General features: G+C 69.0%; 6 protein-coding genes (1 of these 6 cut by a window edge). All 6 read left to right on the top strand.

Annotation, left to right across the window (positions count from 1 at the left end; translation table 11 throughout):
- A protein-coding gene (locus tag LZ199_RS34385) for a MupA/Atu3671 family FMN-dependent luciferase-like monooxygenase (protein ID WP_253997994.1) crosses the window boundary here: on the top strand, positions 1 to 948 show its end. The gene continues 5,526 nt to the left of window position 1, outside the view; 948 of the gene's 6,474 nt are visible here — the last part of the coding sequence; its start codon lies beyond the left edge, outside the window; it ends in the stop codon at positions 946 to 948.
- A 7-nt stretch (positions 949 to 955) separates the two neighbouring features.
- Positions 956 to 5,518: a type I polyketide synthase gene (locus LZ199_RS34390; protein ID WP_253997995.1), complete on the top strand. Its 4,563-nt coding sequence runs from the start codon at positions 956 to 958 to the stop codon at positions 5,516 to 5,518.
- The gene (locus LZ199_RS34395) at positions 5,511 to 10,232 is read left to right on the top strand and encodes a type I polyketide synthase (RefSeq protein ID WP_407667279.1); all 4,722 of its coding nucleotides are present in this window, start codon (positions 5,511 to 5,513) and stop codon (positions 10,230 to 10,232) included. Before LZ199_RS34390 ends, LZ199_RS34395 begins: the two co-directional genes overlap by 8 nt.
- Before the next feature lie 38 nt (positions 10,233 to 10,270).
- Complete coding sequence (locus LZ199_RS34400; RefSeq protein WP_253997996.1) at positions 10,271 to 11,563, top strand: glycosyltransferase; 1,293 nt, start codon at positions 10,271 to 10,273, stop codon at positions 11,561 to 11,563.
- Positions 11,564 to 11,583: 20 nt separating this feature from the next.
- A complete protein-coding gene (locus tag LZ199_RS34405) occupies positions 11,584 to 15,954 on the top strand; it encodes a type I polyketide synthase (protein ID WP_253997997.1) in 4,371 nt (1,456 codons plus the stop codon).
- A gap of 111 nt (positions 15,955 to 16,065) precedes the next feature.
- Positions 16,066 to 43,918 (top strand): non-ribosomal peptide synthase/polyketide synthase (locus LZ199_RS34410; protein ID WP_253997998.1); only part of this gene is annotated, 27,853 nt, incomplete at its 3' end.

Consider the following 43,918-nt stretch of genomic DNA (forward strand, 5'->3'; position numbering starts at 1 on the left):
ACGCACGACGTGCGCGACGAGTCCGCGCCGGTGGTCTCCATCGGCACGCCGTTCCTGAGGACGCAGTTCTACCTGCTCGACGCGCGGATGCGCCCGGTGCCGGTGGGCGTGCCTGGGGAGCTGTTCATCGGTGGCGCGGGCGTGGTGCGCGGCTACCTGGCGCGTCCGGAGCTGACGGCGGAGCGCTTCCTGCCGGACCCGTTCGCTCGCGAGCCGGGTGCGCGGCTGTACCGCACGGGTGACAGGGCGCGCTGGCGCGAAGACGGCACGGTGGAGTTCCTGGGCCGCGTGGACCACCAGCTCAAGGTGCGTGGCTTCCGCATCGAGGCGGGTGAAATCGAGGCGGTGCTCAGCGCCAGGCCGGAGGTGCGCGAGGCCGTCGTCGTGGCCCGCGAGGACACGCCGGGCGACGTGCGGCTGGTGGCCTACGTGGTGCAGCGGGACGGACACGCCATCGACGCGGCGGCGCTGCGCGACGCGGTGGCGCAGCGGCTGCCCGAGCACATGGTGCCGTCGCTGGTGGTGGAGCTGCCGGCGCTGCCCCTCACGCCCAACGGCAAGGTGGACCGCAAGGCCCTGCCCGCGCCCACGGCGACGCGGGCCTCGCGCGCGGCCTTCGTGGCGCCGCAGGGTCAGCTGGAGCAGCAGATCTCCGACATCTGGAAGGAAGTGCTCAAGGTCGAGCAGGTCGGCGTGAACGACAACTTCTTCGACCTGGGCGGGCACTCGCTGCTGATGGTGCAGGTGCACACCCGACTCAAGGCGGTGCTCGGTGGGGAGCTGCCGCTGCTCAAGCTGTTGGAACATCCCACCGTCAGCGCGCTCGCGCGGTTCGTGCGTCAGGGGACTCCGGCCGGGGCTTCATCGGTGGAGACGGCGCAAGACCGGGCGAAGCGGCAGCTGGAGAGTCTGAAGCGGCAGCAGCAACGGGCACGGAAACAGGGGTAGGACCATCATGGGGCAACAGCGGGAGTACCAGGGGGACGTGGGGCTGGCGGTGGCCATCGTCGGCATGGCCGTGCGCGTTCCTGGTGCCGAGGACGTGGACGCGTTCTGGCGCCTGCTGCGCGAAGGCGTGGAAGGCATCACCTTCTTCTCCGACGACGCGCTCAAGTCCCTGGGTGTCGACCCGGCGTTCCTGGCCAATCCCCACTTCGTCCGCGCGGCGCCGGTGCTGGAGCGACCGGCCCGCTTCGACGCGGGCTTCTTCGGCTACGCCCCGCGCGAGGCGGAGCTGTTGGACCCCCAGCACCGCGTCTTCCTGGAGTGTGTCTGGAAGGCGCTGGAGCACGCGGGCTACGCGCCGGGGCGCATCCCCGGAACGACGGGCCTCTACGCGGGCTCCAGCCTCAGCAGCTACCTGCTCTTCAACCTGCTCTCGCGCGCGGAGTTCCAGCAGGCCGAGGACACCTTCCCGGCCATGGTGGCCAACGACAAGGACTTCCTCGCCACGCGCGTGGCCTACCACCTGGACTTCAAGGGCCCGGCGTTGACGGTGCAGACGGGCTGCTCCACGTCGCTGGTGGCCACGCACCTCGCCTGCCAGTCTCTGCTGGGCTACCAGTGTGACGTGGCGCTCGCGGGTGGCGTGTCCGTGCACGTGCCGCAGCGCACCGGCTACCACTACCAGGAAGGTGGCATCACCTCTCCGGACGGCCACTGCCGCGCGTTCGACGCGAAGGGCCAGGGCACGCTCTTCGGCAGCGGCGCGGGCGTGGTGGTGCTCAAGCGCCTGGAGGATGCGCTCAACGACGGCGACACCATCCACGCCGTCATCCGCGCGTCCGCCATCAACAACGACGGCGCGATGAAGGTCGGCTTCACCGCGCCCGGCGTGGAGGGCCAGGTGGAGGTCATCGCCCGGGCCCAGGCCATCGCGGAGGTGGCGCCGGACTCCATCGGCTACGTGGAGGCTCACGGTACGGCCACGCCGCTCGGCGACCCCATCGAAGTGCAGGCGCTCGACACCGTGTTCCGCGCCGGCACCGACAAGCGGGGGTTCTGCGGGCTCGGCTCGGTGAAGACGAACGTGGGCCACCTGGACGCGGCGGCGGGCGTGACGGGGCTGGTGAAGACGGTGCTCTCGCTGGAGCACGCGGAGCTGCCGCCCAGCCTGAACTACGAGACGCCCAACCCGCGCATCGACTTCGCCAACAGCCCCTTCTACGTCAACACCGCGCTCAAGCCCTGGCCCGAGAGCGCCACGCCGCGCCGCGCGGGCGTCAGCTCGTTCGGCATCGGCGGCACCAACGCACACGTCATCCTGGAGGAAGCGCCGTTCGTCCGGCCGGGTGACTCGGCGCGCGCGTGGCAGCTTTTGGTGCTCTCCGCGCGGACGCAGACGGCGCTGGAGAAGCAGACCACCTTCCTGCTGGAGCACTTGAAGACGCACCCCGAGCAGTCGCTCGCGGACGTCGCCTGGACGCTGCAGATGGGCCGCAAGGCGCTGGACCTCCGGCGCGTGCTGGTGTGCCGCGACAGGGACGACGCCGTGCGCGTGCTGGAGACCCGGGACCCGCAGCGGCTGTTCACGCTCGCGCCCGGCTCCGCCACGACGTCGGCGGTCTTCATGTTCCCCGGTGGCGGCGCGCAGTACCCGGACATGGGCCGGGGCCTCTATGACGCGGAGCCCGCGTTCCGCGAAGCCGTGGACCGGTGCTTCGCGCTTCTGCGCCCCCGACTGGGCTTCGACCTGAAGCCCGTCATGTACCCGGACGCGGCCAGCGCGGCGACCGCGAGCCAGCGCCTCAAGCGGACGTCGGTGGCGCTGCCCGCGCTGTTCACCGTCGAGTACGCCCTGGCGCGCCTCTGGGAGTCTTGGGGCGTGAAGCCCGAGGCCGTCATCGGCCACAGCCTGGGTGAGTACACGGCGGCCTGCCTCGCGGGCGTGTTCTCGCTGGAGGACGCGCTGGCGCTGGTGGTGCTGCGCGGCAAGCTCTTCGAGGAGCTGCCCGGTGGCGGCATGCTCAGCGTGCCCCTGCCGGAGTCGGAGGTGCGGCCCCTGCTCGGGGAGACGCTGTCCCTGGCGGCGGTGAACGGGCCCTCGCAGTGCGCGGTCGCCGGCACGGTGGAGGCCGTCGAGGCCCTCGCGGCCGAGCTCACACGCCGCGAGGTGGAGTTCCGTCACATCCCCATCGACGTGGCGGCGCACTCGCATCTGGTGGCGCCGATTCTCGCGCGCTTCCAGGAGTTCATCGGAACGCTCCAGCTCAGCGCGCCCACCCTGCCGTTGATGTCCAACGTCACCGGCACGTGGATGACGCCCGAGGAGGCGACGGACCCGGCGTACTGGACGCGCCACCTGCGCCAGACGGTGCGCTTTGGCGACGGCATCCGCACGCTGGCGGGAGTTCCCCACCGCGTGTACCTGGAGGTCGGCCCCGGCCGCACGCTGAGCACGCTGGCGCGACTCCAGCTCACCGGCCCGCAGGCGCCTCCCGTCCTCCCCTCGCTGCGCCACCCACAGGACCCGGTGCCCGACGAGGAGCTGCTCACCGCCACGCTCGGCAAGCTCTGGGCGGCGGGAATCGACATCGACTGGAACGGCGTGCGCCGCGACAAGCGACGCCTGCGCGTGCCCCTGCCCACCTATCCCTTCGAGGGACAGGACTACTGGCTCGCGCCGGAAGCGCCTTCCACTCAGCGCCGCGGTGCCGCGCGCAAGACGACGGACGTGGGCGGCTGGTTCTACGTGCCTTCGTGGAAGCGCGCGCCGCTGCCCCTGCCCCGAGCGGGTGCCAGCACGGTGCGCGACTGGGTCGTGTTCCTGGATGCGGGCGGCGTGGGCGAAACCCTGGCCGGGCGACTGGAGAGCGCGGGCCACCGCGTCGCGCGCGTGTCACGCGGTGCTCGGCTGCAGGAGCTGGGCGAGCACCACTTCAGCCTGGACCCCGCGGACGCGAACGAGCCCGCGTTCCTGCTGCTGGCCCTGAAGTCGAAGGACTTCAAGGTGGAGCGCATCGTCCACCTGTGGGGCCTGGACGGGCTCGACGGCGCGGAGCACGCGTCGGCCGAGGCTCGCTTCGACCAACTGCAGGAGCGCGGCTTCCATCCCCTGCTGCGGCTGACGCGGGCGCTGGCGGAGGAGTCGCTGCCCGGCCCCGTGGAGCTGACCGTGGTGGGACGCGGGGCGTTTGACGTGGAGAGCACGGACGAGGTCAGCCCCGAGCTCGCCCCGCTGCCCGCGCTGTGCAAGGTGATTCCCCAGGAGCACGACACCCTGTCCTGCCGCTACGTGGACCTGGGCTACGGCGGCGTGTTCACGGAGGCGAGCGCCCTGCTGCGCGAGCTCACCTCCGACACCCGGGAGCCCATCGTCGCCTGGCGCGGGACGCACCGGCTGACGCAGACGCATGAGCCGCTGCGGCTGGAGCAGGACACCGTGGCGGAGCAGCCCTTCAAGGCGCGCGGCGTGTACCTCATCACCGGTGGCCTGGGTGGCGTGGGCCTGCTGCTCGCGCGGCACCTGGCGAGCGCTCATCAAGCCCGGCTCATCCTGGTGAGCCGTGCCGGGTTGGAAGTGGACCCGGGCGGACACAAGCAGCGCGCGGTGAGGGAGTTGGAAGCGGCGGGCGCGGAGGTGCTGGTGGTCCGCGCGGACGTGGCGGACGAGTCGAAGCTGCGCATGGCCCTGGCGGAGGCGGACGTTCGCTTCGGCTCGGTGGACGGAGTGATTCACGCGGCGGGGCTCGCGGGTGAAGGCGCGGTGGCGCTGCTCTCCGGACTGGACGCCGCGGCCTGCGCGCCTCACTTCCGGGCGAAGGTCCATGGCACCTACGCGCTGGAGCGCGCGCTGACGGGCCGGGCCCTCGACTTCGTGCTGCTGGTGTCCTCCAACGCAGCGGTGCTCGGAGGACTGGGGCTCGGAGCCTACGGCGCGGCGAATGCCTTCCTGGATGCCTTCGCCGTCTCGCGCTCGCGCGAGGGGTTGACGCGGTGGCTGAGCACCAACTGGGACGGCTGGCCCGGCGTGGACGAGGTGACGCGCGAGGTCCGCACGAGCATCGACGTGTTCGCCATGTCGCCGACCGAGGCGGTGGAAGCCTTCCGCCGCGTGGTGGAGTCCCCGCTGAGCGGACAGGTGGTGGTGTCCACCGGCGACCTCATCTCCCGCGTCGCGCGGTGGGTGCGGGCCGATGGCGCGGGGAAGCAAGCGGACGCGGCGGGTGGCGCGACGCATGAGCGGCCCCAGCTCGGCACCGAGTACGTAGCGCCGACGGATGACGTGGAGCTGGCGCTGGCGAAGGTGTGGCAGGAGCAGCTCGGACTGGCGCAACTGGGCATCCACGACAACTTCTTCGACCTCGGTGGCAACTCGCTGCTGTGGCTCAAGATTGTCGGGCGCCTGAAGCGGGAGCTGGGACGCGAAGTGCCCCTCACCTCCGTCTTCGAGGCCCCCACGGTGGCCGCGCTGGCGAAGCGACTGGGAGGACTGCCCGCCCCGGAGGAGTCCCCCACTTTCGAGACGAGTCAGAACCGGGGAGCCCAGCGCAGGGAGCGGCGCAGTCGCCGTGAGTGAAGCAGCGAAGGAGCGGATGGCCGTGGACGTGAAGCAGCCGGCAGACATCGACGACGCGGACCTCGCCATCATCGGCATGTCCGGGCGCTTTCCTGGCGCACGCGACACGGCGGAGTTCTGGGCGAACGTGCGCGGCGGCGTGGAGTCCATCCGCTTCTTCACCCCCGAGGAGTGCCGCGCGGCGGGAGTCCCCCAGGAACTGGTAGATGACCCCGACTACGTGCGCGCGGCGGCTGTGCTGCCGGAGCCCGAGTCCTTCGACGCCGCGTTCTTCGACATGCCTCCCCGCGAGGCGGAGCTGACGGACCCGCAGCACCGCGTCTTCCTGGAGGTCTGCTGGGAGGCGCTGGAGCACGCGGGCTACTCGCCGCGCGACTACCCGGGCGCCATCTCCGTGTACGGCGGTGCCACGCTCAACACGTACCTGCTGATGAACCTGGCGCGGAACCCTCGGGTGCTGGAGTCCGTGGAGCCCGTGCAGGTCAACATCGGCAACGGCACCGACTTCCTGGCCACCCGCGTCTCGTACAAGCTGAACCTCCGAGGCGCCAGCCACGCCGTGCAGAGCGCGTGCTCGACGTCGCTGGTGGCGGTGCACCTGGCCTGCCAGAGCCTGCTCAATGGCGAGTGCGACATGGCGCTCGCGGGTGGCTCCTCCGTCAACGTCAGCTTCTTCAACGGCTACCGGCACGCCGAGGGAGGCATGGCTTCCCCCGATGGTCGCTGCCGCCCCTTCGATGCGAAGGCCCGGGGCACGCTGTTCGGCAGCGGCGCGGGTGTCGTGTTGTTGAAGAAGCTGCGCAACGCCGTGCGGGATGGCGACACGGTGCACGCCGTCATCAAGGGCTCGGCCATCAACAACGATGGCGCGCTCAAGGCGGGCTACACCGCGCCGGGCATCGAGGGTCAGTCCCAGGTGGTGGCGGAGGCGCTCGCGGCGGCGGGACTGGACGCGGACTCCATCGGCTACGTGGAGGCCCACGGCACCGCGACGCCCTTGGGAGACCCTATCGAGGTGGAGGCGCTCACGCGCGCCTTCCGTGCCTCCACGCAGCGCCGGCGCTTCTGCGCCATCGGCTCCGTGAAGGGCAACGTGGGCCACCTGGATGCCGCCGCCGGAATCACCGGCCTCATCAAGACGGCGCTGGCCGTGAAGCACGGCGAGCTGCCGCCCAGCCTTCATTACGAGCGGCCCAACCCGGCCATCGACTTCGACGGCAGCCCCTTCTACGTCAACGCGACGCTCAAGCCCTGGCCCGGCGGCGCGCTGCCCCGGCGCGGTGGCGTCAGCTCCTTCGGCGTGGGCGGCACCAACGCGCACGTCGTGCTCGAGCAGACGCCTCGCACGCCCGACAGCGCGGCCGCTCGTCGCACGTGGCAGGTGTTGCCGCTGTCCGCGCGCACGTCCTCCGCGCTGGAGGCCAGCACCCGGCGCCTCGCCGAAGCCTTGAAGTCCTCGCCCGACGTGAAGCTCGCGGACGTGGCCTGGACGCTCCAGGCGGGACGTCAGCGTTTCTCGCAGCGACGCTTCCTGCTCGCGCGAAGCGTGGGCGACGCGGTGGAGGTGCTCTCCGAGGACGGGAATGCCCGCCTCCACACCGAGACCCAGGACGCGGTGGAGCGTCCGGTGGCGTTCCTCTTCTCGGGACAGGGCTCGCAGCACGTGGGCATGGGGCGCGCGCTGTATGACGCGGAGCCCGTCTTCCGCGTCGAAGTCGACCGGTGCGCGGAGCTGCTCAAGGCCCATCTGGGCGGCAGAGACTTGCGCGAGGTGATGTACCCGAAGTCGGGGGACCCGGCGGAGAACGAGAAGGCGCTGGCGCGGACGGAGTTCACCCAGCCCGCGCTGTTCGTCATCGAGTACGCCACCGCGCGACTCTGGATGTCCTGGGGCGTGAAGCCCGCGGCGATGCTGGGGCACAGCATTGGCGAGTACGTGGCCGCGTGCCTGGCGGGAGTCTTCTCGGTGGAGCACGCGCTCCAGTTGGTCGCCGCGCGCGGACGGCTGATGCAGTCGCTGCCCTCCGGCTCCATGCTGGCGGTGCCGCTGAGCGAGGACGAGGTCCGTCCGTACCTCGGAACCGAGCTGAGCCTCGCTGCGGTGAACGCGCCCATGCAGTGCGTCGCCTCCGGGCCGACGGAGGCCGTGGAGAAGCTGAAGCGCCAGCTCGAAGAGGCCGGCGTGCGCAGCCACGTGCTCGCCACGTCCCATGCCTTCCACTCGGCGATGATGGACCCCATCCTGGAGGCCTTCACGGCGCGCGCGGCGGCGGTGAGTCTTCGTCCGCCCACCCTGCCCTTCGTCTCCAACGTCACCGGGACGTGGATCACCACGGAGCAGGCGACGAGCCCCAAGTACTGGGCCCAGCACCTGCGCGGCGCGGTGCGCTTCGCGGATGGACTGCACGCGCTCCTCTCCGACCCGAAGCGCGTGGTGTTGGAGGTCGGTCCCGGGCAGGTGCTCAGCCGCCTCACGCGACGTTCTCCGGAAGTCACGGCGTCACGTCCGGTGCTCAGCTCGATGCCCTCCTCGCAGGACACCGTGGCCGTGGATGCGCCGCCGCTCGCGTACACGACGCTGGGCGGACTCTGGCAGGCCGGCGTCACCGTGGACTGGCGCGGCTTCCACGGCGAGGAGCGTCGCCACCGCATCCCCCTTCCGACCTATCCCTTCGAGCGCCTGCGCTACTGGGTGGAGCCGGACACGAAGCCTCAAGTCGAGGCCGCGCCTGTCACAAGCGAGACGCTCGGGCTGCCGCTCGCGCAGGCGCCGATGGAGCGATGGTTCCATGCGCCGTCGTGGAAGCGCGCGCCGCTGCCTCCGGGGCGCACCGCGAAGGCCGCGAACCAGCGCGTCTGGCTGGTCTTCGAGGATGAGTCCTCTCCCACCGAAGCGCTGCTGGCGCCCGAGCCCGGCGAGGAGCGGATGGTGCTCCGCGTGCGTCCGGGCGCGGGCTTCAGCCACTCCGGGGATATGAGCTACACCGTGGCGCCGGGCTCGCTGTCGGACCTGCGCGCACTGCTCACCGCGCTGCGGGACGCCGGCCGGCTGCCCGACGCCGTGTTGCACCTGTGGAGCCTCACCACTGACGCGCCCACGACCTTCGCGCAGGTCCAGGCGAGCGGCTACTTCACGCTCGTCGGCCTCGCGCGGGCCCTCGTCGAGCTGACGGCGGAGCGCCCTTGCACCGTCTGGGTGGTGTCCAACCACGTCCACGACGTCACCGGTGAAGAGTCACTCCGCGCCGACAAGGCCACGCTGCTCGGCCCCTGCCGGGTGATTCCGCAGGAGCATCCGTTCCTGCGCTTCCACCAGGTGGACGTGGTGACGACCCCGGAGGCGCGACTCTCCGCCACCACCCTCCAGGCGCTTCGTGCCGAGCTGCGCTCATTGCCCCGTGAGCCGGTGGTGTCGCTGCGCGGGCCGCACCGCTGGGTGCAGAGCCTGGAGCCCCTGCCGCTGCCCGACGCGCCGGCGCCGCATCCGAGTTCGCGTCCCGGCGGCGTGTATGTGCTCGTCCATGGCCTCGGCGGCCTGGGCGCGATGAACGGGCGCGCGCTGGCCAGCCTGTCTCCCGGAGCGAAGCTCGTGTGCATGGAGCCGCTCGGCTTTCCGTCACGCGACACCTGGGATGCGCACGTCGCCCGTCACGAAGAGAACGAGACGTGGACGCAGCGCATCCGCCGCGCGCGGCAGCTCGAGGCCCTGGGCGCGGAGGTGGTGGTGCTGCCCACCGACCTGACGCGGCAGGAGTCCCTGCGCGAAGCCATCGACACGACGGTGGCCCGCTTCGGCGCGCTCCATGGCGTGGTGCATGCGGCGTGGCTCCCCAAGGACCAGGTGGCGCGGCTCGTCTCGGAGACGGGGCCCGAGGAGAGCGCCTGGCACTTCGACCCGCGCGCGCGAGGCCTGGCGCTGCTGGATGCGGTGCTCGGAGACCGGGCGCTGGACTTCCGCGTGGTGGCGTCGTCCATCTCCGCGGTGCTCGGGGGCATGGCCACTGTCGCGCACACCGCCGCGAGCGCCTGGCAGGACGCCTTCGCCCAGGCCGCGTCGCACGAAGGACGGCGGTGGTTGAGCCTGGGCTGGGACGTGGTGAAGGTGGAGGACTACGGCGCGCACCCCGGTGCACGCGGTGAGGCGCTGGACCGACTGGCGCTCTCGCCCGAGCAAGGCGCCGAGGCCCTGAGCCGCGCGCTCGCGCATGCCACGGGCCCCTGGCTGGTGGTGTCCACCCACGACGTGGCCGCGCGGCTGTCCCCGGCGGCGCAAGCGCTCGGCACCGAGGACACGCGTGAGGAGCCCACGGCGCGTCCTCAGCATCCTCGGCCGTCGAACCTGCGCAGTGCCTACGTGGCGCCGACAACGGACATGGAGCGGACGCTCGCCGACCTGTGGCAGCAGACGCTGGGCGTCGCGCCCATCGGCATCCAGGACAACTTCTTCGAGCTGGGCGGTGACTCCCTCATCGCCGTGCAGCTCAGCGACCGGCTCAAGCGTCGGCTCAACGTCAGCGTTCCCGCGTCCAGCCTCTACGAGGGTGTCACCGTGAAGGCCCTGGCCGTGCTGCTCCAGCCTCCCGAGGCGGGACCGGGCTCCGCGAACAGCGAGGCCGACGAGCGCGAGTCCGCCGTGCAGCGCCGCAAGCAGAACCTCCAGCGTCAGCGCTCCCGTCGCCGCGCGGACGATGAAGAACCAGAGGAAGGCGACTGAGTCGTCGCGGCTCCTCTTCGACCTCCCCGCCCCCGCCCATGCGAGCCATCCTCACCAACTTCGGAACCCTCGGCGACATCCAGCCCTTCGTGGCGCTGGCGGTCGAGCTGAAGCGCCACGGACATCAACCCGTGCTCGCCGCCGCGCCGTCGTACCGCGCGCTCGCTCGACAGCATGACGTCGACTTCATTCCGGTGGGGCCCGACCTGCGGGAAGCCCAGAGCGGCATCACCCAGGCGATGATGGGAAGCCCTGATGTCGTGCACTCCGCCGGAGGCATGCTCCAGCTCTTCCAGCCACTCTTGGAGGCGCTGCCCCACATGTTCCAGGACCTGCGCGCCGCATGTCAGGGCGCGGACCTGCTCGTCAGCGGACGCGTCCAGCCCGTCGCGCGCATGGTGCATGACCTGACGCACCTGCCCTTCGTCACGGTGCTGGTGGAGCACAGCGGCAGCGGCGGTGGCAGCCCCGCCTTCCAGATGGCCGTGCGCGGACTGGTGAACCCCCTGCGCGAGGCCCATGGCCTTCCGCCGCTCGACAACCCGTTGGTGGACGGCCTGTCCCATCAACTGGTGCTCACCGCGCTGAGCCGCCACGTTCGGCCTCCCGCCGCGGACCTGCCCCCGCACCACCACACCGTCGGATACTGCCTTGTCGACGAGCCGGCATTCACGCCGGACGCGGAACTGGCCTCGTTCCTCGCCGAGGGCGAGCCGCCCGTCTGCATCACCTTCGGCAGCATGACGCACGCGGACCCGGCGGCGCTGACGGGCACGCTGGTGAACGCCACGGTGCGCGCGGGGCGACGGGCCCTCATCCAGCACGGATGGAGCGGCCTGGGCCAGCGCGCCCTCCCCCCGACGGTGCGGGCCCTGGGACAGGTGCCGCACTCCTGGCTCTTCTCGCGCGTGTCGTGCGTGGTGCACCACGGCGGAGCGGGCACCACGGGCGCGGCCTTCCGGGCGGGCGTCCCGCAGGTCGTGGTGCCGCACACGTATGACCAGTTCACCTGGGGCGAGGTCGTCCAGCAGCAGGGCTGCGGTGGCGCGGCGCTGCCGATTGGTGAGCTGAACGCGGAGCGGCTCGGAGACGCGTTGAGCGCGGTGCACGCTCGCGCGGACATCCAGGCGTCCGCGGCGCGGCTGGGAGAACAGCTCCGCGCGGAGCACGGAACGATGAAGGCGCGTCAGCTCCTCGAGGACCTGGTCCGACGAGTGGGGCTGGCCACGGACTCGAAGGTCGAGGACGAGGCGGACGCGGAAGACGAGGGGCGGCAACAGCGTCGCAAGTCGGCGCTGAAGCAGCAACGGGCGAGGAAGGTCGAAACTTGAGCGGGACTTTGGAGAGAGACATGGCCACGGATTCATCCAACGCGGACACCACGGGGTTGGAGATCGCCGTCGTCGGCATGGCGGGGCGCTTCCCGGGTGCGCGCGACTTGGAGGCGTTCTGGCGCAACCTGCGGGACGGCGTGGAGTCCATCAGCTTCCTGACGGACGCGGAGCTGGAGGCGAGCGCGCTCGACACGTCCGCCATCCGCTCGGACCCGAACTACGTGAAGGCCGCCGCCGTCCTGGAGGACGCGGACCTGTTCGACGCGGGCTACTTCGGCGTCACCCCCAAGGAAGCGGAGGTGATGGACCCGCAGCAGCGCGTCTTCCTGGAGTGCGCCGTGGAGGCGCTGGAGAACGCGGGCTACGACGCCGAGCGCTTCAAGGGTCGCATCGGCGTGTACGCCGGAGCGCGCACGGACACGTACGTCTTCAACCTCTTCTCCAATCCCTCCGCGCTCGGCGGGTTGGACCCGTTCGAGATTGGCCTGGGCAATGACCTGGCCTTCCTCACCACGCGCGTGGCGCACCGCCTCAACCTGCGCGGCCCCGCGTACTCCGTGCACACCGCGTGCTCCACGGCGCTCGTCGCGCTGCACCTGGCGGGACAGGCGCTGCTCGCGGATGAGTGCCGGATGGCCATTGCGGGCGGCGTCGCCATCAACGTGCCGCAGAAGGTCGGCTACCTGTATCAGTACGGCGGCATCGTCTCGCCGGACGGCCACTGCCGCGCCTTCGACGCGAAGGCGGCGGGCACCATCTTCGGCAGCGGAATCGGCCTGGTGGTCCTGAAGCGGCTGGAGGACGCGCTGGCGGACGGCGACACCATTCACGCCGTCATCAAGGGCTCCGCCATCAACAACGACGGCGCCGTGAAGGCCAGCTTCACCGCGCCCAGCGTGCAGGGACAGGCCACCGTCATCAAGGACGCCCTGGCCGCGGCGGAGGTCCCCGCCGACACGATTTCGTACGTGGAGACGCACGGCACGGGCACGGCGCTGGGAGACCCCATCGAGCTGCGCGCCCTGACGAAGGTGTTCGGCGCGAAGGCGAAGGGCCGTCGCACGGTGCCCATCGGCTCGGTGAAGACGAACGTGGGCCACCTGGACGCGGCGGCGGGCAGCGCGAGCTTGCTCAAGGCCATCCTCGCGATGAAGCACCAGCAGGTTCCGCCCAGCCTCCACTTCGAGTCCCCCAACCCGCAGATCGACTTCGACAGCGGGCCCTTCTATGTGAACACCGCGCTCCAGCCCTGGCCGCGCGGCAGGACGCCTCGGCGCGCGGGCGTCAGCTCGTTCGGCATCGGCGGCACCAACGCCCACATCGTCCTGGAGGAAGCGCCTCCCGCGCCCTCGGCATCGACGGGCCGCCCGTGGGAGCTGCTGGTGTTGTCCGCGCGCAGCCACACGGCGCTCGACACGGCCACCGCGCGGCTCGCCCAGCACCTGGAGACGCACCCGGAGCAGACGCTGGCGGATGTGGCGTACACGCTCCAGGTGGGCCGCAAGGCCCATGCGCACCGCCGCGTCGTGGTGGCGCGCGATGGACAGGATGCGATGCGGGTGCTGCGCATGGCGGAGCCCCAGCGCGTGCTCTCCGGCACGCACGAGACGGGAAACCGCCCCGTGTCCTTCCTCTTCTCCGACGCCGGAGCGGAGGCGCCACTGGAGTCGCTGTATCGCTCCGAGCCTGCGTTCCGCGCGGAGGTGGACCAGTGCGCGGAGCTGCTCCAGTCGCGGCTCGGCGTGGACCTGCGCGCCGTGCTGTATCCGGAGGACGGGAGCCGACCTGTTGTCTCCAGTCCGGTGACGGCCGCCGCGCGCTTCGTGGAGGCCTACGCCCTGGCGCGCCTGTGGATGTCGTGGGGTGTGCAGCCGGAGTCGATGCTGGGCGAAGGCATGGGCGCGTGGATCGCCGCGAGCCTCGCGGGCGCGCTCCCGCTGGAGGAGGCCCTCTCCCTGACGATTGCCCGAGCCGAGGGGCGTGAGCTGTCACCGAACGCCGCGACGCTGAAGGCGCCGGAGGTGCCGCTCTACTCCCTGGCCACGGGCGCCCTGCTCACGGCCGCCGAGGCCACCCGTCCCGAGACGTGGAAGGACGCTGCGGGCCGCGCGCCACGCCTGGACGATGCGCTGCGCGAGTTGGTGAAGGAGCCCTCTCGCGTCGTGCTCGCGATGGGGGCCGCGGGGCCGCTCGTCGAGAAGGCGCGCGCGCTGGCGGGGAGCACGGGGACTCGCTCCGTGCACGGCTGCCTGCCCGCGCCTGGAACGAACCAGCCCGCGCCGGTGGCGGTGCTCGGCGCGCTGGGACAGCTCTGGCTGGACGGCGTGGAGGTGGACTGGGAGGCCGTGAGCGAGGGCCGCGTCCTTCGCCGCGTGCCGCTGCCCACGTACCCCTTCGAGCGTCAGCGCTACTGGGTGGCGCCTGGCACGCACGCCGAGGCCACGCAGGCCCAAGCGCCGCAGGGAAAGCTCGTGGACATGGCGGAGTGGTTCCACGCGCCCACGTGGCACCGCACGGCGCCCGTGGCCCTGGACCGCAAGGCCCTGGCCGAGCGTCGCTGCTGGGTCGTCTTCGTGGACGGCGTGGGCGTCGGCGAGGCGCTGTGCCGCCGTCTGGAGGAGGCGGGCCAGGACGTGGTGCGGGTGCGCCAGGGAAGCTCCTTCATGCGGGACGCCGCGCGCCGGTATGCGGTGGATCCTCGCCTGCGCGGGGACTACGCCACGTTGTGGAAGGACCTGGCGGACCAGGAGCTGAGCCCGTCCGTGGTGGTCCATCTGTGGAGCCTCGCCTCGTCGGGCATGGACCTTCCGGGGCCCGAGCTGTTCCGCAAGGTGCAGGACACGGGCTACTACAGCCTCCTGCACCTGGGACAGGCGCTCGCCCAGGGAGACACCTCGCGCCCCGTGCGCCTGGAGGTGGTGACGGACCGGCTGGCTGACGTGGCGGGCGAGGGCAACGCCCTCCCGGAGAAGGCCACGCTGCTGGGACCGTGCAAGGTGATTCCGCAGGAGCAGGAGCACGTCAGCACGCGCTGCATCGACCTGATCGCCCCCGAGCCCAAGAGCGCGGGCGTGGAGAAGCTCGCGGAGCGGCTGCTCGCCGAGCTGAGTCAGCGCACGCGCGACGCCGTCGTGGCGTGGCGCGGAAACCACCGCTTCACCCAGACGCATGCGCCGCTGCGGTTGGAGCCCTCGGGCGAGGCCGCTTCTCCGCTGCGTGAGCAGGGCGTCTACCTCATCACCGGAGGCCTTGGCGCCGTGGGCCTGATGCTGGCCGAGCACCTGGCCCAGACGCTCAAGGCCCGCCTGGCGCTGCTGGGACGCACTGCCCTGCCGGCGACGTCCGAGTGGGATTCGTACCTGGCCACCCATCCCGAGGACGACGCGGTGGCCCAGCGCATCCTCCAGGTGCGGAAGCTGGAGCGGCTTGGCGCGCAGGTGATGGTGGTGCGCGCGGACGTCGCGGACGCGGGGCAGCTCGAGGCCGCGGTGGCGCAGGTGGAGGCCCGGTTCGGCGCGCTCAATGGCGTGCTCCACTGCGCGGGCGTCACGCATGGCCCGTCGCTCTACAACCCGCTCACGGACATTGGCCGGGGCGAGTCGGAGACGCAGTTCGGCCCGAAGGTCTACGGCACGTATGCGCTGGAGAAGGTGCTGAGCACCCGCTCGGCGGACTTCGCCCTGCTCTTCTCGTCCAACGCCGCGGTCCTCGGTGGCCTCGGCTACCTGACCTACGCGTCCTCCAACCTCTTCATGGACGCCTTCGCGCAGGCCCACGCTGGAAACACCGGGACGCGCTGGGTGAGCGCGTCGTGGGACCCGTGGCCGGAGGAGACGAAGCACACCCACGTGCGCACCAGCATGGACCAGTACGCCATGACGCCCCAGGAGGGCGCCGAGGCCGTCCGTCGGCTGGTGACGCTCGGCGTGGATGGCCACGTCGTCGTCGCGACCGGAGACCTGGCCCAGCGCTGGAAGTTGTGGATTCAGCGCGACACGTCCCAGCCCACCTCGGGCGCGCGCGCGGCTGGCAAGCCCCGTCGCGCGAAGACGCCCTTCGTGGCGCCCGCGAGCGAGCTGGAGAAACAGCTCGCGGCCATCTGGCAGGAAGTCCTGGGCGTGGACTCCGTGGGCCTGAACGACAACTTCTTCGACCTGGGCGGCCACTCGCTGCTCGCCACGCGCGTGGCCGGACGCCTGCGCACCCAGTTCGATTTCGACATTCCCCTGGCGAAGCTCTTCGAGGCCGCCACCGTGGCCTCCCTCGCGAAGCTGGTGGCGGACCACCAGACCGCGCTCGAAGAGGCCGCCAGTGAAGCCGCGCTCGAGGAGCTGTCCAACCTCAGCGACGAAGAGATTGAAGCCGAGCTGGCGAGACGTTCGAGCTAGCCCCCCCCACTGAATTTCAGTCGGGCCGGCGTCCCCGCATCGGCCCCAGCAACCTTCCCCTCCGCCCTGGGTCATCCCAGCGAGCGGAGGCTCCGGAGTCGGAGTCCAGCAATGAGCGGTAGCTCCAAGAATCTCGACAAGCTCACTCCCAAGCAGCGCGCACTGTACGAGTTGCTCCTCAAGGAGAAGAAGGGGCAGCTCCAGGCCGCTACGACGCAGGCGCTGGAGCGGACGATTCCGCGTCGCGCTGGAACCGAGCCCGCGCCCGCGTCATTCCCACAGCAGCGGCTGTGGGTGGTGGACCAGCTCGAGGGCGGACAGGCCTTCGCCTACAACGTCCACATCACCGTGCAGTTCACCGGCGTGCTGGACATCCCGCTGCTGGCGCGGTGTGTGAACCAGGTGGTGCGGCGCCACGAGTCGCTGCGCACCGTGTTCGCCGCGAGGGACGACGGGCTCCCCGTGCAGATCGTCCTGCCGGAGCTGACGCTGACCATCCCGGTGGAGGACATCTCCCACCTGGGCAAGGCGGAGCAGGACGAGGAGGTGGAGCGCCGCACCAGCGAGGAGTCCCAGCGCCTGTTTGATTTGGCACGCGGGCCGCTCCTGCGCGGCAAGGTGCTGCGCCTGGGGCCCGACAACCACGTGGCCCTGGTCACCATGCATCACCTGGTGACGGACCGCTGGTCGCTGGGTGTCTTCGTCCGCGAGCTGATGACCTTCTACGCGGCGGAAGTCACGGGCCAGACGCCCGCGATTCCGGAGCTCGCCATCCAGTACTCCGACTTCGCGGAGTGGCAGCGCGAGCGGATGCAGGGCGAGCGGCTGCGCATCGAGCTGGACTTCTGGAAGCAGCACCTGAAGACGCTGCCGGAGCCGCTGGAGCTGCCCACGGACAGGCCGCGTCCTGCCCGCCAGACGTACCGGGGCTCGCGTCAGTTCGTGACGTTGCCCGTGGCGCTGACGCGCGTGCTGAAGGAGGTCAGCCAGCAGGAGGGGGCCACCCTCTTCATGACGCTGCTGGCCACGTTCCAGACGTTGATGCACCGGCACTCGCGGCAGACGGACATCACGGTCGGCTCGCCCATCGCCGGCCGCAACGTGCCGGAGCTGGAGTCGCTGATCGGCTTCTTCGTCAACACGCTGGTGCTGCGCAATGATTTGGGCGGCAACCCCACCTTCCGCGAGCTGCTGCGTCGCGCGAAGGACGTGTGCATGGCGGCGTATGCGCACCAGGAGCTGCCCTTCGAGAAGCTGGTCGAGGAGCTGCAGCCTCCGCGCGACTTGAGCCGTCACCCGCTGTTCCAGGTGATGTTCAGCTTCCAGAACACCCCGCGCCAGGACCTGTCGATGCCGGGGTTGCAGTCCACCTATCTGTTGGTGGACCCGGGCTCGGCGAAGTTCGATTTGCTGCTGGAGTTGCGCGAGGACCGGCCGGACGAAATCTTCGGCTGGCTCGAGTACAACACCGACCTCTTCGACGTCGCGACCATCCAGCGACTGCGCGGTCACTTCTACACGCTGCTCGGAGCGGTGGCCGCCAACCCGGACACGCGCCTGTCCGAGCTGCCCCTCCTCACGAACGAGGAGCACCACCAGCTCCTCGCCGACTTCCAGGGCGCGCAGGTGAGGTACCCGAGTGAGGCCACGCTTCACTCCCTCATCGAGTCGCAGGCGATGCGCACGCCCTACTCGGAGGCCATTCGCTTCGAGGACAGCGTCCTCACCTACGCCCAGCTCGACTCACGCTCCAACCAGCTCGCGCACCACCTGCGTGCCCTCGGTGCTCGCCCCGGCGTCCTCGTCGGTGTCTGCCTGGAGCGCTCGCTCGACCTCGTCGTCGCGCTGCTCGCCGTCATCAAGTCTGGCGCCGCCTACGTCCCGCTGGACCCGGCCTATCCGCGCGAGCGTCTCGCCGGGATGCTGGAGGACGCCGACGCTCCCGTCCTCCTCACGCACGAGCACCTGAAGGCCGTGCTCCCTCCGCACGCCGCTCGCGTGCTCTGCCTCGACTCCGAGTGGGACGCTGTCTCTCGCCAGCCCTCCTCTTCGCTCGAGTCGCTCGCCGGCCCGGACTCCCTCGCCTACGTCATCTTCACGTCCGGCTCCACGGGGCGTCCCAAGGGCGCCATGAATGCCCACTCAGGCGTCGTCAACCGCCTGCTGTGGATGCAGCAGCAGTACGCCCTCACGGCGATGGACACCGTCCTCCAGAAGACGCCCTTCTCCTTCGACGTCTCCGTCTGGGAGTTCTTCTGGCCGCTCATGACGGGTGCTCGCATCGTCCTCGCGAAGCCCGGTGGCCACCAGGACCCCGCCTACCTCGTGCGCCTCATCGCCGAGCAGCGTGTCTCCACGCTCCACTTCGTCCCCTCCATGCTCCGCGCCTTCCTGGAGGAGCCGGGCATCGAGAAGCTCTCCGGTCTGCGCCGCGTCGTGTGCAGTGGTGAGGCCCTCACCGCCGACCTCGTGGCTCGCGCCCATGCACGCCTCCCGGCTTCCGCCGAGGTCCACAACCTCTACGGCCCCACCGAGGCCGCCGTCGACGTCTCCTTCTTCCACTGCGCTCGCGGCTCCTCTCGCGCCTCCATCCCCATCGGCAGACCCGTCGCCAACACCCGCCTGTACGTCCTCGACTCCGACTCCCAGCCTTCTCCCGTCGGTGTCCCGGGTGAGCTCTTCATCGGCGGCGTCCAGGTCGGCCTCGGCTACTGGCGCAAGCCCCACCTCACCGCTGAGCGCTTCATCCCTGACGCCTTCAGCGCCACTCCCGGTGCTCGCCTCTACCGCACCGGTGACGTCGCTCGCTGGTTGCCGGACGGCACCCTGGAGTACCTCGGCCGCTCCGACTTCCAGGTCAAGCTGCGTGGCTTCCGCATCGAGCTGGGTGAAGTCGAGGCCGCGCTTCGCTCGCTTCCCTCCGTCTCCGACACCGTCGTCGTCGTCCGCGACGAGGCGCGTCTCGTTGCCTACGTCGTCTCCTCCGGCGATGTCGACGCCGCTGCACTCCGGGCCGCGCTCTCCCAGCGCCTCCCCGAGTACATGGTGCCGGCCGCCTTCGTCTTCCTCGACGCGCTGCCCCTGAGCCCCAGCGGCAAGGTGGAGCGCAAGGCGCTCCCGGCTCCGGACTTCGTCCCCTCTTCCCGTGAGTTCGTCGCGCCTCGCACTCCCTCCGAGGAGCTGCTGGCTTCCCTCTTCGCCTCGGTGCTCCGCATCGAGCGCGTCGGTGTCACCGACAGCTTTTTCGAGCTCGGTGGTCATTCGCTGTTGGGGACGCGACTGGTGGCGCAGCTTCGTGCCTCCACCGGTGTGGAGCTGCCGCTGCGCGATTTGTTCGAGGCGCCCACTGTCGAGCTGCTCTCTCAGCGGCTCCAGGTCGCTTCGGGTGGGACTATCGCGGACTCGGGTCCGGCGAAGCTGCGCCCTGTTCCGCGCGATGGGGACCTGCCCCTGTCGTTCGCGCAGCAGCGTCTGTGGTTCCTGGACCAACTCCAGCCGGGCACGGCTTCGTACAACCTGCCCGCGGCCCTGCGGCTCGAAGGGGAGCTGAATGCCGAGGCCCTGCGGCAGTCCCTGCGGGCGCTCGTCCAGCGACATGAGGTGCTGCGCACGCACTTCGTCGTCCGTGATGCGCAGCCCGTTCAGGTCATCGAGCCCGAGGCTCGGGTGGACCTGCCCGTGCTGGAGCTCGGGCTCCTGGAGCCGTCGCAGCGGGATGAGGAAGCGCGCAGGCTGATGCGGGAGGAGGCCCTGCGTCCGTTCGACCTGGCCCGTGGCCCTCTCGTACGAGCGACGCTGCTTCGGCTCGATACGCGCCACCACCTGCTGTTGGTCACGGTCCACCACATCATCTCGGATGGATGGTCCACGGAGGTGATGGTCCGGGAGCTGGGTGCGTTCTATCGCCAGTTCTCCGGCGGCGAGTCCGCGCGGCTCGCGCCCCTGCCCATCCAGTACGCGGACTTCTCCGTCTGGCAGCGGCAGCGGCTCAGCGGCGATACGCTCCGTCAGGAGTTGGACTGGTGGAAGCAGCAGCTCTCCGGAGCGCCCGCCGCGCTGGAGCTGCCCACCGACAGGCCTCGTCCCGCCGCGCAGACCGAGCACGGCGCGGTGCTTCCGATCTCCCTGTCCCCCAGCGTGAGCAACGCGGTGAGGGAGCTCGCGCAGCGCGAAGGTGCCACGCCGTTCATGGTCCTGCTCGCCGTGTGGCAGCTCGTGCTGTCGCGGTACTCGGGCCAGGACGACATCTCCGTTGGTTCTCCCATCGCAAACCGCAACCGCGCGGAGACCGAGGGTCTGGTCGGCTTCTTCGTCAACACGCTGGTCCTGCGCACGCGCATCGACGACCGACAGTCCTTCCGTGAGCTGCTGGCCCAGGTGCGCCTGTCGACCCTGGCCGCCTATGAGCACCAGGACGTCCCGTTCGAGAAGCTCGTCGAGGAGCTTCAGCCTCAGCGTGACCTGAGCCGCAGCCCGCTGTTCCAGGTCACCCTCACGCTTCAGAACACGCCGAACTCGACGCTCGCGCTTCCTGGCATCACCCTCACCCACCTTCCTCCGGAGCTGGAGACGTCGAAGTACGACATCAGTCTCTTGCTCGAAGAGGGCGGCAGCGGTTTCTCGGGCGTCTTCAACTACAACACCGACCTCTTCGACGCGGCGACCTTGGAGCGCCTGTCGCGGCACTTCTCCGTGCTGCTCACGGAGGCCGTCACCGCGCCTGATTCACGGCTCGGACGGATGTCGCTGCTCACGCCGGACGAGAAGCAACTGGTGCTCACGCGCTGGAACGGCGCCACCGCGAACTACCCTCGCAACACGAGCATTCAGGACCTCTTCGCACTGCAGGCCGCGCTCGCCCCGGATACTGTCGCTGTCGTCGTCGGTGAGGAGTCCGTCTCCTACGCCCAGCTCGACTCGCGCTCCAATCAGCTCGCTCACTACTTGCGTTCGTTGGGTGTGCTCCCGGGCTCTCGCGTCGCTGTCCGTCTCGACCGTTCCGCGGACCTCATCGTCTCCCTCCTCGCCATTCTCAAGGCGGGAGCTGCCTACGTCCCTCTCGACAAGGCCTGGCCCTCCGAACGCCTCGCCTTCGTCCTCCGTGAGTCCGCTGCTGGCGTCGTCATCTCCCACTCCGATGTCGTCGACGACTTGCCGGCCTTCGGCGCGGTCCTCCTCGTCATTGATGAGGAAGCCTCGCGTATCGCGCGCCAGCCTTCCTCCGCGCTGCCACTCGACGTGACGGGCAATGACCTTGCCTATGTCATGTTCACCTCCGGCTCCACCGGCGAGCCCAAGGGTGTCTGCGTCCCTCACCGCGGCGTCACCCGCCTCGTCTCTTCTTCCTTCATCTCCTTCGGCGCCTCCGACGTCTGGCTCCACGCCGCTCCTGTCGCCTTCGACGCCTCCACCCTCGAAATCTGGGGTGCGCTCCTTCACGGCGCAAAGCTCGTCCTCGCTCCTCCTCATTCACTGTCTCTGGAAGAGTTGGGCTCGTTGCTCGTCCGTGAGGGAATCACTTCTCTCTGGCTGACGGCCGCGCTCTTCGAGCAGATGGTCGCCACTCAGCCCGTTGCCCTGGCCGGAGTCCGCCAGGTGCTCGCCGGTGGCGACGTCCTGCCGCCCTCTCGCGTCCGCGAGCACCTCGCTCGCCTGCCCCCGGGCCACGTCCTCGTCAACGGCTACGGCCCCACCGAGAACACCACTTTCTCGGCGACTCATTCGCTGCGGCACGGAGACTCCGTCTCCCGCTCCGTCCCCATCGGCGCGCCTCTCTCCAACTCCTCCGCCTTCGTCCTCGACGCCTCCTTCCAGCCGCTCCCTCCAGGCGTCCCGGGAGAGCTCTTCGTCGGTGGTGACGGCCTGGCTTGGGGCTACCTCAACCGCGCTGACCTCACCGCTGAGCGCTTCGTTCCGCACCCCTTCTCTTCTTCGCCCGGCGCTCGCCTCTACCGCACCGGTGACCGCGTCCGCTGGCTCGCCGGTGGCTCTCTCGAGTTCCTCGGCCGCTCCGACTTCCAGGTGAAGGTCCGTGGCTTCCGCATTGAGCTGGGCGAAGTCGAGGCTGCTGTCCGCCTCTTCTCCGGCATCCAGGAAGCCGTCGTCCTCGCTCGTGAGGACGTCCCCGGTGACAAGCGCCTCGTCGCCTACTTCACCTCTGCTCACGACGTCGACTCGTCCGCGCTTCGCTCCTTCCTGCTTCAGCGCCTGCCCGAGTACATGGTGCCGGCAGCCCTCGTCTCTCTCCCGTCCTTCCCTCTCTCCGCCAACGGCAAGCTCGACAGGAAGGCCCTTCCTCCTCCCGACTTCGCCGCCGCCACTTCTGGCGACGACTTCGTCCCTCCTTCCACTCCTACCCAGACGCGCCTCGCCTCCATCTTCGCCGACGTCCTCGGCCTGGAGCGCGTCAGCATCCACGGCGACTTTTTCGAGTTGGGTGGCCACTCCCTCCTCGCCACTCAAGTCGTCTCCCGTATCCGCGCCACCTTCGACGTCGAGTTACCCCTCGGTGAGCTCTTCTCCTCGCCCACCGTCGCGCTGCTCTCCGAGCGCCTGGAGCTGCTCCACGGCTCCTCGTCTCGCCAGCCGGCCCTCGTCCCCGTCGACCGCGCCCAGCCGCTGCCGCTCTCCTTCGCTCAGCAGCGCCTCTGGTTCCTCGACCAGCTCCAGCCCGGCACCTCCACCTACAACATCCCCTGGGTCCTCAAGCTCTCCGGTGCACTGGACTCCAATGCACTGCTCCAATCCCTCAACGCGCTGATTCAGCGCCACGAGGCCCTGCGCACCCGCTTCGCCGTTCACGAAGGCCAGCCCGTTCAGCTCATCCAGCACGACTTCCTGCTGGAGATGCCGCTCGTCGACCTCTCGTCTCTGCCCGAGAAGGAGCGCGACGCCGAGGCCCAGCGTCTGGCTTCCGCCGAAGCCCTGCGTCCGTTTGACCTGGCCCGTGGCCCTGTCGTCCGTACGTCGCTCGTCCGCCTCGATGAGGCCCAGCATCTGCTCCTTGTCACCGTCCATCACATCGCCTCGGACGGTTGGTCCATCGCTGTCATGGTCCGCGAGCTCGCCGCCTTCTACCGCCAGTTCTCCGGCGGCGAGGCCGCCCAACTCGCACCGCTTCCCATCCAGTACGCCGACTTCTCCGTCTGGCAGCGCCAGTGGCTCCAGGGCGACGTCCTCGCCTCGGAGATCAACTGGTGGCGCCAGCATCTTGCCGGTGCCTCGACCTCGCTCGAGCTTCCGACGGACAGGCCTCGGCCCGCCGTCCAGACCTATCGCGGCGCGGTGCTCCCTATCGAGCTGTCGCGTGAACTGACGCAGGCCGTGAAAGCCCTTGCCCAGCGCGAGGGTGCCACACCCTTCATGGTGCTGCTGGCGTCCTTCCAGCTCCTGCTCTCTCGCTACTCGGGCCAGGACGACATCTCCGTCGGCTCGCCCATCGCCAATCGCAATCGCTCCGAGACCGAAGGCCTCATTGGCTTCTTCGTCAACACGCTCGTCTTCCGGGCTCGCATCAATCGCAGCCAGTCCTTCCGCGAACTGCTGGAACAGGTGCGACTGTCCACGCTGGCCGCCTACGAGCACCAGGACGTCCCCTTCGAGAAGCTCGTCGAGGAACTCCAGCCTCAGCGCGACCTGAGCCGCTCGCCGCTCTTCCAGGTCACCCTCACCCTTCAGAACGCCCCCGAGGCGTCGCTCGCGCTGTCAGGACTGGTGCTCAAGCCGATTCAGGCTGAGATCAACACCTCGAAGTATGACTTCAGCCTGCTGTTCGATGAGGCTGAGCAACTGTCGGGTTTGCTCAACTACAACACCGACCTCTTCGACGCGGCGTCCATGCAGGGGCTGCTCCGTCACTTCTCCGTGCTGCTCGAGGCCGCGGTCTCTCAGCCTGAACAATCGCTCAGCGAGCTCTCGCTGCTGTCCGCCCCCGAGAAGCAGCAGGTCCTCACCGCGTGGACCGGCACCACCTCCGCCTACCCGCGCGACGCGTCCGTCCACTCCCTCTTCTCTCAGCAAGCTGCTCGCACGCCCGACGCTGTCGCTGTCGACTCCGGCGAGGAGTCTGTCTCCTACGCTCAGCTCGACTCCCGCTCCAACCAGCTCGCTCACTACCTGCGTTCGTTGGGTGTGCTTCCTGGCTCTCGCGTCGCTGTCCGGATTGACCGCTCCGCCGACCTCATCGTCTCCCTCCTCGCCATCCTCAAGGCGGGGGCGGCCTACGTGCCTCTCGACAAGGCCTGGCCCTCCGAGCGTCTCGCCTTCGTCCTCCGCGAGTCCGCTGCTGGCGTCGTCATCTCCCACTCCGATGTCGTCGACGACTTGCCGGCCTTCGGCGCGGTCCTCCTCGTCATTGATGAGGAGGCCTCGCGTATCGCGCGCCAGCCCTCTTCTCCTCTCGCAGGTGCCGTGACGGGCGATGACCTCGCCTACGTCATGTTCACCTCCGGCTCCACGGGCGAACCCAAGGGTGTCTGCGTCCCTCACCGCGGCGTCACCCGCCTCGTCTCTTCTTCCTTCATCTCCTTCGGCGCCTCCGACGTCTGGCTCCACGCCGCGCCTGTCGCCTTCGACGCCTCCACCCTCGAAATCTGGGGTGCCCTCCTCCACGGCGCAAAGCTCGTCCTCGCTCCTCCTCATTCGCTGTCACTCGAGGAGTTGGGCTCGCTGCTCGTCCGTGAGGGCATCACCTCTCTCTGGCTGACGGCCGCGCTCTTCGAGCAGATGGTCGCCACTCAGCCCGCTGCACTCGCCGGGGTGCGCCAGGTGCTCGCTGGTGGCGACGTCCTTCCGCCTTCCCGCGTCCGCGAGTACCTCGCCCGCATCCCTTCGGGCCACGTCCTCGTCAACGGCTACGGCCCCACCGAGAACACCACCTTCTCCGCCACTCACTCGCTGCGCCACGGCGACTCCGTCTCTCGCTCCGTCCCCATCGGCGCGCCCCTCTCCAACTCCTCCGCCTTCGTCCTCGACGCTTCCTTCCAGCCGCTCCCTCCGGGCGTACCTGGAGAGCTCTTCGTCGGTGGTGACGGCCTGGCTTGGGGTTACCTCAACCGCGCTGACCTCACCGCTGAGCGCTTCGTTCCGCACCCCTTCTCTTCTTCGCCCGGCGCTCGCCTCTACCGCACCGGCGACCGCGTCCGCTGGCTCGCCGACGGCACCCTCGAGTTCCTCGGCCGCTCCGACTTCCAGGTGAAGGTCCGTGGCTTCCGCATTGAGCTGGGCGAAGTCGAGACCGCCGTCCGCCTCTTCTCCGGCATCCAGGAAGCCGTCGTCCTCGCTCGTGAGGACGTCCCCGGTGACAAGCGCCTCGTCGCCTACTTCACCTCTGCTCACGACGTCGACTCGTCCGCGCTTCGCTCCTTCCTGCTTCAGCGCCTGCCCGAGTACATGGTGCCGGCAGCCCTCGTCTCTCTCCCGTCCTTCCCTCTCTCCGCCAACGGCAAGCTCGACAGGAAGGCTCTCCCTCCTCCCGACTTCGCTGCCGCCATTTCCGGCGACGACTTCGCCCCTCCCTCCACGCCTACCCAGACGCGACTTGCATCCATCTTCGCCGACGTCCTCGGCCTGGAGCGCGTCAGCATCCACGGCGACTTCTTCGAGTTGGGTGGCCACTCCCTTCTCGCCACTCAAGTCGTCTCTCGCATCCGATCCACCTTCGACGTCGAGTTGCCTCTCGGTGAGCTCTTCTCCTCGCCCACCGTCGCGCTTCTCTCCGAGCGTCTGGAGCTGCTCCACGGCTCCGCGCCTCGCCAGCCGGCCCTCGTTCCCGTCGACCGCGCCCAGCCGCTGCCGCTCTCCTTCGCTCAGCAGCGCCTCTGGTTCCTCGACCAGCTCCAGCCCGGCACCTCCACCTACAACATCCCCTGGGTCCTCAAGCTCTCCGGTGCACTGGACTCCAATGCACTGCTCCAGTCCCTCAACGCGCTGATTCAGCGCCACGAGGCCCTACGCACCCGCTTCGCCGTTCACGAAGGCCAGCCCGTTCAGCTCATCCAGCACGACTTCCTGCTGGAGATGCCTCAGGTGGATCTGCGTGGCATTGCGCACGCGAAGCGTGACGCGGACGTCGAGCGGCTCACCCGCGACGAGGCCCTTCGTCCATTCGATCTGGCGCAGGGCCCCTTGGTCCGAGCCTCCCTCATCCGCCTGGATGAAGCGCAGCATCTGCTTCTCGTCACCGTCCACCATATCGTCTCGGACGGTTGGTCCATCGCCGTCATGGTCCGCGAGTTGGCGGCCTTCTACCGCCAGTTCTCCGGCGGAGAGGCCGCCCAGCTCGCGCCGCTGCCCATCCAGTACGCCGACTTCTCCGTCTGGCAGCGCCAGTGGCTCCAGGGTGACGTCCTCGCCGAAGAGCTTGCCTGGTGGAGGAAGCAGCTTTCCGGCGCGTCCACCTCGCTCGATCTGCCCACCGACAGGCCGCGTCCCGCCGTCCAGACGTATCGCGGCGCGGTGCTCCCTATCGAGCTGACTCGTGAGCTGTCTCAAGCCGTGAAGGCCCTGGCTCAGCGCGAAGGCGCCACGCCCTTCATGGTGCTGCTGGCGTCCTTCCAGCTCCTGCTCTCTCGCTACTCGGGCCAGGACGACATCTCCGTCGGCTCACCGGTCGCCAACCGCAACCGTGCCGAGACCGAAGGCCTCATCGGCTTCTTCGTCAACACGCTGGTCCTGCGTGCACGCATCGACGCGCGACAGTCCTTCCGCGAACTGCTGGAGCAGGTGCGCCTGTCCACCCTGGCTGCCTACGAGCACCAGGACGTCCCATTCGAGAAGCTCGTCGAGGAACTCCAGCCTCAGCGCGACCTCAGCCGTTCTCCTCTGTTCCAGGTCTCGCTCACGCTGCAGAACGCCCCCGAAGAGGCTCTTGCGCTCGCGGGTCTTGAGCTCAGTGCTCTGCCCGCGGAGATCAACACGTCGAAGTTCAACTTCAGCCTCCTGTTCACAGAGGCGGAGCAGTTCTCCGGCATCATCAACTACAACACCGACCTCTTCGACGCGGCGTCCATGCAGGGACTGCTCCGTCACTTCTCCGTGCTGCTCGAGGCCGCGGTCTCTCAGCCTGAACAATCGCTCAGCGAGCTCTCGCTGCTGTCCGCCCCCGAGAAGCAGCAGGTCCTCACCGAGTGGACCGGCACCACCTCCGCCTACCCGCGCGACGCGTCCGTCCACTCCCTCTTCGGTCAGCAGGCCGCTCGTACTCCGGACGCTGTCGCTGTTGTCTCCGGCGAGGAGTCACTCTCCTACGCCCAGCTCGACTCCCGCTCCAACCAGCTCGCTCACTACCTGCGCTCGCTGGGTGTGCTTCCTGGCTCTCGCGTCGCTGTCCGGATTGACCGCTCCGCCGACCTCATCGTCTCCCTCCTCGCCATCCTCAAGGCGGGGGCGGCCTACGTGCCTCTCGACAAGGCCTGGCCCTCCGAGCGCCTCGCCTTCGTCCTCCGCGAGTCCGCTGCTGGCGTCGTCCTCTCCCACTCCGACGTCGTCGACGACTTGCCGGCCTTCGGCGCGGTCCTCCTCGTCATTGATGAGGAGGCTTCTCGCATCGCGCGCCAGCCCTCTTCACCTCTCGCAGGTGCCGTGACGGGCGATGACCTTGCCTACGTCATGTTCACCTCCGGCTCCACGGGCGAGCCCAAGGGCGTCTGCGTCCCTCACCGTGGCGTCACTCGCCTCGTCTCTTCTTCCTTCATCTCCTTCGGCGCCTCCGACGTCTGGCTCCACGCCGCGCCCGTCGCCTTCGACGCCTCCACTCTCGAAATCTGGGGTGCGCTCCTTCACGGCGCCAAGCTCGTCCTCGCTCCTCCTCACTCGTTGTCACTCGAGGAGTTGGGCTCGCTGCTCGTCCGTGAGGGAATCACCTCCCTCTGGCTCACCGCTGCTCTCTTCGAGCAGATGGTCGCCACTCAGCCCGTTGCCCTGGCTGGGGTCCGCCAGGTCCTCGCTGGTGGCGACGTCCTTCCGCCTTCCCGCGTCCGCGAGCACCTCGCTCGCCTGCCCCCGGGCCACGTCCTCGTCAACGGCTACGGCCCCACCGAGAACACCACCTTCTCCGCCACTCACTCGCTGCGCCACGGCGACTCCGTCGCTCGCTCCGTTCCCATCGGCGCGCCTCTCTCCAACTCCTCCGCCTTCGTCCTTGATGCCTCCTTCCAGCCGCTCCCTCCGGGCGTCCCTGGAGAGCTCTTTGTCGGTGGTGACGGCCTGGCTTGGGGTTACCTCAACCGCGCTGACCTCACCGCTGAGCGCTTCGTTCCGCATCCCTTCAGCATCACCCCTGGTGCTCGCCTCTACCGCACCGGCGACCGCGTCCGCTGGCTCGCCGATGGCTCCCTCGAGTTCCTCGGCCGCTCCGACTTCCAGGTGAAGGTCCGTGGCTTCCGCATTGAGCTGGGCGAAGTCGAGGCCGCCGTCCGCCTCTTCTCCGGCATCCAGGAAGCCGTCGTCCTCGCTCGTGAGGACGTCCCCGGTGACAAGCGCCTCGTCGCCTACTTCACCTCTGCTCACGACGTCGACTCGTCCGCGCTTCGCTCCTTCCTGCTTCAGCGCCTGCCCGAGTACATGGTGCCGGCAGCCCTCGTCTCTCTCCCGTCCTTCCCTCTCTCCGCCAACGGCAAGCTCGACAGGAAGGCCCTCCCTCTTCCCGACTTCGCCGCTGCCACTTCCGGCGACGACTTCGCCCCTCCCTCCACGCCTACCCAGACGCGACTTGCTTCCATCTTCGCCGACGTCCTCGGCCTGGAGCGCGTCAGCATCCACGGCGACTTCTTCGAGTTGGGTGGCCACTCCCTCCTCGCCACCCAGGTCGTCTCTCGCATCCGCTCCACCTTCGACGTCGAGTTGCCCCTCGGTGAGCTCTTCTCCTCGCCCACCGTCGCGCTGCTCTCCGAGCGCCTGGAGCTGCTCCACGGCTCCTCGTCTCGTCAGCCGGCACTCGTCCCTGTCGACCGGGCACAGCCGCTGCCGCTCTCCTTCGCTCAGCAGCGCCTCTGGTTCCTTGACCAGCTCCAGCCCGGCGCTTCCACCTACAACATCCCCTGGGCCCTCAAGCTCACCGGCAACCTCAACGCGGAGGCCCTGCTCCAGTCCCTCAACGCGCTGATTGAGCGGCACGAGGTGCTTCGCACCCACTTCGCCATCCACGAAGGCCAGCCTGTCCAGCGCATCCAGCCGGATGTCCGCGTGGCGCTGCCCGTCGTCGACCTGCGCGCCCTGGACGCCTCCACTCGCGACGCTGAGGCCCAGCGGCTCATGCGCGAGGAGGCACTTCACTCCTTCGACCTGTCTCGCGGTCCCCTGGTGCACGCCACCCTCGTGCGCCTCGCCGATGACGAGTACCTGTTGCTCGTCACGGCTCACCACATCGTCTCCGACGGTTGGTCCATCGGCGTCATCGTGCGGGAGATCGCGGCCTTCTACCGTCAGTTCGCTGGTGGTGAGCCCGCGCGGCTTTCCCCTCTGCCCATCCAGTACGCCGACTTCTCCGTCTGGCAGCGGCAGTGGCTCCAGGGCGACGTCCTCGCCGACGAGCTTGCTTGGTGGAGGAAGCAGCTCTCCGACGCTTCAACTTCGCTCGAACTGCCTACCGACAGGTCGCGTCCTGCCGTCCAGACGTATCGCGGCGCAGTGGTCCCCATCGCGCTGTCGAGCGAGTTGACCCAGGCCGTGAAGGCGCTGGCCCAGCGCGAGGGCGCCACGCCCTTCATGGTGCTGTTGGCCTCGTTCCAGACCTTGCTGTCTCGTTACTCGGGCCAGGATGACATCTCCGTCGGCTCGCCCGTCGCGAACCGCAATCGCTCCGAGACCGAAGGCCTCATCGGCTTCTTCGTCAACACGCTGGTCCTTCGTGCACGAATCGGCGCCCACCAGTCCTTCCGTGAGCTGCTCTCACAGGTTCGCGCGTCCACCCTCGCCGCCTACGAGCACCAGGACGTCCCCTTCGAGAAGCTCGTCGAGGAACTCCAGCCTCAGCGCGACCTGAGCCGCTCGCCTCTCTTCCAGGTCACCCTCACCCTTCAGAATGCCCCTGAAGAGGAACTCGAACTCCCCGGACTCACCCTCAGCGGGATGGCCGCGAGCATCGAGACCTCGAAGTATGACTTCAGCCTTTTGCTCGAAGAGGGCGTCAACGGCTTCACCGGTATCCTCAACTACAACACCGATCTCTTCGACGCGGCGACCATGGAGCGCCTCGCACAGCACTACGCGGTGCTGCTCGGAGGGCTGACCACTTCGCCCGATGTCCAGCTCGGCTCGGTTGCGATGCTGACGCCGGATGAGAAGCAGGTGCTCACTGAGTGGACCGGCACCACGTCCGCCTACCCGCGCGACGCGTCCATCCACTCCCTCTTCGCTCAGCAGGCCGCTCGTACTCCGGACGCTGTCGCTGTCGTCTCTGGCGAGGAGTCTGTCTCCTACGCCCAGCTCGATGCGCGCTCCAACCAGCTCGCTCACTACCTGCGCTCGCTGGGTGTGCTCCCGGGCTCGCGCGTCGCTGTCCGGCTTGACCGCTCCGCCGACCTCATTGTCTCCCTCCTCGCCATCCTCAAGGCGGGGGCGGCCTACGTCCCCCTCGACAAGGCCTGGCCCTCCGAGCGTCTCGCCTTCGTCCTCCGCGAGTCCGCTGCTGGCGTCGTCATCTCCCACTCCGATGTCGTCGACGACTTGCCGGCCTTCGGCGCGGTCCTCCTCGTCATTGATGAGGAGGCTTCTCGCATCGCGCGCCAGCCCTCTTCACCTCTCGCAGGTGCCGTGACGGGCAATGACCTTGCCTACGTCATGTTCACCTCCGGCTCCACGGGTGAACCCAAGGGTGTCTGCGTCCCTCACCGTGGCGTCACCCGCCTCGTCTCTTCTTCCTTCATCTCCTTCGGCGCCTCCGACGTCTGGCTCCACGCCGCTCCCGTCGCCTTCGACGCCTCCACTCTCGAAATCTGGGGTGCGCTCCTCCATGGCTCCAAGCTCGTCCTCGCTCCTCCTCACTCGTTGTCTCTCGAGGAGTTGGGCTCACTGCTTGTCCGTGAGGGAATCACCTCCCTCTGGCTGACGGCCGCGCTCTTCGAGCAGATGGTCGCCACTCAGCCCGTTGCCCTGGCCGGAGTCCGCCAGGTGCTCGCCGGTGGTGACGTCCTTCCGCCCTCCCGCGTCCGCGAGCACCTCGCCCGAATCCCTTCGGGCCACGTCCTCGTCAACGGCTACGGCCCCACCGAGAACACCACCTTCTCCGCCACTCACTCGCTGCGGCATGGGGACTCCGTCTCTCGCTCCGTCCCCATCGGCGCGCCTCTCTCCAACTCCTCCGCCTTCGTCCTCGACGCCTCCTTCCAGCCGCTCCCTCCAGGCGTCCCGGGAGAGCTCTTCGTCGGTGGTGACGGCCTGGCTTGGGGCTACCTCAACCGCGCTGACCTCACCGCTGAGCGCTTCGTTCCGCACCCCTTCAGCAGCACTCCTGGTGCTCGCCTCTACCGCACCGGTGACCGCGTCCGCTGGCTCGCCGACGGCACCCTCGAGTTCCTCGGCCGCTCCGACTTCCAGGTGAAGGTCCGCGGCTTCCGCATTGAGCTGGGCGAAGTCGAGACCGCCGTCCGCCTCTTCTCCGGCATCCAGGAAGCCGTCGTCCTCGCTCGTGAGGACGTCCCCGGTGACAAGCGCCTCGTCGCCTACTTCACCTCTGCTCACGACGTCGACTCGTCCGCGCTTCGCTCCTTCCTGCTTCAGCGCCTGCCCGAGTACATGGTGCCGGCCGCGCTCGTCTCTCTCCCGGCCTTCCCTCTCTCCGCCAACGGCAAGCTCGACAGGAAGGCTCTCCCTCCTCCCGACTTCGCTGCCGCCATTTCCGGCGACGACTTCGCCCCTCCCTCCACGCCTACCCAGACGCGACTTGCTTCCATCTTCGCCGACGTCCTCGGCCTGGAGCGCGTCAGCATCCACGGCGACTTCTTCGAGTTGGGTGGCCACTCCCTCCTCGCCACTCAAGTCGTCTCCCGCATCCGCTCCACCTTCGACGTCGAGTTGCCTCTCGGTGAGCTCTTCTCCTCGCCCACCGTTGCGCTTCTCTCCGAGCGGCTGGACCTGCTCCACGGCTCCGCGTCCCGCCAGCCGGCCCTCGTCCCTGTCGACCGCGCCCAGCCGCTGCCGCTCTCCTTCGCTCAGCAGCGTCTCTGGTTCCTCGACCAACTCCAGCCCGGCTCTTCCGCTTACAACATCCCCTGGATCCTCAAGCTCTCGGGCTCGCTGGACACATCCGCACTGCTTCAGTCCCTCAACGCGCTGATTCAGCGCCACGAGGCCCTGCGCACCCGCTTCGCCGTTCATGAGGGCCAGCCCATTCAGCTCGTCCAGCACGACTTCCTGCTGGAGATGCCCCTCATCGACCTCTCGTCTCTGCCCGAGCAGGAGCGCGATGCCGAAGCCCAGCGTCTTGCTTCCGCCGAGGCCCTGCGTCCTTTCGACCTGGCCCGTGGCCCCGTCGTCCGCACCTCGCTGCTCCGCTTGGACGAGGCGCAGCATCAGCTCCTCGTCACCGTCCACCACATCGCGTCCGACGGTTGGTCTATCGCCGTCATGGTCCGCGAGCTCGCCGCCTTCTACCGCCAGTTCTCCGGTGGCGAAGCCGCCCAGCTCGCACCCCTTCCCATCCAGTACGCCGACTTCTCCGTCTGGCAGCGCCAGTGGCTCCAGGGCGACGTCCTGGCCTCGGAAATCGGCTGGTGGCGCAACCAGCTCTCGGGTGCTCCTCCCTCCATCGAGCTTCCCACCGACAGGCCTCGGCCCCCCGTCCAGACCTTCCGCGGCGCCCTGATTCCCTTCGAGCTGTCTCCAGAGTTGACCTTGGCCGTGAAGACGCTGGCTCAGCGCGAGGGCGCCACGCCCTTCATGGTCCTGCTCGCCGCCTGGCAGCTCCTTCTCTCTCGCTACTCTCGTCAGGACGACATCAGCGTTGGCTCTCCCATCGCCAACCGCAACCGCGCGGAGACCGAAGGCCTCATCGGCTTCTTCGTCAACACCCTCGTCCTGCGCGCTCGCATCAATGGCAGCCAGTCCTTCCGCGAGCTGCTCTCCCAGATTCGCCTGTCCACCCTGGCCGCTTACGAGCACCAGGACGTCCCCTTCGAGAAGCTCGTCGAGGAGCTCCAGCCCCAGCGCGACCTCAGTCGCAGCCCTCTGTTCCAGGTCTCTTTCGTCTTCCAGAACGCTCCCGACGAAGCGCTCCGCCTCCCGGGGCTCTCCCTCGACTTCCTCACCTCCGAGCTTCACTCCGCCAAGTTCGACCTCTCTCTCGGCATGAGTGAGCGCCAGGGTCGACTGCTCGGCACCCTCGACTTCAACTCCGACCTCTTCGACGCCGCCACTCCGCGTCGCATGGCTCGCCATTTCGAGAGCCTGCTCGCCGACGCCACCTCTCGCGTCGACGTGCCTCTGCGTCACCTCGGCCTGCTCGACGACGACGAGAAGTCCCAGCTGCTCTCCGACTTCCAGGGCGCCCAGGCGAAGTACCCGAGTGAAGCCACGCTTCACTCCCTCATCGAAGCCCAGGCGTTGCGTACGCCCGAGGCCGAGGCCGTTCGCTTCGACGACAGCGCCCTCACCTTCGCCCAGCTCGACTCACGCTCCAACCAGCTCGCGCACCACCTGCGCTCTCTCGGCGCTCGCCCGGGCGTCCTCGTCGGAATCTGCCTGGAGCGCTCGCTCGACCTCATCGTCTCGCTTGTCGCCGTCCTCAAGTCCGGCGCCGCCTACGTGCCCCTGGACCCGGCGTATCCGCGCGAGCGTCTCGCTGGGATGCTCGAGGACGCCGACGCTCCCGTCCTCCTTACGCACGAGCACCTGAAGTCCGTGCTCCCTCCGCACGCCGCTCGCGTGCTCTGCCTCGACTCCGAGTGGGACGCCGTCTCGCGCCAGCCGTCCTCTGCCCCCGCGCGGCTGGCCGGCCCGGATTCGCTCGCCTACGTCATCTTCACGTCCGGCTCCACCGGCCGCCCCAAGGGCGCCATGAATGCCCACTCAGGCGTCGTCAACCGCCTGCTGTGGATGCAGCAGCAGTTCCCACTGGCGGCATCCGACTCCGTCCTCCAGAAGACGCCCTTCTCATTCGACGTCTCCGTCTGGGAGTTCTTCGCCCCGCTCATCTCTGGCGCTCGCCTCGTCGTCGCGAAGCCCGGCGGCCACCAGGACCCCGCGTACCTCGTGCGCCTCATCGCCGAGCAGCGCATTTCCATCGTCCACTTCGTCCCCTCGATGCTCCGCGCCTTCCTCGAGGAGCCGGGGCTCGAAGCGCTGTCTCACGTCCGTCGGCTGGCATGCAGTGGTGAAGCCCTTCCCGCCGAGATGGCGCGCCGCGCCCACTCGCGGCTGCCTCACGCGGAGATCTTCAACCTCTACGGCCCCACCGAGGCCGCCGTCGAAGTCTCCTTCTTCCGCTGCACCCCGGGGGACGCTCGACACTTCGTCCCCATCGGCAAGCCCGTCGCGAACACGCGCCTCCTCGTCCTCGACGAATCCGGCCAGCCGTCTCCCGTGGGTGTCCCCGGGGATCTCCTCATCGGCGGCGTCCAGGTGGGCCTCGGCTATTGGCGCAGGCCCGACCTCACCGCTGAGCGCTTCATCCCCGACGCCTTCAGTGCCACCCCTGGTGCGCGCCTCTACCGCACCGGCGACGTCGCTCGCTGGCTGCCAGATGGCACGCTCGAGTACCTCGGCCGCTCCGACTTCCAGGTCAAGCTGCGTGGCTTCCGCATTGAGCTCGGTGAGATCGAGGCCGTCCTCCGCACGCTTCCTACGGTCTCCGACACCGTGGTCGTCGTCCGGGATGAGGCGCACCTCGTCGCCTACGTCGTCCCCTCTCCCTCCGCCACTCCCGACTCCCAAGCCCTTCGCTCGGCGCTCTCGCTCCAACTGCCCGAGTACATGGTGCCGTCGGTCTTCGTCCTCCTCGACGCACTCCCGCTCAATCCCAGCGGCAAGGTGGACAGGAAGGCCCTTCCCACGCCGGACTTCGTCACCACCGCGCGCGAGTACGTCGCGCCTCGCACTCCGGCCGAGGAACTGCTCGCATCCCTCTTCGCGCTCGTCCTCGGTGTTGAACGAGTCGGCGTCACCGACAACTTCTTCGAGCTCGGTGGCCACTCCCTCCTCGCCACCCAGCTCATCTCCCGCGTCCGCAAGTCCTTCGGCATCGAGCTGCCCGTTCGCGCGCTCTTCGAGGCCGCCACCGTCGCGCAGCTCGCGCCTCGCATCGAGGCCTCACGTCAGGCCCAGGATGGCCTCCAGCTCCCGCCCTTGGCGCCCGTGGGGCGCACGGGCGACCTGCCGCTCTCCTTCGCCCAGCAGCGCCTCTGGTTCCTCGACAGGCTCCAGCCCGACAGCCCCTTCTACAACATCCCCACCGCGCTTCAGGTGCACGGCGAGCTGCACACCGACGCCCTCACTCGCGCCCTCCACGAGCTCGTCCGCCGCCACGAGTCCCTGCGCACCAGCTTCGTCACTCGCGCCGATGGTGAGCCCGCGCAGCGCATCCACTCCGACGTCGAGTTCTCCCTCTCGCACATCGACCTCGGACATCTCCCCGAGGAGGCCCGCGACGCCGAGGCCCAGCGCCTCGCCACCGCCGAGGCCCAGAAGCCCTTCAACCTGACCCACGCGCCGCTGCTTCGCGCCACCCTCGTGCGCCTCTCCGAGCAGCGCCACGTGCTGCTCATCACCGTGCACCACATCGTCTCCGACGGCTGGTCCGCGGGCGTCTTCGGCCGTGAAGTCATCGAGCTCTACTCCGCCTTCAGCCAGGGCCTGCCTTCTTCTCTGGCTCCGCTCACGCTCCAGTACGCCGACTACGCCGCATGGCAGCGCGGCTGGCTGCGTGACGAAGCACTCGCCCAGCAAGTCTCCTGGTGGCGTCAGCACCTCGCCGGCGCTCCCCAAGCCCTGGAGCTGCCCACCGACCGGCCCCGTCCTCCCGTCCAGTCCGCTCACGGCGCCAACCTCCCCGTGCGCCTCGGCTCGGACCTCACCGCCGCGCTTCGCACCCTCTGCAGCCGCGAGGGCGTGACGCCCTTCATGGTGTTGCTGTCCGCCTTCAACGTCCTCCTCGCCCGCTACTCAGGCCAGGACGACATCGTCGTCGGCTCTCCCATCGCCAACCGCCGCCAGGCCGAGCTCGAAGGCATCATCGGCTTCTTCGTCAACACGCTCGCCCTTCGCACCCAGCTTCGGTTGGACATGTCCTTCCGCGAGTTGCTCGCCCAGGTGCGTGAGTCCACCCTCGGCGCCTATTCGCATCAGGACGTCCCCTTCGAGAAGCTCGTCGAGGAGCTCCAGCCTCAGCGTGACCTCAGCCGCTCGCCGCTCTTCCAGGCCATGCTCGCCCTGCAGACGGCGGCTCCCTCCACGCCCCGCTCCGGCGCTGATGATGCGACTGTCCTTCGCGCCCTCGACGTGGACAGCGGCACCGCCAAGTTCGACCTCTCGCTGCTCCTCGTCGACTCCGGCGACGACATCTACGGCCTGCTCGAGTTCAACACCGACCTCTTCGACAAGAGCACCGCCCAGCGTCTCGGCGAGCACCTCTCGCGCCTGCTCCAGGCGGCCGTCTCTGACCCGAGCCAGTCCCTCGCTCACCTGCCGCTGCTGAGCGCGGAAGAGAAGCACCAGCTGCTCACCGCGTGGAATGACACCGCGAGCGTTCCCCACGTCGCCTCGCTCATCCACCGTCCCGTCGAAGCCCAGGTGGCGCGCAAGCCTCACGCCATCGCCGTCTCCGACGGTGTCTCCTCGCTCACCTACGCGCAGCTCGACACGCGCGCCAACCAGCTCGCCCACCTGCTGCGCCAGCACGGCGTCACCCCGGGAAGCTCCGTCGGCATCTGCCTCGACAAGTCCCTCGACATGGCTGTCGCCGTCCTCGCCTCGCTCAAGGCCGGCGCTTCCTACCTCCCGCTGGACCCCAACTACCCCTCCGAGCGCCTTGCCTTCATGCTCGAGGACTCCGCTGCGCCCGTCGTCCTCTCTCACTCCAGCCTCCGCGCGTCGCTGCCCGCGGAGTCCACGGCGCGGCTCGTCCTCGTCGACACGGAGGCGGATGCCCTCTCCGCTCAGCCTCCTCACGCGCCTCAGCTGGCGCTGTCGCCCGAGTCTCCCGCCTACGTCATCTACACTTCCGGCTCCACCGGCAGGCCCAAGGGCGTCGCCCTTCCTCACCGCGCGCTGAGCCACCTGCTCTCCTGGCAGCTGCGTCAGTCCGCGAAGCCCGCGGCCACCACCCTCCAGTTCGCCTCTCTCAGCTTCGACGTCTCCTGCCAGGAGCTCTTCTCCACCTGGTGGGCCGGCGGCACCCTCGTGCTCCCCACTGGCGGCCTGCGCCAGGACATTCCGGCGCTGCTCGACTTCATGCACCAGCAGCGCGTCGAGCGGCTCTTCCTGCCCTTCGTCGCACTCCAGGCGATCGCGGACGCCGTCTCTCACGGCGCCACCGTTCCGACGACGTTGCGCGAAGTCGTGACGGCCGGTGAGCAGCTCCAAGTCACTCCCGCGCTCGTCTCCCTCTTCGAGAAGCTCCCGGGCTGCGTCCTGGAGAACCAGTACGGCCCCTCCGAGACTCACGTCGTCTCCGCTTTCCGCATGCAGGGCCCGCCGGCCTCCTGGCCGCGGCTGCCCTCCATCGGCTCGCCGCTTCCCCACACCCAGCTCTTCGTCCTCGACGCTCTCGGCCTGCCCTCTCCCATTGGCGTGCCCGGCGAGCTCTTCATCGGCGGCGCCCACCTCGCGCTCGGCTACCCTGGCCGCCCCGAGCTGACGGCGGAGAAGTTCGTCCCCCATCCCTTCGCGTCGACTCCCGGCGCTCGCCTCTACCGCACCGGCGACTCCGCTCGCTGGACGGCTGACGGTACCGTCGAGTTCCTCGGTCGCCTCGATGGGCAAGTGAAGCTGCGCGGCTTCCGCGTCGAGCTCGGCGAAGTCGAGGCCGCGCTGCGCTCCCTGCCCGGCATCCGCGACGCCGCTGCGCTCGTCCGCGAGGACGTCCCCGGCGCCAAGCGCCTCGTCGGCTACTTCGTCCCCGGCTCCGAGGCGGACGCCGCCACTCCCGAAGCACTCCGCTCCGCCCTCCTCAAGCGGCTGCCCGAGTACATGGTGCCCTCCGTCTTCGTCCCCCTGGAGGCCCTGCCGCTGACGCCCAGCGGGAAGATCGCCAGGAGGCTGCTGCCCGCTCCCGACGCGGCCAGCCTCACGGACGAGGCCACCTTCGTCGCGCCTCGCACCCCCACCGAGGAGAAGCTCGCCGAGCTCTTCTGCTCCGTCCTCAACCTGCCTCGCGTCAGCGTCACCGACAGCTTCTTCGCACTCGGTGGCCACTCCTTGCTCGCCACGCAGGTCGTCTCCCGCATCCGCTCCACCTTCAACATCGAGCTCCCCCTCCGCGAGCTCTTCGAAGCGCCCTCCGTCGCGCAGCTCGCCGAGCGGCTGGAGCAATACTCCGTCGACTCGAAGGTCCCCGCACTCGTCCCTGTCGACCGTTCTCGGCCGCTGCCGCTCTCCTTCGCGCAGCAGCGTCTGTGGTTCCTGGATCAGCTCCAGCCCGGCGGCTCCGCATACAACATCCCGTGGGCGCTCAAGCTCACCGGAACCCTGGATTCAAACGCGCTGCTCCTGTCCCTCCGCGCGCTGGTTCAGCGGCACGAGGTGCTGCGCACCCACTTCGCCATTCACGAGGGTCAGCCCGTCCAGCGCATCCAGCAGGACGTCGTGCTGGAGATTCCGCGCGTCGACCTCCGCGCGCTGCCGCAGCAGGAGCGAGACGCGGAAGCCCAGCGCCTGATGCGCGGGGAGGCACTGCATTCATTCGACCTGTCTCGGGGTCCGCTGGTCCACGCGACCCTGGTGCGCTTGAGTGACGACGAGCATCTCCTGCTCGCCACCGCACACCACATCGTCTCCGACGGATGGTCTGTCGCCATCATCGTCCGCGAGCTCGCCTCCTTCTACCGTCAGTTCGCCGGGGGAGAACCCGCTCAGCTCGCCCCCCTGCCCATCCAGTACGCCGACTTCTCCGTCTGGCAGCGCCAGTGGCTCCAGGGTGACGTCCTCGCGTCCGAGATCGACTGGTGGCGGAACCAGCTCGCCGGTGCCTCGACCTCTCTCGAGCTGCCCACCGACAGGCCTCGTCCCGCCGTTCAGACCTATGGGGGCGCCATCGTCCCCGTGACCCTCTCCAGACAGTCGAGCGACTGGGTGAAGGCGCTCGCGCAGCGCGAAGGCGCCACGCCCTTCATGGTGCTGCTGGCTTCCTTCCAGCTCCTGCTCTCCCGCTACTCGGGTCAGGAAGACGTTTCGGTGGGCTCGCCTCTCGCCAACCGCAACCGCTCCGAGACCGAGGGTCTCATCGGCTTCTTCGTCAACACCCTTGTCTTCCACGCCCGCCTCGATCCGAAGCAGTCGTTCCGTCAGTTGCTCTCGAAGGTGCGCCTGTCCACGCTGGCCGCCTACGAGCATCAGGACATTCCCTTCGAGAAGCTCGTCGAGGAGCTGCAGCCCCAGCGCGACCTCTCCCGCTCCCCCCTCTTCCAGGTCACTTTCACTTTTCAGAACGCTCCTGAAGAGGAGCTCGAGCTCCCCGGCATCACGCTGGGCGCGCTGCAGCCGAGCGTCGAGTCCTCGAAGTACGACATCAGCCTCTTGCTCGAAGAGCGCAGCGACGGTTTCACCGGTGTCTTCAACTACAACACCGACCTCTTTGACGCGGCGACCATGGAGCGCCTCTCGCGTCACTACGCCGTACTGATTGAAGCGCTGCGTTCCGCCCCCGATGCACAGCTCGGTCTGATTCCGCTGCTCACGTTGGAAGAGAAGCAGCAGGTACTCACGGGCTGGAATGGGGCTGTTAGCGATTACCCGCGCGACGCGTCCATCCATGGACTCTTCGCGCAGCAGGCCGCTCGCACTCCCGACGCTGTCGCTGTTGTCTCCGGTGAGGAGTCACTCTCCTACGCCCAGCTCGATGCGCGCTCCAACCAGCTCGCTCACTACCTGCGCTCGCTGGGTGTGCTCCCGGGCTCGCGCGTCGCTGTCCGGCTTGACCGCTCCGCGGACCTCATTGTCTCCCTCCTCGCCATCATCAAGGCGGGGGCGGCCTACGTCCCTCTCGACAAGGCCTGGCCCTCCGAGCGCCTCGCCTTCGTCCTCCGTGAGTCCGCTGCTGGCGTCGTCCTCTCCCACTCCGATGTCGTCGACGACTTGCCTGCCTTTGGCGCGGTCCTCCTCGTCATTGATGAGGAGGCCTCGCGTATCGCGCGCCAGCCCTCTTCACCCCTCGCAGGTGCCGTGACGGGCGATGACCTCGCCTACGTCATGTTCACCTCTGGCTCCACGGGTGAACCCAAGGGTGTCTGCGTCCCTCACCGCGGCGTCACCCGCCTCGTCTCTTCTTCCTTCATCTCCTTCTCTTCTTCCGACGTCTGGCTCCACGCCGCTCCTGTCGCCTTCGACGCCTCCACCCTCGAAATCTGGGGTGCCCTCCTCCACGGCTCCAAGCTCGTCCTCGCTCCTCCGCATTCGCTGTCACTCGAGGAGTTGGGCTCGCTGCTCGTCCGTGAGGGCATCACCTCTCTCTGGCTGACGGCCGCGCTCTTCGAGCAGATGGTCGCCACTCAGCCCGCTGCACTCGCCGGGGTGCGCCAGGTGCTCGCTGGTGGCGACGTCCTTCCGCCTTCCCGCGTCCGCGAGTACCTCGCCCGCATCCCTTCGGGCCACGTCCTCGTCAACGGCTACGGCCCCACCGAGAACACCACCTTCTCCGCCACTCACTCGCTGCGGCACGGAGACTCCGTCTCTCGCTCCGTCCCCATCGGCGCGCCCCTCTCCAACTCCTCCGCCTTCGTCCTCGACGCCTCCTTCCAGCCGCTCCCTCCAGGCGTCCCGGGAGAGCTCTTCGTCGGTGGTGACGGCCTGGCTTGGGGTTACCTCAACCGCGCCGACCTCACCGCTGAGCGCTTCGTTCCGCACCCCTTCAGCAGCACCCCTGGTGCTCGCCTCTACCGCACCGGCGACCGCGTCCGCTGGCTCGCCGACGGCACCCTCGAGTTCCTCGGCCGCTCCGACTTCCAGGTGAAGGTCCGCGGCTTCCGCATCGAGCTGGGCGAAGTCGAGGCCGCCGTCCGCCTCTTCTCCGGCATCCAGGAAGCCGTCGTCCTCGCCCGTGAGGACGTCCCCGGTGACAAGCGCCTCGTCGCCTACTTCACCTCCGACGAATCCTCCGTCGACGCCTCGGCTCTGCGCGCCTTCCTTCTCCAGCGCCTGCCCGAGTACATGGTGCCGGCGGCCCTCGTCTCTCTCCCGGCCTTCCCGCTCTCCGCCAACGGCAAGCTCGACAGGAAGGCCCTCCCTCCTCCCGACTTCGCCGCCGCGGACGCCTCCGGCGACGACTTCGTCCCGCCTTCCACGCCTACCCAGACGCGCCTCGCCTCCATCTTCGCCGACGTCCTCGGCCTGGAGCGCGTCAGCGTCCACGGCGACTTCTTCGAGTTGGGCGGCCACTCCCTCCTCGCCACTCAAGTCGTCTCACGCATCCGCTCCACCTTCGACGTCGAGTTGCCCCTCGGTGAGCTCTTCTCTTCTCCCACCGTCGCGCTTCTCTCCGAGCGGCTGGAATTGCTCCACGGCTCCTCGTCTCGCCAGCCGGCACTCGTCCCTGTCGACCGCACTCAGCCGCTGCCGCTCTCCTTCGCTCAGCAGCGCCTCTGGTTCCTCGACCAGCTCGATCCTGGCGCTTCCACCTTCAACATCCCCTGGGCTCTCAAGCTCACCGGCAATCTCCACACGGAGGCCCTGCGCCAGTCCTTCAACGCGCTGATTGAGCGGCACGAGGTGCTTCGCACCCACTTCGCCATGCACGAAGGGCAGCCCGTCCAGCGCATCCAGTCCGATGTCCGACTGGCGCTGCCTGTCGTCGACCTGCGCGCCCTGGACTCCTCCTCGCGCGACGCCGAAGCCCAGCGGCTCATGCGAGAGGAAGCGACTCACTCCTTCGACATGTCTCGTGGCCCGCTGGTGCACGCCACCCTCGTGCGCCTTGCCGATGACGAGTACCTGCTGCTCGTCACCAATCACCACATCGTCTCGGATGGTTGGTCTGTCAGCGTCATCGTCCGCGAGCTGGCTGCCTTCTACCGCCAGTTCTCAGGCGGCGAGGCCGCGCAACTCTCACCGCTGCCCATCCAGTACGCCGACTTCTCCGTATGGCAGCGCCAGTGGCTTCAGGGCGAGGCGCTCGACGCCCAGCTCGACTGGTGGCGCGAGAATCTGTCCGGAGCGTCGCTGCAACTGGAGCTCCCCTCGGACTTTCCGCGTCCGCTGGTGCAGGGCTTCCAGGGCGCACGGGTCGAACGGATGCTCCCGCGTGAGCTGGTCGACTCGCTCAACGCCATGTGCCGCCAGGAGGGCACCACGCTCTTCATGGCGTTGGTCGCCGGCTTCCAGGTCGTCCTGTCCCGCTACTCGGGACAGCAGGACTTCGTCATCGGCACCGACATCGCCAACCGCAATCGCGCGGAGACCGAAGGCCTCATCGGCTTCTTCATCAACCAGCTCGCCCTGCGGGCGCGACTGGGCGGCAACCCGTCCTTCCGTGAGCTGCTGGAGCGCGTGAAGACGGACACGCTGGGCGCCTATGCGCACCAGGATCTGCCGTTCGAGGAGCTGGTCAAGGCCATCAACCCCGAGCGCGGTCTCGGCTTCGCGCCGCTCTTCCAGGTCAAGCTGGTGCTCCAGAACCAGCCAGACGAGGAGCTGAAGGTCCAGGGCCTCACGTTCCGCCCGCTGAGCAGCGAGACGGGAACAGCACGGCTCGACATCACCCTCGCCCTCCAGGAGACGGCACGGGGCCTGGGTTGCAGCGTCGAGTACCGCACGGACCTCTTCACCTCGGACACCATCAACGGACTGCTGAGCCACCTGAGCACGGTGCTCGAAGCGGCGGCGGCCCAGCCCCAGGCGCCCATCTCCACGCTGCCGCTGATGCAGCGGGACGAGCAGCAACGGGTGCTCGTCGAGTGGAACGACACGGCGCGGGACTTCCCCCGCGAGTCCACCGCGCACGCGCTCTTCGAAGCCCAGGCCGCGCGCACGCCAGACGCCACCGCCCTGCGTTTCGAGGGCGAGTCGCTCACCTACGCCCAGCTCGACGCTCGCGCCAACCGCCTCGCGAACCACCTTCGCTCGCTCGGAATCAGGGCTGAAGTCCCCGTCGCGCTCTGCCTGGAGCGCTCGCTGGACCTCGTCGTCTCCATCCTCGCCATCCTCAAGGCTGGCGGAGCCTGGGTCCCGCTCGATCCTTCGTACCCCGTCGAGCGGCTCTCGTTCATGCTCCGTGACTGCGCCGCTCCCGTGCTCGTCACGACGGAGGACATCGCCGACGAGTTGCCCACCAGCGCGCAACAGCTCGTGTTGCTCGACGTCGACGCGAGCTTCATCGCGGCGCAGCCCGAGTCCGCTCCGGTCTCCGGCACCTCCGCCGACAACCTCGCCTACGTCATCTACACCTCCGGCTCCACCGGCACTCCCAAGGGCACCCTTCTCCAGCACCGCGGCCTCTCCAACACCGCCCTCACCGCCGGCCGCGCCCACGGCTTCACACCCTCTTCCCGCGTCCTCCAGTACGCCGCCTTCGGCTTCGACGCCTCCGTCGCTGAAATCTTCGGCGCGCTCCTCGCCGGCTCCACCCTCGTCCTCGCTCCTCGCGAGCGCCTCCTCCCGGGCGCTCCCCTCCGCGACTTGCTCCGCGACGAGTCCATCTCCGCCGTCACCCTCACTCCCTCTGTCCTCGCCCAGATGCGCCCCGAGGACCTCCCCTCCCTCCAAACCCTCATCTCCGCCGGTGAGGCCTGCTCTCCCGAGCTCGTCCAGCGCTGGGGCTCCCGCCTCCGCCTCCTCAACGCCTACGGCCCCACCGAAGTCACCGTCTGCGCCTCCATCTCCGAGC

The organism is Myxococcus qinghaiensis (assembly GCF_024198215.1).
GTDB lineage: Bacteria > Myxococcota > Myxococcia > Myxococcales > Myxococcaceae > Myxococcus > Myxococcus qinghaiensis.

What these genes read in the sequence shown, in the direction of transcription:
- LZ199_RS34390 (WP_253997995.1), top strand. Translation starts at nt 956, where the DNA reads ATGGGGCAACAGCGGGAGTACCAGGGGGACGTGGGGCTGGCGGTGGCC.
- LZ199_RS34400 (WP_253997996.1), top strand. Translation starts at nt 10,271, where the DNA reads ATGCGAGCCATCCTCACCAACTTCGGAACCCTCGGCGACATCCAGCCC.
- LZ199_RS34405 (WP_253997997.1), top strand. Translation starts at nt 11,584, where the DNA reads ATGGCCACGGATTCATCCAACGCGGACACCACGGGGTTGGAGATCGCC.